59 protein-coding genes and 2 riboswitches (2 of these 61 cut by a window edge) are annotated in these 56,082 nt (G+C 77.1%); of the genes, 34 read left to right on the plus strand and 25 right to left on the minus strand.

The annotated features are described in order from the left end of the window. From WA616_RS19810 to WA616_RS19825, 4 genes are all read left to right on the plus strand, one after another. Window positions 1–1,549, plus strand: partial view of an acyl-CoA dehydrogenase family protein gene (locus WA616_RS19810; protein WP_336032575.1) — the 3' portion only. The gene continues 80 nt to the left of window position 1, outside the view; only the last 1,549 of its 1,629 coding nucleotides appear in the window; the start codon falls outside the window, past its left edge; its stop codon occupies window positions 1,547–1,549. Between the two features lie 153 nt (window positions 1,550–1,702). Next, complete coding sequence (locus WA616_RS19815) at window positions 1,703–3,775, plus strand: putative bifunctional diguanylate cyclase/phosphodiesterase (RefSeq protein ID WP_336032576.1); 2,073 nt, start codon at window positions 1,703–1,705, stop codon at window positions 3,773–3,775. A 187-nt stretch (window positions 3,776–3,962) separates the two neighbouring features. Then, a complete protein-coding gene (locus WA616_RS19820; RefSeq protein ID WP_245794778.1) occupies window positions 3,963–4,664 on the plus strand; it encodes an NYN domain-containing protein in 702 nt (233 codons plus the stop codon). A 49-nt stretch (window positions 4,665–4,713) separates the two neighbouring features. Next, complete coding sequence (locus tag WA616_RS19825) at window positions 4,714–4,950, plus strand: hypothetical protein (RefSeq protein WP_073422130.1); 237 nt, start codon at window positions 4,714–4,716, stop codon at window positions 4,948–4,950. Window positions 4,951–4,967: 17 nt separating this feature from the next. Here the strand turns inward: WA616_RS19825 and WA616_RS19830 are convergent, their stop codons facing one another. Then, window positions 4,968–5,492 carry an ATP-binding protein gene (locus tag WA616_RS19830; RefSeq protein WP_245794780.1) on the minus strand — a complete coding sequence of 175 codons (525 nt, stop codon included), beginning with the start codon at window positions 5,490–5,492 and terminating at the stop codon, window positions 4,968–4,970. A 99-nt stretch (window positions 5,493–5,591) separates the two neighbouring features. Between WA616_RS19830 and WA616_RS19835 the strand changes: the two genes are divergently transcribed. Further along, entirely contained in the window at window positions 5,592–6,323 is a 732-nt protein-coding gene (locus WA616_RS19835; protein ID WP_073422131.1) for a GAF and ANTAR domain-containing protein, read from the plus strand. On the opposite strand, the gene WA616_RS19840 is transcribed toward WA616_RS19835, so the two are convergent. Continuing rightward, window positions 6,286–7,236 carry a nucleoside hydrolase gene (locus WA616_RS19840; RefSeq protein WP_336032579.1) on the minus strand — a complete coding sequence of 317 codons (951 nt, stop codon included), beginning with the start codon at window positions 7,234–7,236 and terminating at the stop codon, window positions 6,286–6,288. The two genes, WA616_RS19835 and WA616_RS19840, sit on opposite strands and share 38 nt — an antisense overlap. Before the next feature lie 39 nt (window positions 7,237–7,275). Between WA616_RS19840 and WA616_RS19845 the strand changes: the two genes are divergently transcribed. Next, window positions 7,276–8,151 carry an ATP-grasp domain-containing protein gene (locus WA616_RS19845; protein ID WP_336032580.1) on the plus strand — a complete coding sequence of 292 codons (876 nt, stop codon included), beginning with the start codon at window positions 7,276–7,278 and terminating at the stop codon, window positions 8,149–8,151. Here WA616_RS19845 and WA616_RS19850 read toward each other — a convergent pair. Next, window positions 8,132–9,547 carry an APC family permease gene (locus tag WA616_RS19850; protein ID WP_336032582.1) on the minus strand — a complete coding sequence of 472 codons (1,416 nt, stop codon included), beginning with the start codon at window positions 9,545–9,547 and terminating at the stop codon, window positions 8,132–8,134. The genes WA616_RS19845 and WA616_RS19850 overlap by 20 nt on opposite strands. 336 nt (window positions 9,548–9,883) lie before the next feature. On the opposite strand from WA616_RS19850, the gene WA616_RS19855 reads away from it, so the two are divergent. From WA616_RS19855 to WA616_RS19865, 3 genes are all read left to right on the plus strand, one after another. Next, on the plus strand, window positions 9,884–10,738 hold the full coding sequence (locus WA616_RS19855; protein ID WP_336032584.1) for a hypothetical protein: 855 nt from the start codon (window positions 9,884–9,886) through the stop codon (window positions 10,736–10,738). 981 nt (window positions 10,739–11,719) lie between these two features. Further along, complete coding sequence (locus WA616_RS19860) at window positions 11,720–12,463, plus strand: trypsin-like serine protease (protein WP_336032585.1); 744 nt, start codon at window positions 11,720–11,722, stop codon at window positions 12,461–12,463. 144 nt (window positions 12,464–12,607) lie between these two features. Further along, a complete protein-coding gene (locus tag WA616_RS19865; RefSeq protein WP_336032587.1) occupies window positions 12,608–14,695 on the plus strand; it encodes a SpoIIE family protein phosphatase in 2,088 nt (695 codons plus the stop codon). Here the strand turns inward: WA616_RS19865 and WA616_RS19870 are convergent. Continuing rightward, the gene (locus tag WA616_RS19870) at window positions 14,692–15,114 is read right to left on the minus strand and encodes an ATP-binding protein (RefSeq protein WP_336032589.1); all 423 of its coding nucleotides are present in this window, start codon (window positions 15,112–15,114) and stop codon (window positions 14,692–14,694) included. The genes WA616_RS19865 and WA616_RS19870 overlap by 4 nt on opposite strands. 210 nt (window positions 15,115–15,324) lie before the next feature. Between WA616_RS19870 and WA616_RS19875 the strand changes: the two genes are divergently transcribed. Continuing rightward, a complete protein-coding gene (locus WA616_RS19875) occupies window positions 15,325–16,719 on the plus strand; it encodes a uracil-xanthine permease family protein (RefSeq protein WP_336032590.1) in 1,395 nt (464 codons plus the stop codon). Here the strand turns inward: WA616_RS19875 and WA616_RS19880 are convergent. From WA616_RS19880 to WA616_RS19900, 5 genes are all read right to left on the minus strand, one after another. Then, the gene (locus tag WA616_RS19880; protein WP_336032591.1) at window positions 16,692–17,282 is read right to left on the minus strand and encodes a thiamine phosphate synthase; all 591 of its coding nucleotides are present in this window, start codon (window positions 17,280–17,282) and stop codon (window positions 16,692–16,694) included. The two genes, WA616_RS19875 and WA616_RS19880, sit on opposite strands and share 28 nt — an antisense overlap. Further along, window positions 17,279–18,103: a thiazole synthase gene (locus WA616_RS19885; protein WP_336032593.1), complete on the minus strand. Its 825-nt coding sequence runs from the start codon at window positions 18,101–18,103 to the stop codon at window positions 17,279–17,281. The genes WA616_RS19880 and WA616_RS19885 overlap by 4 nt, the downstream gene beginning before the upstream one ends. A 2-nt stretch (window positions 18,104–18,105) precedes the next feature. Continuing rightward, window positions 18,106–18,318 (minus strand): sulfur carrier protein ThiS, encoded by a 213-nt coding sequence (gene thiS, locus WA616_RS19890; RefSeq protein ID WP_336032594.1) that lies wholly within the window; start codon window positions 18,316–18,318, stop codon window positions 18,106–18,108. Further along, window positions 18,319–19,431, minus strand: a complete 1,113-nt coding sequence (thiO, locus tag WA616_RS19895) for a glycine oxidase ThiO (RefSeq protein WP_336032595.1) — start codon at window positions 19,429–19,431, stop codon at window positions 18,319–18,321. Then, entirely contained in the window at window positions 19,428–20,768 is a 1,341-nt protein-coding gene (locus tag WA616_RS19900) for a purine-cytosine permease family protein (protein ID WP_336032596.1), read from the minus strand. The genes thiO and WA616_RS19900 overlap by 4 nt, the downstream gene beginning before the upstream one ends. Then, window positions 20,758–20,870: riboswitch (TPP riboswitch) on the minus strand. It overlaps the preceding gene by 11 nt. 32 nt (window positions 20,871–20,902) lie before the next feature. On the opposite strand from WA616_RS19900, the gene WA616_RS19905 reads away from it, so the two are divergent. From WA616_RS19905 to WA616_RS19940, 8 genes are all read left to right on the plus strand, one after another. Then, a complete protein-coding gene (locus WA616_RS19905; protein WP_336032598.1) occupies window positions 20,903–21,487 on the plus strand; it encodes a TenA family transcriptional regulator in 585 nt (194 codons plus the stop codon). A 7-nt stretch (window positions 21,488–21,494) separates the two neighbouring features. Beyond that, window positions 21,495–22,145 (plus strand): TenA family protein, encoded by a 651-nt coding sequence (locus WA616_RS19910; RefSeq protein ID WP_336032599.1) that lies wholly within the window; start codon window positions 21,495–21,497, stop codon window positions 22,143–22,145. Further along, a riboswitch (TPP riboswitch) is annotated at window positions 22,138–22,234 on the plus strand. Its footprint overlaps the gene before it by 8 nt. Beyond that, on the plus strand, window positions 22,225–23,010 hold the full coding sequence (thiM, locus tag WA616_RS19915; RefSeq protein WP_336032600.1) for a hydroxyethylthiazole kinase: 786 nt from the start codon (window positions 22,225–22,227) through the stop codon (window positions 23,008–23,010). (Overlaps the previous riboswitch by 10 nt.) Then, window positions 23,007–23,642 (plus strand): thiamine phosphate synthase, encoded by a 636-nt coding sequence (gene thiE / locus WA616_RS19920; protein ID WP_336032601.1) that lies wholly within the window; start codon window positions 23,007–23,009, stop codon window positions 23,640–23,642. The genes thiM and thiE overlap by 4 nt, the downstream gene beginning before the upstream one ends. Further along, complete coding sequence (thiD, locus tag WA616_RS19925; protein ID WP_336032602.1) at window positions 23,639–24,484, plus strand: bifunctional hydroxymethylpyrimidine kinase/phosphomethylpyrimidine kinase; 846 nt, start codon at window positions 23,639–23,641, stop codon at window positions 24,482–24,484. Before thiE ends, thiD begins: the two co-directional genes overlap by 4 nt. A 34-nt stretch (window positions 24,485–24,518) precedes the next feature. Continuing rightward, entirely contained in the window at window positions 24,519–25,520 is a 1,002-nt protein-coding gene (locus WA616_RS19930) for a GNAT family N-acetyltransferase (RefSeq protein ID WP_336032604.1), read from the plus strand. A 77-nt stretch (window positions 25,521–25,597) separates the two neighbouring features. Beyond that, window positions 25,598–26,233: a class I SAM-dependent methyltransferase gene (locus tag WA616_RS19935; RefSeq protein WP_336032605.1), complete on the plus strand. Its 636-nt coding sequence runs from the start codon at window positions 25,598–25,600 to the stop codon at window positions 26,231–26,233. 72 nt (window positions 26,234–26,305) lie between these two features. Continuing rightward, window positions 26,306–26,539 carry a hypothetical protein gene (locus WA616_RS19940; RefSeq protein ID WP_336032606.1) on the plus strand — a complete coding sequence of 78 codons (234 nt, stop codon included), beginning with the start codon at window positions 26,306–26,308 and terminating at the stop codon, window positions 26,537–26,539. An 81-nt stretch (window positions 26,540–26,620) separates the two neighbouring features. On the opposite strand, the gene WA616_RS19945 is transcribed toward WA616_RS19940, so the two are convergent. Both WA616_RS19945 and WA616_RS24560 read right to left on the minus strand, forming a co-directional pair. Then, complete coding sequence (locus tag WA616_RS19945; RefSeq protein ID WP_336032607.1) at window positions 26,621–27,913, minus strand: Nramp family divalent metal transporter; 1,293 nt, start codon at window positions 27,911–27,913, stop codon at window positions 26,621–26,623. Between the two features lie 7 nt (window positions 27,914–27,920). Then, window positions 27,921–28,985 carry a Fe-Mn family superoxide dismutase gene (locus WA616_RS24560; RefSeq protein WP_442902017.1) on the minus strand — a complete coding sequence of 355 codons (1,065 nt, stop codon included), beginning with the start codon at window positions 28,983–28,985 and terminating at the stop codon, window positions 27,921–27,923. An 89-nt stretch (window positions 28,986–29,074) separates the two neighbouring features. On the opposite strand from WA616_RS24560, the gene WA616_RS19955 reads away from it, so the two are divergent. Together WA616_RS19955 and WA616_RS19960 are read left to right on the plus strand one after the other, a co-directional pair. Beyond that, window positions 29,075–29,878 carry an SDR family NAD(P)-dependent oxidoreductase gene (locus WA616_RS19955; RefSeq protein ID WP_336032608.1) on the plus strand — a complete coding sequence of 268 codons (804 nt, stop codon included), beginning with the start codon at window positions 29,075–29,077 and terminating at the stop codon, window positions 29,876–29,878. Window positions 29,879–29,900: 22 nt separating this feature from the next. Continuing rightward, a complete protein-coding gene (locus WA616_RS19960; RefSeq protein WP_336032610.1) occupies window positions 29,901–30,464 on the plus strand; it encodes a GNAT family N-acetyltransferase in 564 nt (187 codons plus the stop codon). Here WA616_RS19960 and WA616_RS19965 read toward each other — a convergent pair. Next, the gene (locus WA616_RS19965; protein ID WP_073422152.1) at window positions 30,448–30,888 is read right to left on the minus strand and encodes a rhodanese-like domain-containing protein; all 441 of its coding nucleotides are present in this window, start codon (window positions 30,886–30,888) and stop codon (window positions 30,448–30,450) included. The genes WA616_RS19960 and WA616_RS19965 overlap by 17 nt on opposite strands. A 125-nt stretch (window positions 30,889–31,013) precedes the next feature. Here WA616_RS19965 and WA616_RS19970 point away from each other — a divergent pair, with 125 nt between their 5' ends. Both WA616_RS19970 and WA616_RS19975 read left to right on the plus strand, forming a co-directional pair. Beyond that, a complete protein-coding gene (locus WA616_RS19970) occupies window positions 31,014–31,673 on the plus strand; it encodes a GntR family transcriptional regulator (RefSeq protein ID WP_336032612.1) in 660 nt (219 codons plus the stop codon). Next, complete coding sequence (locus WA616_RS19975; RefSeq protein WP_336032613.1) at window positions 31,663–32,709, plus strand: 1-aminocyclopropane-1-carboxylate deaminase; 1,047 nt, start codon at window positions 31,663–31,665, stop codon at window positions 32,707–32,709. Before WA616_RS19970 ends, WA616_RS19975 begins: the two co-directional genes overlap by 11 nt. Here WA616_RS19975 and WA616_RS19980 read toward each other — a convergent pair. From WA616_RS19980 to WA616_RS19995, 4 genes are all read right to left on the minus strand, one after another. Then, a complete protein-coding gene (locus tag WA616_RS19980; RefSeq protein WP_336032614.1) occupies window positions 32,688–33,188 on the minus strand; it encodes a hemerythrin domain-containing protein in 501 nt (166 codons plus the stop codon). The two genes, WA616_RS19975 and WA616_RS19980, sit on opposite strands and share 22 nt — an antisense overlap. A gap of 154 nt (window positions 33,189–33,342) precedes the next feature. After that, window positions 33,343–34,041, minus strand: coding sequence for an alpha/beta fold hydrolase (locus WA616_RS19985; protein ID WP_336032616.1), 699 nt, complete (start codon window positions 34,039–34,041; stop codon window positions 33,343–33,345). After that, window positions 34,038–34,244, minus strand: coding sequence for a hypothetical protein (locus WA616_RS19990; protein ID WP_073422157.1), 207 nt, complete (start codon window positions 34,242–34,244; stop codon window positions 34,038–34,040). Before WA616_RS19990 ends, WA616_RS19985 begins: the two co-directional genes overlap by 4 nt. A gap of 29 nt (window positions 34,245–34,273) precedes the next feature. Then, on the minus strand, window positions 34,274–35,296 hold the full coding sequence (locus tag WA616_RS19995; protein WP_336032619.1) for an NADP-dependent oxidoreductase: 1,023 nt from the start codon (window positions 35,294–35,296) through the stop codon (window positions 34,274–34,276). Window positions 35,297–35,419: 123 nt separating this feature from the next. Between WA616_RS19995 and WA616_RS20000 the strand changes: the two genes are divergently transcribed. The 5 genes from WA616_RS20000 to WA616_RS20020 all read left to right on the plus strand — a co-directional run bounded on the left by WA616_RS20000 (window position 35,420) and on the right by WA616_RS20020 (window position 40,248). Further along, window positions 35,420–36,328 (plus strand): haloalkane dehalogenase, encoded by a 909-nt coding sequence (locus WA616_RS20000; protein WP_336032620.1) that lies wholly within the window; start codon window positions 35,420–35,422, stop codon window positions 36,326–36,328. Continuing rightward, a complete protein-coding gene (locus WA616_RS20005; RefSeq protein ID WP_336032621.1) occupies window positions 36,325–37,446 on the plus strand; it encodes a class I SAM-dependent methyltransferase in 1,122 nt (373 codons plus the stop codon). The genes WA616_RS20000 and WA616_RS20005 overlap by 4 nt, the downstream gene beginning before the upstream one ends. Before the next feature lie 53 nt (window positions 37,447–37,499). Next, entirely contained in the window at window positions 37,500–37,646 is a 147-nt protein-coding gene (locus WA616_RS20010; RefSeq protein ID WP_336032622.1) for a hypothetical protein, read from the plus strand. Window positions 37,647–37,787: 141 nt separating this feature from the next. Further along, window positions 37,788–38,582 carry a class I SAM-dependent methyltransferase gene (locus WA616_RS20015; protein ID WP_336032623.1) on the plus strand — a complete coding sequence of 265 codons (795 nt, stop codon included), beginning with the start codon at window positions 37,788–37,790 and terminating at the stop codon, window positions 38,580–38,582. Between the two features lie 85 nt (window positions 38,583–38,667). Then, window positions 38,668–40,248, plus strand: coding sequence for a methyl-accepting chemotaxis protein (locus tag WA616_RS20020; protein ID WP_336032625.1), 1,581 nt, complete (start codon window positions 38,668–38,670; stop codon window positions 40,246–40,248). A gap of 83 nt (window positions 40,249–40,331) precedes the next feature. Here WA616_RS20020 and WA616_RS20025 read toward each other — a convergent pair whose 3' ends face one another. From WA616_RS20025 to uraD, 5 genes are read right to left on the minus strand one after another with little or no spacing between them, the layout of a single operon-like run. Further along, window positions 40,332–40,766 (minus strand): GNAT family N-acetyltransferase, encoded by a 435-nt coding sequence (locus tag WA616_RS20025; protein ID WP_336032627.1) that lies wholly within the window; start codon window positions 40,764–40,766, stop codon window positions 40,332–40,334. Continuing rightward, the gene (locus tag WA616_RS20030) at window positions 40,766–41,260 is read right to left on the minus strand and encodes a phosphoribosyltransferase (protein WP_336032629.1); all 495 of its coding nucleotides are present in this window, start codon (window positions 41,258–41,260) and stop codon (window positions 40,766–40,768) included. The genes WA616_RS20025 and WA616_RS20030 overlap by 1 nt, the downstream gene beginning before the upstream one ends. Before the next feature lie 10 nt (window positions 41,261–41,270). Beyond that, window positions 41,271–42,176, minus strand: a complete 906-nt coding sequence (gene pucL, locus WA616_RS20035; RefSeq protein ID WP_336032631.1) for a factor-independent urate hydroxylase — start codon at window positions 42,174–42,176, stop codon at window positions 41,271–41,273. A 56-nt stretch (window positions 42,177–42,232) separates the two neighbouring features. Further along, window positions 42,233–42,550 (minus strand): hydroxyisourate hydrolase, encoded by a 318-nt coding sequence (gene uraH / locus WA616_RS20040; RefSeq protein WP_336032632.1) that lies wholly within the window; start codon window positions 42,548–42,550, stop codon window positions 42,233–42,235. Then, window positions 42,547–43,044, minus strand: coding sequence for a 2-oxo-4-hydroxy-4-carboxy-5-ureidoimidazoline decarboxylase (uraD, locus tag WA616_RS20045; protein WP_336032634.1), 498 nt, complete (start codon window positions 43,042–43,044; stop codon window positions 42,547–42,549). Before uraD ends, uraH begins: the two co-directional genes overlap by 4 nt. Before the next feature lie 44 nt (window positions 43,045–43,088). On the opposite strand from uraD, the gene aceB reads away from it, so the two are divergent. The 5 genes from aceB (at window position 43,089) to WA616_RS20070 (ending at window position 52,722) form a co-directional block, all read left to right on the plus strand. Next, the gene (gene aceB, locus WA616_RS20050) at window positions 43,089–44,660 is read left to right on the plus strand and encodes a malate synthase A (RefSeq protein ID WP_336032635.1); all 1,572 of its coding nucleotides are present in this window, start codon (window positions 43,089–43,091) and stop codon (window positions 44,658–44,660) included. Then, window positions 44,660–45,901: a DUF6986 family protein gene (locus WA616_RS20055; RefSeq protein WP_336032636.1), complete on the plus strand. Its 1,242-nt coding sequence runs from the start codon at window positions 44,660–44,662 to the stop codon at window positions 45,899–45,901. Before aceB ends, WA616_RS20055 begins: the two co-directional genes overlap by 1 nt. 21 nt (window positions 45,902–45,922) lie before the next feature. Next, on the plus strand, window positions 45,923–50,995 hold the full coding sequence (locus WA616_RS20060) for a SpoIIE family protein phosphatase (protein ID WP_336032637.1): 5,073 nt from the start codon (window positions 45,923–45,925) through the stop codon (window positions 50,993–50,995). Window positions 50,996–51,130: 135 nt separating this feature from the next. Then, window positions 51,131–52,186: a sensor histidine kinase gene (locus WA616_RS20065; RefSeq protein ID WP_336032639.1), complete on the plus strand. Its 1,056-nt coding sequence runs from the start codon at window positions 51,131–51,133 to the stop codon at window positions 52,184–52,186. Between the two features lie 32 nt (window positions 52,187–52,218). After that, a complete protein-coding gene (locus WA616_RS20070) occupies window positions 52,219–52,722 on the plus strand; it encodes a MarR family winged helix-turn-helix transcriptional regulator (protein ID WP_073422171.1) in 504 nt (167 codons plus the stop codon). Window positions 52,723–52,740: 18 nt separating this feature from the next. Here the strand turns inward: WA616_RS20070 and WA616_RS20075 are convergent, their stop codons facing one another. Beyond that, on the minus strand, window positions 52,741–53,754 hold the full coding sequence (locus WA616_RS20075) for an ATP-dependent DNA ligase (RefSeq protein ID WP_336032641.1): 1,014 nt from the start codon (window positions 53,752–53,754) through the stop codon (window positions 52,741–52,743). A 231-nt stretch (window positions 53,755–53,985) separates the two neighbouring features. Between WA616_RS20075 and WA616_RS20080 the strand changes: the two genes are divergently transcribed. Then, entirely contained in the window at window positions 53,986–54,558 is a 573-nt protein-coding gene (locus WA616_RS20080) for an NADPH-dependent FMN reductase (RefSeq protein WP_336032643.1), read from the plus strand. 26 nt (window positions 54,559–54,584) lie between these two features. Here the strand turns inward: WA616_RS20080 and WA616_RS20085 are convergent, their stop codons facing one another. Continuing rightward, on the minus strand, window positions 54,585–55,127 hold the full coding sequence (locus tag WA616_RS20085) for an NUDIX hydrolase (RefSeq protein WP_336032644.1): 543 nt from the start codon (window positions 55,125–55,127) through the stop codon (window positions 54,585–54,587). A 34-nt stretch (window positions 55,128–55,161) separates the two neighbouring features. Between WA616_RS20085 and WA616_RS20090 the strand changes: the two genes are divergently transcribed. Further along, window positions 55,162–55,644: a J-domain-containing protein gene (locus WA616_RS20090; RefSeq protein WP_336032645.1), complete on the plus strand. Its 483-nt coding sequence runs from the start codon at window positions 55,162–55,164 to the stop codon at window positions 55,642–55,644. Window positions 55,645–55,673: 29 nt separating this feature from the next. Here WA616_RS20090 and WA616_RS20095 read toward each other — a convergent pair whose 3' ends face one another. Further along, window positions 55,674–55,958 carry a nuclear transport factor 2 family protein gene (locus tag WA616_RS20095; RefSeq protein WP_336032646.1) on the minus strand — a complete coding sequence of 95 codons (285 nt, stop codon included), beginning with the start codon at window positions 55,956–55,958 and terminating at the stop codon, window positions 55,674–55,676. 96 nt (window positions 55,959–56,054) lie between these two features. Beyond that, window positions 56,055–56,082, minus strand: partial view of a hypothetical protein gene (locus WA616_RS20100; protein WP_073422177.1) — the 3' portion only. Its footprint extends 386 nt past the window's final position; only the last 28 of its 414 coding nucleotides appear in the window; its start codon lies off the right edge, out of view; its stop codon occupies window positions 56,055–56,057.

The raw sequence follows: 56,082 nt of genomic DNA on the forward strand, positions 1-56,082 counted from the left end.
CGAGGCCTGCGTCCGGCACGCCGACGAGGCGACCCTGGCCTCCCTCGCGGACCTCGGGCGGCTGGCCGGCAGCGAGCAGGCGCGCGAGTGGGGGCGGCTGGCCGACGAGAACCGCCCCGTCCTGCGCACCCACGACCGCTACGGGCACCGGGTCGACGAGGTCGAGTTCCACCCCGCCTGGCACGAGCTGATGCGGACGGCGTTCGCGCACGGGCTGGCCGGCGCGCCGTGGGCGGCGGCCGACGCCGGGAACCGGCACGCCCACGTCCGCCGCGCCGTCGGCTACCTCGCCTGGACGCAGGTCGAGGCCGGCCACGGCTGCCCGGTGACGATGACCTACGCCGCCGTCCCCGCGCTGCGGGCCGCCCCGGAGCTCGCCGCCCGCTACGGGCCCGGCCTCACCGGCACCGGCTACGCCTTCGGCCTCACCGACCCCGCCGCCAAGCCCGGCCTGGTCGCCGGCATGGGCATGACGGAGAAGCAGGGCGGCTCCGACGTCCGCAGCAACACCACCCGCGCGGTCGCGACGGGCGACGGCACCTACGCGCTCACCGGGCACAAGTGGTTCACCAGCGCCCCGATGAGCGACCTGTTCCTCGTCCTGGCCCAGCTCGACGAGGGCGTGTCCTGCTTCCTCGTGCCGCGGGTGCTGCCCGACGGCAGCCGCAACGTGTTCCGCCTGCAGCGCCTCAAGGACAAGCTCGGCGACCGCGCCAACGCCTCCAGCGAGGTCGAGTTCGACGGCACCACCGGCTGGCTGGTCGGCGACCCCGGTCGCGGCGTCCCGACGATCCTCGAGATGGTCAACGCGACCCGGCTCGACTGCGTCATCGGCTCGGCGGCCACCGTCCGCGCCGCGCTCACCCAGGCCCTGCACCACGCCCGCCACCGCCGCGCCTTCGGCGCCCTGCTCGCCGACCAGCCGCTCATGCAGAACGTGCTCGCCGACCTCGCCGTCGAGAGCGAGGCCGCCACCGCGCTGGCCGTCCGGCTGGCCGCGGCCGTCGACGGCGGGGAGACGGCGTTCCTCCGGCTGGCGGGCGCGGCGGCGAAGTTCCTCGTCTGCAAGCGCACCCCCGCCGTCGTCGGCGAGGCGATGGAGGTCCTCGGCGGCAACGGCTACGTCGAGGAGTCCGGTCTCCCGCGGCTCTACCGCCAGGCGCCGCTCAACAGCATCTGGGAGGGCTCGGGCAACGTCATCGCCCTCGACGTCCTCCGTGCGCTGGGCCGCTCGGGCGAGGCCCTGGCCGCCGTCACCGCCGAGCTCGAGCTCGCCCGCGGCGCGGACCCCCGCTACGACGACGCGGTCGAGCGGCTGGGCGCCGAGCTGGGCGACCCCGGCGCGCTGCCCCTGCGGGCGCGCCGCATCGCGGGCCTGCTGGCCCTGTCCCTGCAGGGGTCGCTGCTGCTGCGCCACGGCCCGGCGGAGGTCGCGGACGCGTTCTGCGCCAGCCGGCTGGGCGGCGACTGGGGCAGCGTGCTCGGGACGCTGCCCCGCGACACGCCCGTGGGCGCGCTCGTCGAACGTTCAACGATCGCCCCTGTCTGAGGAGGCATCGCTCCACTACCCTCGGGTACGCGTCGCGCACGGACCGACTTCCCATCCCGTCCCGGTCCGTACCCGGGACACGCCCCAGGGGCAGGACCGGAGTGCGGCGGGGGGAGAAAGATCAGCGTGCACCAATCCGACCACGCAGGCGCGGTGGCACCGCCGGACCTGCTGGCCAGCGTCCCCGACGCGGTCTGCCACCTCGACCGCGAGTGGCGCTTCACCTGGGTGAACACCGCGCTGGAGGAGCTCCTCGCCCGCCCCGCGCACGCCCTGCTCGGCCGGACGGCGCTCGCCTGCGTGCCCGACCTGCGCGGCTCGGAGTTCGAGGACCAGCTGCGCGGGCTGATGACCGATGGCCGCCCCCGCGTCTTCGAGTACCTCCACCGCCCCCGGGACCGCTGGTTCGAGGTGCGCGCCTCCGCCGACGCCACCGGCCTCGTCGCCTTCATCCGCGACGTCGACTCCCGGCACCGCGAGCAGGCCGCCCAGGCGCACGCCCTCCGGCAGACCGCCGCCGTCCTGGACGCGCTGCCCTCCCCCACCGTGCTGCTCGACGGCGGCGGCCGGATCCGCAGCGTCAACCGCGGCTGGTCGGCCAACGACGACCTGGTCCGCGCCGCCGGCTGGCAGGTGGCCGGCACCGGCGACGACTACCTGGCGCAGATCGCCCAGGGGCTGCCCCCGTCCGACCTCGCCCGCATCGCCGAGGGGCTCACCGAGCTGCGGGCCGCGCCGCCCGGCTCCTACGACCGCGTCTTCGCCTGCGACTACGCCCAGCAGCTGGCCGACGGCGACTCCTGGTGGCGCCTGCAGGCCGCGCGGGTCGACGACTCCGGCCAGCTCGTGGTCACGCACACCGACATCAGCGAGCGCGTCCGCGACCAGCACCGGCTGGCCTGGCAGGCCTCGCACGACGACCTCACCGGCCTGCCCAACCGCGCCCGGCTGCTCGAGCTCATCGAGCAGGCCCTCGCCGACGACGACGACCGCACCGCGCTGCTGTTCCTCGACCTCGACGGCTTCAAGACCGTCAACGACTCCCTCGGCCACGAGGTCGGTGACGAGCTGCTGCGCCGGGTGGGCGCCCGCCTCGCCGGTCAGGTACGCCCCGGCGACGCCGTCGGCCGGCTCGGCGGCGACCAGTTCGTCGTCCTCGCCCGCTCCTGCGACACCCCCGAGGCCGCCTCGCTGGCCTTCCGGCTGCAGCGCTCCTTCGCCCGCCCGTTCACCGCCGCCGGGCTGACCGTGCCGGTGTCGGCGAGCATCGGCGTCGCCGTCGCCCCGCCGGGCCTGCGGCACGCCCACCAGCTGCTCAGCGACGCCGACGCCGCGGGCTACGCCGCGAAGGCCGCCGGCCGCGACCGCGTGCACCTGTTCTCCCCGGGCCTGCGCGACGCCGCCCGGTGGCGGATGGACGTCGCCAACCGGCTGCGCGACGGCGCCCAGGACCAGTTCGTCGTCCACTACCAGCCGGTCGTGCGCCTCGACACCGGCGAGGTGGAGGGCGTGGAGGCGCTGCTGCGCTGGCAGCACCCCGAGCGCGGCCTGCTCGGCCCTGACGCGTTCCTCTCCGTCGCCGAGGAGACCGGCCAGCTCATCCCCATCACCCGCTGGCTGCTGCACGAGACCACCCGGCAGGCCGCGGAGTGGGCCGAGCAGGGCCTGGCGCTGCGCATGGCGGTCAACATCAGCGCCCGCCACTTCTCCGCGGAGACCCTGGTGCGCGACGTCCGCGCGGCCCTGCGCGACTCCGGCCTCGCCCCCGAGCAGCTGATGCTCGAGCTGACCGAGACCTGCGTCGCCGAGGACCCCACCCGAGCCGAGGACCAGCTCGCCGTCCTGCAGGGCTTCGGCGTCCGGGTCGCCATCGACGACTTCGGCACCGGCTGGTCCTCCCTCGCCCAGCTCATGGCGCTGCCCATCGGCACGCTCAAGATCGACCGTTCGCTTATCACCGCGGCCGAGCGGCTGGCCGCCGGCGGCACCGGCGCGGTGCTCGGCGCGATCGTCGAGCTGGCGCACACCCTCGGCATCCGCTCGGTGGCCGAGGGCGTGGAGACCGCCGACCACCTGCGGATGGTGCGCGAGGCCGGCTGCGACTCCGCCCAGGGCTACCTGCTCGCCCGCCCGATGGCCGCCCGCGACGTCGAGCGGTGGGCGAACCGGGTGTCCGACGGCGGCGGCGACTCCTGCGCGCTGGCCCTCGCCGGCCGCCTGGGCTGAGGCCGCGGGGGAGCGGGCACGCGTGACGGGACCGGTGCGCCGCCGGGCGGTCCGCCGGGCGACCTCCCCGGCCGGCCCGCCCGCGCCCCCCGCCGAGCCGACGCCCGCCGAGCCCGCCCTCGCCGGGCCCGCTCCCGCTCCGGGGGCGTCCGCGCCGGTCACCGGGCCGACCGGGCAGACTGCCCCCGTGACGGTGACGAGCGGGCCCGACGGCGCGACCACGGGGACGGCGACGCTCCCCGACGAGACGCAGGGCCGCGGCCGGCCGGCGCTGGACCTGCTCATCTGGGACGCGCCGAACATCGACATGACCCTGTCCACGGTCATCGGCGCCCGCCCGACCGCCGCGTCCCGCCCGCGCTTCGACGCGATCGCCGCGTGGTTCGTCGACGGCGCGGGGGACCCGGCCGCCGCGGACGCGCCCGAGGTCGAGGCCTGCGTGTTCGCCAACATCCCGCCCGTCGTCGGCTCGCTGCAGCGCTGGGTGGAGGCGCTGCGCGGCTTCGGCTACGCGGTGTTCGCCCGCCCCAAGCAGCAGCCCGACGACGACATCGACCAGGCGATGCTCGACCACATCGAGGTGCGCACGCACAGCCACCGGCTGCGCCGCCTCGTCGTCTTCTCCGGCGACGGCCGCAACTTCGCCGAGCCGCTCGAGGAGCTCGCGCGGGCCGGCACGCAGGTCGTCGTCGTCGCCTTCAGCGAGGTCGCGGGCTACGCGATCGGCTCCGACCTGCTCGAGTTCATCGACATCGAGGACGTGCCCGGGGCGTTCACCGCGCCGCTGGACCGCGTCCGGCTCGACGCGCTCCCGGCGGACGGCGCCTGGCTGCGCCCGACCCGCAGCCTGCGCGACTTCGTCTCCGGGTGGACCGCCCGCAACGGCTGACACGCCGGTCGGCGGTGTCCGCGGGCGCCTCCCGGGGAAGGGAGGCGCCATGGCGGTCTGCGAGGTCTGCGGCAACGACTACGCGATGAGCTTCGAGGTGGTGGCGCAGGGCGTCACGCACACCTTCGACAGCTTCGAGTGCGCGATCCACCGCATGGCCCCGATCTGCGAGCACTGCGGGGTCAAGGTGGTCGGCCACGGCGTCGTCGTCGAGGGGCAGTTCTACTGCTGCGCGCACTGCGCGCGCGCCGAGCACGAGGGCGCCGCGGTGGCCGACTCCGCCTGAGCCCGCCGGCGGCCGGGTCAGTCGCGCGGGAACTCGGGCGTGCGCGGCTCGGGCACGCGGTCGCCGATGCCCTCGAGCGGGGCGAGCCCCGAGGGCAGCCGGGACCAGACGTGCTTGCGGCCGGGCCGGCGCTCCCAGCCGTAGGCCACCGACAGCTGGGCCACCAGGTGCAGCCCCATGCCGCCCAGGGACGGGTCGCGGTCGACGGCGGGCACCGGCGGCCGGTCGGGCGCCTCGTCGCTGAGGTCGAGCAGCCACCCGGCGGGGCTGGCCACCACGAGCGCGCGGACGTCGCCGCCGCCGTGCCGCAGCGCGTTGGACGCCAGCTCCTCGAAGACCAGCAGCAGCCCGTCGCGGGCGTCCTCGGTGGAGGACGTGCTCACCGACGGGTGGGCGATGCGCGCCCGCAGGTCGGCCCGGACGCGGGAGACGACGTGCATGGCCTCCAGCTGCCAGTGCCAGACGTCGCCGGCCACGGAGGGCACGGGTGTGAGCGGCCACGCCTCCTGGCCCATCGTCCACCCTCCGTCGCTCCGCAGCACCGGCGCCCATCCTCGCCGAAACCCCGTCGTCCCGCAGCGGAGGGTCCGCCGTGGGTCGCCGGACGCCCCGAACGGGGGGTCCCAGGGCAGGATGGGCGCGTGGAGGACCTGTGGAGGGCGCTGAGCCGGCTGCGGCTGGCCGACCGCGAGCTGTCCGACGTCCTGGGGGAGGTGACGCGCCTGGCGACCGAGCACGTGCCCGGCGCCGAGTCGACGTCGATCACGCTGGTCCGCGGCGACGTGCCCACCACCGCCGCCCACGACGGCGACATGGCGCTGGCGGCCGACGAGCTCCAGTACGCCCGCGGGTACGGGCCCTGCCTGGACGCCGGCCGCGGCGGGGTGCAGCTGCGGGTCGACGACATGCGGACCGAGACCCGCTGGCCCGACTACACCGCACGCGTCCTCGCCGTCGGCGTGCGCAGCTCGCTGTCGACGCCGCTGCCCTACCAGGGCACCACGATCGGCGCGCTGAACATCTACTCGACGAGGCCCGGCGCCCTCGCCTCCGACACCTCGGCGGAGGCGGCCCGCGAGGTGGCCGAGGCGGTGGCGGTCGCCGTCGCCAACGCCGACGCGCACGCCCTGCTGGGCGAGCACGCCCGCAACATGGAGCTGGCGATGCAGTCGCGGGCGGTGATCGAGCAGGCCAAGGGCGTGCTCATGGCGCAGCGCCGGGTCGACGCCGACGCCGCCTTCGACCTGCTGCGCGACGCCTCGCAGCGCTACAACCGCAAGCTGCGCGACATCGCCGCCGGGATCGTCGCCTCCGTGGCGCAGCCGGCCGGGGGCGTCAGCCCCGACGGGCGGCCAGGTCGCTCAGGCGGCTGACCAGGAACTCGACGGCGGCCGGGCTGTCGACGGTCTCGGCGACGTCGACCGCGGTGGGGGAGTCCGACACGGTGCGGCGGTCGACCAGCGTCTGGCCGCGTCCGGCGCCGCGGGTGGTGTCGACGACGACGTCGCGCCGCACGGTGCCCAGGGTGCCCGGCGCGATCGCCTCGGTGAGCGCCAGCGCGTCGTGCACCACCACGCCGGTGGTGCCGTAGGAGCTGCGCGCGTGGTCGAGGTACTGCTGCAGGATCGCCGCCGCCGTCGCGCCGACGGGGCCCGCGGCGGCGAAGCGGGCGATGCCGTCCTCGTCGAGCACGGTGGGCAGCGTGACGTCGAGCCCGACCAGCACCGTGGGCACCGTGGAGCCGAGCACCCGGGCCGCGGCCTCCGGGTCGGCCCACACGTTGAACTCCGCCGCCGCGGTCACGTTGCCGCCGCGGCCTGCCGAGCCGCCCATGAGCACCAGCCGGCCGATGCGGGCGGCGGCCTCCGGGTAGGTGGCCAGCAGCAGCGCGACGTTCGTCCACGGGCCGATGGCGGCCACGGTCACCGGGGTCTCGGACGCCAGCAGCAGCTCGGCCAGGGCGACCACCGCGGGCCGCGGGTCGACGGCGGCCGGCGAGGGCGGCAGGTCGACCCCGCCGAGCCCGGTCCGCCCGTGCACGTGCCCGGCCCGCTCGGGCTGCGCGTAGACCAGCGACTCGGCGGCACCGGCGGCCACCGGGACGTCGGAGCGGCCGGCCAGGTGCAGCACGCGCAGCGCGTTCTCGGTGGTCTGCGCGAGGTCCACGTTGCCGTGCGTGGTGGTGACCAGCCGCAGGTCGACCTCGGGGCTGGCGAGGGCCAGCAGGATGGCGAGGGCGTCGTCGATGCCCGGGTCGGTGTCGATCACGAGGGGGGTGGCAGCCACCGGCCCATCCCAGCAGACCCGGTACGGCAGGATCGCGCCGTGCCCGACGTCCTGCTCGCCAGCTGTGCCGAGGCCGCCGGGAGGGACGAGGACGAGCCGCTGCTCGTCGCCGCCCTGGCCGCCGAGGGCCTCACCGCCTCCGCCGCCGACTGGGCCGACCCGACGGTCGACTGGTCCGCCGCGACCGCCGTCGTCGTCCGGTCCACCTGGGACTACGCGCCCCGGCGCGACGAGTTCCTGACCTGGGCGCGGCGCGTGGAGGAGGGCACCCGGCTGGCCAACCCGGCCGCGGTGCTGGCCTGGAACACCGACAAGCGGTACCTGCGCGAGCTGGCCGGCGCCGGGGTGCCCGTCGTCCCCACGGCCTGGGCGGAGGGGCCCGGCGACGTCGACGGCGCGCTGTCCCGCTGGCCCGGCGACGTCGTGGTCAAGCCGGTGGTCTCCGCCGGCGCCCGCGACACCGTGCGCTTCCCCCCGGAGCGGCGGGCCGGCGCCCGCGAGCTGGCCGAGGGGATCCTCGCGAGCGGCCGGGCGGTGATGGTGCAGCCCTACCTCGCGCGGCTCGACGCCGAGGGCGAGACGGGGCTGGTGTACGTCGGCGGCACGTACAGCCACGCGTTCGGCAAGGGCGCGCTGCTGGCCGGTGAGGCGCTGGGCCCGGGCCTGTTCGCCGAGGAGACCATCACCGCCCGCACCGCCGGGCCGGAGCAGCGCGCGCTCGGCGACCGGGTGCTGGCGTGGGTGCGCGAGCGGACGGGGGAGACCCCGCTCTACGCGCGCGTCGACCTGGTCCCCGGCGACGACGGCGCGCCGCAGGTGATCGAGGTCGAGCTGACCGAGCCGAGCCTGTTCCTCACGACAGACGACGGCGCGGCCGCCCGGTTCGCCGCGGCGATCAGGAGCCGGATCGGCTGACCCCCGCGCCCGGCGATCCCGCGTCCTCCCGGGCGGCCGCCCGGCGCCGCGGCAGCGCCGTTCCCAGGTACAGCAGCAGCCCGACGGCGACCAGCACCCCGGCGAACGCCCAGGTGCGCGCCTCCTGCTGCCAGAGCAGCACCAGGCAGGACGCGACGCCGAGCACCGGCACCACCGCCGGCACCCGGAAGTGCGGCACGTCCACCCGGTCGCGGCGGAGCACCAGCACCGCGGTGTTCGTGCTGATGAAGACGAACAGCAGCAGGAGCACCACGGTGTTGGCCAGCGTGGCGAGGTCGCCGAGCAGGCTCAGCCCCATCGCCACCGCGGTGGTGACGGCGATGGCCACCCACGGCGTGCGCCGGCGGGGCAGCACCCGGCCGAGGGCGGCGGGCAGCAGCCGCTGCTCGGCCATCCCGAACGCCATCCGGCTGGCCATGATCATGGTGAGCAGCGCGCCGTTGGCGACGGCGACCAGCGCGACCACGCTGAACAGCTGGTCGGGGATCCCGGCGTCGGCGGCGCGCACCACCTCCAACAGCGGCCCGGTGGAGTCGGCGAGCCGCTCGGGCGGCAGCACGACCGCCGCGGCCAGGCCGACCAGCACGTAGACGGCGCCGGCGGTGAGCAGCGCGCCGAACAGCGCCCGCGGGTAGACCCGGCGGACGTCGCGGACCTCCTCGGCCACGTTCGCCGACGTCTCGAACCCGACGAACGAGTAGTAGGCCAGCAGCGCCGCGGCCAGCACCGCCGTCCCCGCCGACACCCCGGGCGGGAACTCCAGCGCCCGCGCCGGCTCGCCGTCGCCGCGGAACAGCACCACCGCGCCGAGGACGACGACGAGCACCAGGCCCGACGTCTCGACCAGCGTCATCACGAGGTTGGCGCGCAGCGACTCCTGGATGCCGCGGGCGTTGAGCAGCGCCACGGCCAGCAGGAACACGATCGCGGCCGGCGCGGCGGGCACGTCGAGGAAGACGCCGAGGTAGTCGCCGGCGAAGGCCAGCGCCAGCCCGGCGGCGCTGGTGACCCCGGCGGCGAGCATGCAGAAGCCGACGAGGAACGCCACGACGGGGGAGCGGAACGCCCGCTCGGCGAACACCGCGGAGCCGCCGGCCCGCGGGTACTTGGTGACCAGCTCGGCGTAGGAGGCCGCCGTCAGCAGGGCGAGCAGCAGCGCCACCAGCAGCGGCACCCAGATCGCGCCGCCCACCTCCCCGGCCACCTCGCCGACCAGCGCGTAGACGCCGGCGCCGAGGACGTCGCCGAGGATGAACAGGTAGAGCAGCTTCCCGGTGACGGCGCGGCGCAGCTTGGTGTCCGGCGCGCCGTCGCCCGGGGAGTCCTGCGCGCCGACCGCCGTCCGGGAGGCGCCCGTGGCGCCGGAGTCCGTCACCGCACGATCGTCGGCACCCCTCCGGGCACCGGCAACCCGGCGGCACGGACGGGCGACGCCGGGTGCCGGGCCCGACACGCCGGGCGCGGCGGGACGTGTCGCGGGGTGACCGGAGGCCCCCCGGGGCCCTCCCACGCTCAGGGGCGGTCGACGGGTCGACAAGTGCTCGCCGTCAGCACACGGTCACCAACCCGCAGGTCAGAGCGTCACAACGGTTGCGTCACGGGGGCTGCGGGACGTGTCCGGAACGGCCGTCCGCGGGGGTGCCGGTCCCTACCTTTCTCCTCGTCCGCGGCACCTTCCCCGGCCGCGGACACAGACCCCCAGGAGGACGGCATGGCGATCGACCGGGCACCCGCCCCGGCGTCGGCGACCCTGCCCGACGACCTGGTCCCCGCCGGCTGGGTCGAGCTGCTCGAGCGGGCCGAGGCCCTGCCGCACCGCCGCCGCCCGGCGCGCGCCGCCACCGTGCGCACCAGCGGCACCCGTGTCTCCGGCAGCCGTGTCTCCGGCACCCGTGTCGCCGGCGCCGCCCCGGGCCGCGCGCTGCGGCCGCTGCCGGTGGCCCGCCCGGTGCCGGTGCCGCGCCCGCGGCCGGTCCCGCCGGCCACCGCCGCCGCGCCGGCCGCCCCGGTCCGCGCCCAGCAGCCCCCGGCCCCCGGCTCCCGGCTGCGCGCCCGGCTCCGCGCCGGCGTCCGCCGCCTCGCGATGTGGGGCGCCGGCCCCGGCGGGGCGCACGCCGCCTGGCCGACCCCGCCGGTCGCCGTCCCCCCGCCCGGCCCCGGCCTCGTCCGGCGCCTGGCGATGTGGGGTGCCGGCCCTGGCGGGGAGCACCTCGCCTGGGGTGCACCCCGTCCCGCCGCCCCCGTCCTGCGCCGGCCCGGCGCGGACGGCCCCGTGGTGCTCACCGAGATGCCGAGCACCCCCACGATCACGCCCGCGGTGTCTTCCCCCACCGCGGCGTCTCCTCCGGCCGGCACCGCCCGGCCGGTGCACCCGGTGCCGCGGCCCCGCCCGCCCGGCCCGGCGCTGGCCCCCGCAGGCTGGCCCGCCCGCCCGTCGGCCGCCCGGCCGACCGCGCGGGCACCCGACCCCCCACCGCCGGCCGACGGCGCGGTGCGCACCCGGGGCGACCCGGTGCCACCGCCGGCCCGGGGCTCGCCCCGGCCACCGCCACCCGCCCCCGGCTGACCCCCTGCGCGCCTCCTCCCGGAGACCGCGCGTCCGCTCTCCTCGTCGACGTGCTCGACGGGCCCGGCTCCCGCCCCGGAGCCGGACCGCCGGCCCGCTCCCGCGAGCAGTTCCTCCCTGGCCCCCGTGGCCGCCCCCTGACCCCTCCGCGGCACCCGCGCCGCCGGCAGACCCCACCGCACGACGATCCGGCCTCGACCCTCCCGCCGACTGCCCCGCCCGGGGACAGCGCGCGGACCCTCCCGGGAGGCGCGGACGCGACGCGGCGGGTGGTGCCCGGCGGCAGCGGGACCCCTGCCGCCGGCGAACCCCACCGCACGACGATCCGGCCTCGACCCTCCCGCCGACTGCCCCGCCCGGGGACAGCGCGCGGGCCCATCCGGGAGGCACGGACGCGACGCGGGACGGCGCGCCGGCAGCAGCCGCCGGCGGAGGCGGACCAGGACCTGCCGGTGCCCGGCACGGACGACCCGCCCCGTCGTCCCCCGGGTCTCTGACCGGCACGGCCTGGCAGGACGGCGCCCCGGAGACCGGCGCGGCCCCGCCGCCCGAGGAGCGCTCCCGGACCCGGCCCGCGGTCCCCGGCCCGGCGCCGCGACAGGAGACCGCAGGACGCCGGCCCGCGAGCCCGCGGCGCAGGGACACCAGCAGGGACACCAGCGGGGACACGACCTCGACGGGCGCTCCCGGAGCGCCGGACCGGCAGCCCGCCGGCCGGCCTCCCGGGGCGCCCGTCCGGCGTTCCGGACGGCCCCGGCCCGTTCGAGTTGCGTATCCCCTCCGTGCGCGGTTCGTTGCCCTCCGTGGGGTCGCTCACTCGGCGGCACCTGGCCCACCGAGGGGACGAGGGATGCACGCACGTACGAGGGCAGTGCTCGCCGGAGCCGCTGCCCTGCTCACCGCCGGCTGGTCGCGCCGGCACCCGCCGGCGCCGTCACCGGCGGCATCGAGGACCGGACGAACATCTACGACAACGTCGGCATGCTTGTCTTCTACGACGGCACGGGCGGGCGCTTCCGCTGCTCCGGGACGCTGGTGTCCGAGGACGTCGTCCTCACCGCCGCGCACTGCACCGCCGGCACGGTGGGCCGGACCCTGGTCACCTTCGACCCCGTCGTGGACGAGGCCGCGCCCGCCGACCTGCCGGTCGCCGACCCGGCGGTGGGGTACACCGGCTCCGAGGAGACCGACGCGGTCGACTGGGTCTCCGGCACCGCGTACACGCACCCGGACTACTCGGACTTCACCGACACGGACAACTGGAACGACGTCGGCGTGGTCGTGCTCGACGAGCCGGCGCCCGCGGGCGTGGAGCCCGCGCGGCTGGCCGCGCCGAACGAGCTGGAGCAGTACCGCCAGCCCGCGCTCAACCGGACGCTGTTCCGCGCCGTCGGCTACGGCACCGAGGTGCGCCGGCCCGACTCCGGCCCGCAGATGCCGACGCCGCAGAGCTACCCGATCCTGCGCCGCTACACCGACGTCGTCGGCCAGAAGCTGACCGCCCAGATCCTGCAGGTCAACGGCAACGAGCACGACAACCGCGGCGGCGGCGGCACCTGCTTCGGCGACTCCGGCGGCCCGAGCTTCGGGCCCTCGGGCAACGTCGTCACCGTCACCAGCTACGGCTACACCGCGAACTGCCGGTACATCGACGGCCTGCAGCGCGTGGACATCCCGGTCGTCCAGGACTGGCTGGCGACCTTCGGGGTCCAGCCGGCCGCCTGACCGCACCCCCCGGGGCCCCGGTCCGCGCTCGCGGGCCGGGGCCCCGCCGTGTCGTCCCCGGCACCCCGGTTGTCGCCCCCGCGCCGCGCATGGGAGAAAGGACGGCGTACCGCAGCTCCCCCCACTGATTGGACCCGCACCCCCGTGACCGTCCCCGAGCAGCGCCCGGGGCCGCCGGGGAAGGCGTCCCGGCCGCTGTCCCTGCTGCCCGACGACCCCGACGTCAGCCGGATCCGCTTCGAGCTGGCCATCGACGCCGCGGGCATCGGCAGCTTCGACTGGGACCTCGTCACCGGCCGGCTGTCCTGGGACGACCAGCTGCTGGCGATCTTCGGGTACCGGCCCGGGGGCTTCGACGAGTCGATCGACGCCTTCGCCGCGCGGCTGCACCCCGACGACCGCGAGCGCACGCTGCAGGCGCTGCAGGACGCCATCGACGACGTCGGCGTCTACGACGCGGAGTTCCGGGTGGTGCTGCCCAACGGGGAGACCCGCTGGGTGCAGGGCCGCGGCCGGGCGCTGGCCGACGACCGCGGCACGGCGGTGCGGCTGCTCGGCGCCGGCATCGACACCACCCGCCTCCGCGAGGGCGACGCCCGCGTCTCCCGGGTGCTCGAGACCATGCGGTCGGCGTTCTTCGCCCTCGACCGCGGGTGGCGGTTCACCTACGTCAACGCCGAGGCCGAGCGGGTGCTGCACCGCTCCCGTGAGGAGCTCCTCGGCGGCGTCATCTGGCAGCTGTTCCCGGCGGCCGTCGGCAGCGACTTCGAGGTCCACTACCGCGCGGCCATGGAGCGCGGCGAGGAGCGGGTCTTCGAGGCGTACTACCCGCCGCCGCTGGACTCCTGGTACGAGGTGCGCGCCTGGCCCGGGCCCGACGGCCTGTCGGTGTACTTCCTCGACGTCACCGAGCGCCGCGCCGCCGAGCAGCGCGCCCGGGACAGCGCGGCCCGGCTGGCCCTGGTCGCCGAGGTCAGCGCGCTCATGTCCGCGACGCTCGGCTCACCGGCGGGGGAGCGCACCGCGCTGCAGCGGGTGGCCGAGGCCGTCGTCCCGGTGCTCGGCGACTGGGCGATCCTCACCCTCGCCGACGGCGCCGACGGGCGGATGCACGACGTCGCGAGCTGGCACGCCGACCCCGCGCTGCGCCCGGTGACGGCCACCTACGCCGCGCTGCGGCTGGCGTCGATCGCCCCGGACGCCCCCGTGCTGCGCGCGCTGGGGTCGGGCCGGCTGCTCACCGTGGCCGACGTGCCGGCCGCGATCCGGCCGACGCTGCCCGAGGGCGAGGTGCTCGACGCCTTCGACGCGCTGGCCCCGCGGACCGCGGTCACCCTCCCGCTGGTGGCCCGCGGCCGCACCCTCGGCGCGCTGAGCGTCTACCGCGGCGCCGGCCGGCCCGCGGCCACCGCCGAGGACGTCGCCGCGGCCCGCGAGGTGGCCGACCGCGTCGCGCTGGCGCTGGACAACGCCCGGCTGTTCGACCAGCAGCGGCGCCTGGCCGAGGCGCTGCAGCGCAGCATGCTCACCGCGCCGCCGCAGCCCGACGACGCCGAGATCGTCGTCCGCTACCAGCCCGCGGTGCAGGTCGCCCAGGTCGGCGGCGACTGGTACGACGCGTTCCAGCAGCCCGACGGCGCCACCGTGCTCGTCATCGGCGACGTCGTCGGCCACGACACCGAGGCGGCCGCCGCGATGGGCCAGCTGCGCGGGATGCTGCGCGGCGTCGCCCACCGCGGCGACACCCCGCCCGACGCCGTCCTCGCCGAGCTCGACGCCGCCGTCGACGCGCTCGGCCTCGACACCATGGCCACCGCCGTCGTCGCCCGGGTCGAGCAGACCCCGGAGCAGCGGGCGGCCGGGACGACGACGCTGCGCTGGTCCAACGCCGGGCACCCCCCGCCGCTGCTGCTCACACCCGAGGGGGAGGTGCGCCGGCTCGGGGGCGACCGCGGCGAGCTCATGCTCGGCGTCGACCCCGCCGCCCGCCGCACCTCGCACGAGGTCGAGGTCCGCCGCGGCTCGACGCTGCTGCTCTACACCGACGGGCTGGTCGAGGGCCGCGACCTGCTGCTCGACGAGGGCATCGAGCGGCTGCGGGACGCGCTGACGGAGCTGGCCGGGCTGCCGCTGGAGCGGCTGTGCGACGCGCTGGTCCGCCGGCTGCGGCCCGAGGGACTGCAGGACGACGTCGCCCTCGTGGCCATCCGGCTGCACCCGCAACGGCCCTAGCGGGGCAGGACCGCCCAGACGGTCTTCGCGTCGCCGTCGACGTACCAGCCGTGCGCCGTGGACAACTCGGCGATCAGGTAGAGGCCCAGGCCGCCCTGCGCGGGGTCGCGGTCGACCGCGGGGGTCGGCGCGGTGCGCGTGTCGCCGTCGGTGACCGCCACGAGGAACGCGTCGCCGGTGCGGCGCACGGCGGCCTCCACCGACCCGCCGCCGTGCCGCAGGGCGTTGGACGCCATCTCGTCGAGGACGAGCAGCAGCCGGTCGCGCAGGTCCGCCGGGACGCCGACGGTGCGCGACCGCCGCAGCTCCGCGCGCACCCGGGGCAGCTCGGCGACGTCGGACAGCTGCCAGGAGACGCCGTCCCAGGCGGGGGGAGGGGGAGCCGACGGCCAGCCGGGGCCGGCCGGTCCGCGTCTCACCCGTGTGCTCCCCGTGGCTGTCGGGCGCCCGTGCCGGCGCCGTGGTCGAACACCTGCGTATGGCTCGCGCGGGGCCGGCTCAAACACGGTTGCGAGGAGCGTCACACCGCCGGGACCGGAACGGACCCGCCACGCGCGCGGAACGTGCCCGGAACACCGCGCCGGGACGCTGCTGCGGGTACCCGCCCCCTGCGGCCGAGGAGTCCCCCGATGGTCCTGTCCTCCGTGCGGTCGCGCGCCGCCGGCACCGCGTCCCGCGGCACCTCATCCCGGAGCACCGCGCCCCGCAGCACCGACCCGGCCGACCCCGACGGCCGCCCGCCGTGGCGGGTCGCGGTGCCGCTCGGGCTGCAGCACGTGCTCGCGATGTTCACCTCGAACCTGACGCCGGCGATCCTGCTGGCCGGCGTCATCGGCGCCACCACCGGTGAGGCCATCCTGCTGGTGCAGGCCGCGCTGCTGTGCGCCGGCCTGGCGACCCTGCTGCAGACCGTCGGCATCGGCCCGGTCGGCAGCCGGCTACCGCTGATGATGGGCTCCGGGTTCGCGTTCATCGCCGTCGCGGTGCCGCTGGCCGAGGACCACGGGCTGTCGGCGGTGCTCGGCGGCGTGCTGGTCACCGCCGCCGTCCAGGTGGCCATCGCCCTCGGCATCCACCGGGTCGCCGCGCTGTTCCCGCCGGTGGTGACCGGCACGATCATCCTGGTCATCGGCCTGGGCCTGCTGCCCAGCGGGATCACCCTCGCCGCGGGCGGCGCCAACTCGCCCGACTTCGGCTCGCCGGTGAACCTGGGCATCGCCGCGCTGGTCTGCCTGCTCGCCGTCGTGCTCAACCAGTTCTGCCGCGGCCTGCTGTGCAGCGCGTCGGTGCTGGTGGCCGTCGTCGTCGGCTACCTGGTGTCCATCCCGTTCGGCCTGCTCGACCTCTCCGGCGTCGGCGACCGGCCGCTGGTCGCCGTGCCGCTGCCCTTCGAGTTCGGCCTGTCGTTCCCGCTGGTGGCGGTGCTGTCGATGGCCGTGGTCGGTGTGGTCAACATGGTCGACTCCGTGGGCACCGTGCACGCGGTCACCGAGGGCGGCGCCGGGCGGCCGGCCACGCGGCGGGAGCTGCGCGGCGGCATCCTCGCCGAGGGCGGCAGCGCGGTGCTCGGCGGCGTCTTCGGCGCCCTGCCGACGACGATGTTCAGCCAGAACATCGGCCTGGTGGCGCTGACGAAGCTGATGAGCCGGCACGTGGTGACCATCGGCGCGCTGGTGCTGGTCGGCCTCTCGCTGCTGCCGCAGGTCGCCGCGGTGCTCGCCGCCATCCCGCCCGCGGTGCTCGGCGGCGGCGTGCTGGTCCTGTTCGGCATGGTGTGCGCGATCGGCGTGCAGATGCTCGCCAAGGACGGGCTGGACACGCGCTCGCTGCTGATCGTGGCGCTGTCGCTGGCCCTCGGCCGGGGCATCGCGTCGGTGCCCGGGGCGCTGGACCGGGTCACCGGCGAGTGGGGCGCGCTGTTCGACTCGGGGATCGTCGTCGCGGCCGTCGTCGCCGTCGTGCTCAACCTGGTGCTCCCGGGCCGCCCGGGGGCGCGTCAGGCGGCGGCGAGCGCCGCGCAGTAGTCGGCGACGACGGCGGGGTCGCGCATCGCCGGCCCCATCACCGCCACGCCGGACGCCCCGGCGGCGAGGCAGCCCGCCACGTCGCCGGGGCGCACGCCGCCCAGCGCCAGCACCGGCGGGGCGCCCGGGCCCCGTGCGGCGAGGTGGCCCGCCAGGCCCGCCGGGCCCAGCGCGGGCCCGTACCCCGGCTTGGAGTCGGTGGCCGCGAACGGCGACAGCGTCACCCAGTCGCAGCCCTCGGCCGCCGCGCGCGCCAGCTCGGCCGCCGAGTGGCAGGAGCGGCCGACCAGCGGCGGGCGGGCGTCCGGGAACGGGTCGGCGGCCGACAGGTGCACCGGCAGGCCGGCGGGCGCGCCGGCCGCCCCGCCCCACACCAGCAGCCCGCCGACCGGGTCGAGCAGGTCGCGCAGGTCGGCGGCCAGCGCGGCCCGCTCGGCGGCGGGCAGGTCCTTGTCGCGCAGCAGCACCGCCCGCGCCCCGACGGCCACCGCCGCGGCCACCGTCTCGAACAGCGGGCGGGCCGCCTGCGTGCGGTCGGTGACGACGAGCAGCCGGGGGGTCACAGGGCGGGCAGGCCCTCGACGGAGGTGGAGGCCTCGGCATGCCAGCGGCGCGGGATCCGCCCGGCGAGCCGCGCCAGCCGCCCGCCCTCGACCGCCTGCCGCATGGCCAGCGCCATCCGCTCGGGGTCGCGGGCGCGGGTCACCGCGGAGGCCAGCAGCACCGCGTCGCAGCCGAGCTCCATGGCCAGCGCGGCGTCCGACGCGGTGCCGATGCCGGCGTCGAGGACCACCGGCACGTCGACGGCGTCGCGGAGCAGCGCGATCGAGTGCGGGTTGCGGATGCCCAGGCCGCTGCCGATCGGCGAGCCCAGCGGCATCACCGCGGCGCAGCCGGCGTCGGCCAGCCGGCGGCCGAGCACCGGGTCGTCGGTGGTGTAGGCGAGCACGGTGAACCCCTCGGCGACCAGCTGCTCCGCGGCGTCGAGCAGCTCGACGGCGTCGGGGAGCAGCGTGACGTCGTCGCCGATGACCTCGAGCTTGACCCAGTCGGTGCCGAACGCCTCGCGGGCCAGCCGGGCGGTGCGCACCGCCTCCCGCGCGGTGCGGCAGCCGGCGGTGTTGGGCAGCAGCCGGACGCCGGCCCGGTCCAGCACCTGCATCATCGAGCCGGCCGCCGACGCCTCGACGCGGCGCAGCGCGACGGTGACCAGCTGGGTGCCCGAGGCGCGGACGGCGGCCTCCAGCGCCTCCAGGCTCGGCACGCCGCCGGTGCCCAGCAGCAGCCGCGAGGTGAGGGTCTGCCCGCCGAGGACGAACGGGTCGCCGGCCTCCTCGGCGGCGAGGGCGGGCGCCAGCCGCCCGGTGAGGTCCTGGGTGGTCATCGTCAGCCTCCTGCGGTCGGGGCGAGCACCTCGACGGCGTCGCCGGGGGCCAGCGGGGTCTGCGCCCAGCTGCTGCGCGGGACGACGTCGCCGTTGCGGGCGACGGCGACGCGGTCGTGGCCGGACTCGCGCTCGGCCAGCAGATCGGCCACGAGGTCGGCCACGGTGGCGCCGTCGGCCAGCTCGGCCGCGTCGCCGTTGACGGTCACCTGCACTCAGGTCCTCCCGAAGCGGTCGGTGGTGAACGGCGCCGCCACCGCGGGCAGGGCGCCGGTGACGAGCAGCTCCGCGGTGGCCTCGGCGGTCACCGGGGTGAGCAGCACGCCGTTGCGGTGGTGGCCGGTGGCCAGCACCAGGCCGGGCAGCGGGCCGGGGCCCAGCAGCGGCGCGTTGTCGGGCGTGCCGGGGCGCCAGCGGGCGAGGGTCTCGACCAGCTCGAGCTCCTCCACCTCGGGCACGACCTCGATGGCGTCGTGCAGCAGGTCGTGCACGCCGCCGGCGGTCACCCGGGCGTCGAAGCCGCGGTCCTCCACGGTGGCGCCGACCACGAGCCGGTCGCCCCCGTACGGGACGAGGTAGACGTGCCGGCCGCGGACCAGCGCCCGCACGGTGCCCCCGAGCAGCCCGTCGGCGCCGGCCAGGCGCAGCACCTGCCCCTTCACCGGGCGCACCGGCAGCGCCGGGACGCCGGGGAGCGCGCAGGTGTGCGCGCCGAGGGCCAGCACGGTGGCGCCGGCCGCGACCGGCTCCCCGGACGCGAGCACCAGCCCCGCGGCCCGCCCGCCGTCGACGGCGACGTCGGCCACCCGCTCCCGCCGCAGCTCCACCCCGGCGGCCTCCGCGGCGGCGAGCAGCGCGGCGTGCACCGCCCGGCCGTCGACGGAGTGGTCGCCCTCGACCAGCAGCCCGCCGCGCACCCGGGTGGCCAGCGCGGGCTCCCGGCGGCGGGTCTCGCGCGGGGTCAGCCGCTGCGCGGCCAGGCCGAGCTCGCGCTGGAAGGCGTGCAGCGCGTCGAGCTCGCGGACGTCGTCCTCGTCGAAGCCGACCACCAGCGTGCCCGCGGTGCGCAGGCCCACCGGCAGGCCCGAGTCCGCCTCCAGTTCGGCGGCGAAGGCGGGCCACCGCCCGAGCGAGGCGGCGCCGAGCCGCAGCAGCGCCTCCTCGCGGTACCCGGCCTCGGTGACCGGCGCGAGCATCCCGGCCGCGGCGAGCGAGGCGCCGGTGCCGGGGGCGTCGTCGACCACGGTCACCGACAGCCCGCGCCGCGCCGCCCGCCAGGCCACCGCGAGCCCGACCAGGCCGCCGCCGGCGACGGCGACGTCGGTCATGCGGCGGCGCGCTGCCGGCGGCCGCGCAGCACCAGCGGCAGGGCGAGGACGACGGCGACGGCGAGACCCACCAGCGAGGCCGACCAGCCGTTGCCCGGGTCGATGCCGAGGTCGGCCTGCCGGGCGCTCCACCACGCCGTCCAGCCGGCGCCCGGGCCGGGGAAGTACGTGGGCAGGGTGAGCTGGTAGGCGACGAACCCGGCGGCCCACGGCAGCAGGTACAGCGGCCGGGCGGGCGCGGTGTCGGAGGTGTCCCAGGCCCCGCGCGGGGTGAGCCAGTAGGCCACGATCAGCACGCCGGCCAGCGGCACGAACACCGCGCCGATGAGGAAGAGGAACGGCTCGTAGGCGACGACGTCGAGGGTGAGCGCGAGCAGCGTGGCCGCGGCGCCCACGCCCACCACGAGCACCCGCCGGTCGAGCCGGCCGACGACGTTCTGCGCCGACACCGCCGTCGAGTACAGGTTGGCGAAGGCCTCGTCGAGCTCGACCGCGACCAGCACGAGCACCGCCACGGCGCCGAGCGGCACCGCCAGCAGCGCGCCGATGACGTCGAGGCCGGAGCTGCCGTAGGCGGCCAGCGCGAGGACCCCGAGGGCGAACATCACCACGGTGGCCAGGCCGTAGCCGACCGCGGAGCCGACGCCGGCGGCGCGGGCGCTGCGGGCGTGGCGGGTGTAGTCGGCGGCCAGCGGCAGCCAGGACACCGGCAGCGCGATGACGATGTCGGCGGCGGTCCAGAACGACGTCGCCCCGCCGCCCTCCAGCGGCGGCAGCGGCTCGGCCAGGACCTGCGCGAACAGGTAGGCGACGGCGGCCAGCGCGGCCCACACGGCGTAGCGGGCGAGCACCCGGACGACGCCGAGCGGGCGCAGCGCCATCGCGGTGGCCAGCACGCCCGCGGCGAGGACGAACGGCCAGCGGGGCGCGTCGAGCACCCGGGCGGCGGCCTCGGCGATCACGACGATCTCGAAGGTCGCCCAGCCGATGCACTGCACGAGGTTGAACGCCGTGGGCAGCCAGGACGTGCGCCGGCCGAGCAGCCCGCGCAGGAGCACCATGCCGGGCACGCTCTCCCGGGCGCCGGCGGCGGCGACCGCGCCGAGCAGCAGCGAGCCCACGACCGCCCCGACGACGACGGCGGCGAGGGTCACCCACAGCGGCCGGCCGGGCAGGACGACGAACACCGCCGCGACCGGCAGCAGGAGGCTGACGCCGAGGTTGGCCCACAGGCCGAGGGACTCGCCGAGGCCGAGGGTGCGCGGCGGCGCCTCGTCGAGGGTGAGGGGCGCGTCGGAGGTGCGGGCGCCGGTACGGACACGGTCGGACGTGCTCATGGCTGCTCCCTACGCCGGCATTACCCGGTCAGGTTCCAGCGGTCGGCGGCGCGCTCAGCCGCCCTCTCAGCCCGGTTGCCCCGAGCTCCCGCACATGGCGCCGCCACGATAACCACCCCGTAGGGTCGGCCGCCGTGCCGGTCGCCGACCTGCTCGCCCGCCACGCCGACGCGTGGGGCCGAGCCACCCGCTCCCCGTTCCTCGACGCCGTCCGCGACGGCACGCTGCCCGACGCCTCCTTCGACACCTGGCTCGTGCAGGACGCCCACTTCCTCGGTGACCTGCTGCGCTTCCAGGCGCGGCTGCTCGCCCGCGCGCCGCGCTCCGCGCAGGCCGTCCTCGCCGACGGCTGCGTCGCGCTGGTGCAGGAGCTCGACTGGTTCGGCCGGGTCGCCGCCGAGCGCGACCTCGACCTCGCCGCGCCGCAGCTGCCGGCCACCATCGCCTACGGCGACCTGCTGTACCGGCTCGACGTCGCCGACGTCGGCACCGCCCTCACCGCGCTGTGGGCCGTGGAGCGCGCCTACCTCGACGCCTGGTCCGGCGCCCGCCCCGGCGCCGGGCGGTACGGGCCGTTCGTGGAGCACTGGACGACGCCGGGCTTCGCCGGGTACGTCGCGGCGCTGGAGACGGCGGCCGACGCGGCGGGCCCGGGCGACGAGCCCGCCTTCCTGGAGGTCGCCGCCGCGGAGGCGGACTTCTGGGCGATGACCGCATGAGGACCGCATGAGCCTCTCGGCCGACCTGTGGCGGGGCAGTGCCGACCTCGCCGCGGCGTCGCTGGACTCGCCGTTCGTCCGCGGGGTCGCCGACGGCACCCTGCCGCGGGAGCGGTTCGCCGGGTACGTCGCCCAGGACGCGTTCTTCCTCGAGGCGTTCGCCCGCGCCTACGCGCTCGGGGTGGCGCACAGCCGCGACCGGGCGGCGCTCGACGCCTTCGCCGGCCTGCTGGCCGGGGTCCGCGACGAGCTGCGGCTGCACGACGGGTACGCCGCGCGCTGGGGCATCGACCTGGCCGCCGTCGAGCCCGCCCCCGCGACGACGGCCTACACCGACTTCCTGCTGGCCACGGCCGCGCTCGGTGAGCTCGGCGAGGTCTGCGCGGCCATGACGCCGTGCATGCGGCTGTACGCCTCCCTCGGCCAGGCACTGGTCCCCGTGGCGGTGGGTGCCTATCGGGAATGGGTCGACACCTACGCCGACCCGGGCTTCGAGGAGCTGGCGCGCACCCTCGAGGCGCTGCTCGACCGGCTGGCCGCCGACACCCCGGCCGTGCGCCGGGCCTACCGGCGCGCGATGGAGCTGGAGCTGGCGTTCTTCGACTCGGCCTTCGCGGGCGGGCCCGCACCGGCCGGGGGTACCGTCGCCGGTCAGTGACCCGGGGTGTCCGCCGTCCGGCGGGCTGAGAACACACCCGTCGAACCTGTCCAGGTCATGCTGGCGAAGGGACGTCACGGTGGATGCCGCCGCTCTGACCGCTGCCCGGTCCGCCCTCGCGGGCCGCGCGCCGCTCGTGCACTGCCTCACCAACACCGTCGTACAGACGCTGACGGCCAACGCGCTGCTCGCCGTCGGCGCTGCGCCGGCGATGGTCGACGAGCCCGCCGAGGCCGAGGGCTTCGCCGCCGTCGCCTCGGCGGTCCTGGTCAACGTGGGCACCGTCAACCGGGCCACCGCGGAGGCGATGCGCCTGGCCGCCCGCTCGGCCGCGGCGGCCGGGACGCCGTGGGTGCTCGACCCGGTCGCCGTCGGGGCGCTGCCGTTCCGCACGGAGCTCGCCGCCGAGCTGCTGGGGTCGCGGCCCGCCGTCGTCCGCGGGAACGCCTCCGAGGTGCTGGCCCTGGCCGGCGCGGGCTCCGGCGGGCGCGGCGTCGACTCCACGGACAAGACCGACGACGCGCTCGACGCGGCCGTCGCGCTGGCCGGGCGCACCGGCGGCGTGGTGGCCGTCAGCGGCGAGGTCGACGTCGTCACCGACGGCACCCGCACCGTCCGGGTGGGCGGCGGATCGGTGCTGCTCACCCGCACCACCGGCGCCGGGTGCGCCCTCGGCGCGCTGGTCGCGGCCTACCTGGGCGCGGGCGCCGACCCGCTCACCGGCGCGGTCGCCGCCCACGCGCACGTGGCGCTGGCCGCCGAGGCCGCGGCCGCCGTCGCCGCCGGGCCGGGCACCTTCGCGCCGCTGTGGCTCGACGCGCTCGACGCGGTGACCGACCTGTCCGCCGCGCGGGTCGACGCGTGAGGCCCGCCTTCGACCCCACGCTCTACCTCGTCACCGACACGGCGCTGTCCGGCGAGCGCGGCGTGGCCGAGGTGGTGCGGGCCGCGGTCGCCGGCGGGGTGACGGCGGTGCAGGTGCGCGACAAGACGACGTCGTGCCGGCAGCTGTACGCGCTCGCGCTGACGGTGCGGGAGGTCCTCGCCGGCACGGGCGTGGCGCTGTTCGTCAACGACGACGTCGAGGTCGCGCTCATGGCCGGCGCCGACGGCGTGCACGTCGGGCAGGACGACACCCCGGCCGCCGAGGTCCGCGAGCGGATCGGCCCCGACCGGCTGCTCGGGCTCTCGACCGGGTCGCCCGACGAACTCGCCGTCGCGCTGGCGCTGCCGCCGGGCACGGTCGACGTCGTGGGAATCGGGCCGGTGTGGACCACGCCCACCAAGCCCGACGCCGGCACCGGCCTCGGGCCCGAGGGGGTCGCGGCGCTGGCGGCGGAGGCCGCGGCGGGCGGACTGCGGTCGGTCGCCATCGGCGGCATCGACGTCGAGCGGGCGCCGCTGGTGACCGGGGTGGACGGCATCTGCGTCGTCTCGGCGATCTGCGCCGCCCCCGACCCGGCGGCCGCCGCGCGCGCCCTGCGGGCTGCCCGGTGACCGGGCGGTCGGGGGTGCCGGTCGCGCTCACCGTCGCGGGCAGCGACCCCAGCGGCGGCGCCGGCGTCCAGGCCGACCTCAAGACCTTCAGCGCGCTCGGCGCCTACGGCACCGCGGTGCTCACCGCGCTGACCGCGCAGAACACCCGCGGCGTCACCGGCGTGCACCCGGTGCCCGCGGAGTTCGTGGGCGAGCAGATCGCCACCCTGCTCGACGACGTCACGGTGCACGCGGCCAAGACCGGCATGCTCGGCACCGCCGCGGTGGTGCGCGAGGTCGCCGCCCGGCTGGCCGGCCGCGCCGCCGGGCCGGTCGTCGTCGACCCGGTCATGGTGGCCACCAGCGGCGACCGGCTCGTCGACGACGACGCGGTCGCCGCCGTCCGCGACGTGCTGCTGCCGGTGGCCGACCTGGTGACGCCGAACGTGCCGGAGGCGGCCGCGCTGCTCGGCACGGCGCCGGCCACCACGGTGGACGAGCTGCCCGGCCAGGCGCGGGCGCTGCTGGAGCTGGGCCCGCGCGCGGTGCTGCTCAAGGGCGGCCACCTGGGCGGGGACGTGTCGGTCGACGTGCTCGCCACCGCCACCGGCGTGGTCGAGACCGTGCGCCCGCGGATCGACACCCGGGCCACGCACGGCACCGGCTGCACGCTGTCGTCGGCGATCGCGGCGCTGCTGGCCCGCCGGCGCGCGGCCGCCACCGAGGACGCGGAGCCGGACTGGGCGCCGGTGGTCGAGGGCGCCCGCGACTACCTGCAGGCCGCGCTGGCCGGCGGGGCGGCGCTGGGGATCGGCTCCGGGCACGGCCCGGTGCACCACTTCGCGGGCATCTGGGCGGTCTGAGGAACCGCGTTGCGCCCCGGGCTACAACGGACGGGTGCGCATCGTCGAGACCGGCCCGGACGACGCGCTGTTCGCCGCCTGGTGCGAGGTGTGGGCCGCCGCGCAGCGCGCCGACCGCCCCGGCGAGCGGCCGCGGCCGGCGCGGGAGCACGTCGCCCTGGGGCGGCGGCTGACCACCCCCGGCGGCGCGCAGCGGGGCACGCACCGGGCCGCGGTCGACGGCGGCCGGGTGGTCGGCGCCCTGCGCGTGCTGCTGCCGGTCCGGGACAACACGTCCACGGCGTTCCTCGACGTCGCCGTGCACCCGGGGGCCCGCCGCCGCGGGACCGGCACCGCCCTGCTGGCCGAGGGCCTGCGGCTGGCCGCGGCGGCGGGGCGCACGTCGGCGGTCGCCGAGGTCGACGAACCCGGCCCGGGCACGGCCGGCCGCGCCTTCGCCCGGGCCGCCGGGTGGACGTGCGACCTGCAGGAGACCCGCCGCGACCTGCTGCTGCCCGCCGACGAGGAGCGGCTCGCCGCGCTGGAGGCCGGGGCGGCCGCCGCGAGCGCGGGCTACGAGGTGGTCACCTGGCGGGACCGGGCGCCGGACGCGCTGCTGGAGGACCGCGCCCTGCTCAGCCGGCGGATGTCCACCGACGCCCCGACCGGGGACGTGCCGGTGGACGAGGAGGTCTGGGACGGCGCGCGGGTGCGGGAGATGGAGGCCCTGGTCCTCGACCGCGGGCGCACCGTGCTGTCGGCCGGCGCGCTGCACGGGGGGCGGCTCGTCGCGTTCACCGACCTGCACGTGCCGCTGGAGCAGCCGGAACGGGCGAACCAGAGCGGGACGCTGGTGCTGCGCGAGCACCGCGGGCACCGCCTCGGCGCGCGGATCAAGGCCGCCGTCCTCCGCGAACTGGCCGCCACGATGCCGCAGGTGCGGCGGATCAGCACCTACAACGCCGACAGCAACCGGCCGATGGTCGCGGTCAACGAGGCCCTCGGCTTCCGGCCCGCGGGCGGGCTGTCGACCTGGTCGACCCGGATCTCCCCGTGAGGGGTTCTCCCCGGCTGATCGCCGGCCGCTGGTCGGGTCGGCTTGACGGGGTCGTCCCGCGGCCGGGACCGTGACCCATGGCGACCGACCGCCCGCGCCCCGTCTTCAGCCGCTGCTACGACCGGGTCAGCCGGCGCCTGGAGGACGCCGGCATGGCCGACCTCCGCCGGGAGCTGCTGGGCGGGCTGGCCGGCGTCGTGGCCGAGGTCGGCTGCGGGAACGGGCTGAACTTCCGGCACTACCCGCCGGCGGTCACCCGCGTGGTCGCCGTCGAGCCCGAGCCGCGGCTGCGGGCCGCCGCCGAGCGGGAGGCGGGCACCGCCGGGGTCGCCGTCGAGGTGCACGCCGGCACGGCCGAGGAGCTGCCGCTGCCCGACGGCGCGGCCGACGCCGCCGTGCTGTGCCTGGTCCTGTGCAGCATCCGGGAGCGCGCGCGGGCGCTGGCCGAGGTGCGCCGGGTGGTCGGGACCGGCGGGGAGCTGCGCTTCCTCGAGCACACGGTGGCCGAGGACCGGCGGCTGCGGCGGGTGCAGCGGTTCGTCGACGTCGCCGGCTGGCCACTGCTCGCCGGGGGCTGCCACACCGCCACCGACCAGGTCGCCGACATCGAGCGGGCCGGCTTCACCGTGCGCCGGGCGCGGCGGTTCGACTTCCCGCCCGCGCGGGTCCGCGTGCCGGCCAGCCCGCACGTGCTGGGCGTCGCGGTCGCCTGAGGCGCTGCGACACCGTGCGCCGCGGTGCAGGTCACGGCGTCCGGACTGCACCTCGGCGCACGGTGTCGGCCGGTGGAGCCTGACGTGTGGGAGGCCGACGCGGTGCGCACGGCCGGGCGCTGGTTGACTCGGCGGATGGTCTCGCCGATCCCAGAACCGGAACCGGTCATCGACCCGACGGAGCCGGTGCCCGACGACCCGGGCGAGCTGCTGCCCGACGCGCCGGAGCCGCTGCCGCCCCCGCCCGTGGAGCCCACCCCCGGCGACCCGGGCGGCGACCCGGGCGGGGTGCCCGAGCCGGCCTAGACACGGAGCCGCGACACCGTGCGCGGAGGTGCAGTCCGACCGGCGCGGACTGCACCTCGGCGCACGCCGTCGAGCGCTCCCCTAGGAGACGAAGCCGATCAGCAGGTGGGCGTTGAGGCCGATGATCAGCGCCGCCACCACCGAGCCCACCACCGTCGTGGTGCGGCGGTTCACCCAGCCGCCCATGAGGTCGCGGCGGCTGGTCAGCCACAGCAGCGGCACCAGCGCGAACGGGATGCCGAAGCTCAGCACCACCTGCGACCAGACCAGCGCGGTGGTGGGGTCGCCGCCGAGCACGAGCACCGCGAGGGCCGGGGCGAGGGTGACCAGCCGCCGGGCCAGCACCGGGACGTGCCGCTTGAGGAAGCCGGCCATCACGACCTGGCCGGCGTGCGTGCCCACCGACGACGACGCGAACCCGCTGGCCAGCAGCGCGATCGCGAAGGCGAGGGCGGCGCCGGTGCCGAGCTGGTCGCCGAGGCCGGCGTGCACGCTCTCCAGCGACGCGATCCCGTCGTCGGCGGTGAACAGCTGCGCGGCGATGATCAGCATGGCCGCGTTGACCAGCCCGGCGACGCCCATGGCGACCAGCACGTCGAGGCGCTGCGCCCGCAGCAGCCGGCGCCGTCCCTGCTCGGTCTTGCCGGCGGTGACGACGTCGCCGTAGCGGCCGGGCGTGAGCGCCGAGTGCACGTAGATGACGTGCGGCATGACCGTCGCGCCGAGGATGCCGGCGGCCAGCACCAGGCTGTCCGGGCCCTCGAAGGTCGGCACCATCCCGCCGGCCACCCCGCCGAGGTCGACGCCGGAGCCGACCAGCGTGTAGCCGAAGCCCAGGCCGATGACCAGCAGCAGTCCGGCGATGACCCGCTCGAAGGGCCGGTGCCCGCGCGACTGGGCGCCGAGCAGGACGAAGGCGACGACGGCGGTGATGATCCCGCCGACCGGCAGCGGCACCCCGAAGAGCAGGTTCAGCGCGACGGCGCCGCCGACGATCTCGGCGAGGTCGGTGGCGATGGCGACGGCCTCGGCCTGCAGCCACAGCCCGCGGGTGACCGGCTTCGGCAGGCGCTCGCGGCAGTTGGTGGCCAGGTCGCGGCCGGTGGCGAGGCCCAGCTTGGCGGTGAGGCTCTGGATGAGCATCGCCATGAGGTTGGCCGCGACGATCACCCACAGCAGCGTGTAGCCGAACGAGGCGCCGCCGGAGAAGTTGGTGGCGAAGTTGCCCGGGTCGACGTAGGCGACGGCGGCGACGAACGCGGGGCCGAGCAGCGGCCAGATGCGGCGGCGGCCGGTCGCGGGCGGCGGCGGGGTCCTGGGGGTGCCGACCAGCGTCGTCGGCAGGACGGCGGCCTCGGTCTTGGACAGGTACACGGCGGCCTCACAGGGGCGGGGGCTGGTCGGGCGGGCTCTGTGCCGGTTTCTGCCCGCCGGAGGTGTCACGGTCGGGCCAGGAGGTGGCCCGCGCGGGCCGAGGTGAGGCTTGCCTGCGTCCCGGGGCCGTGGAGCGCGTCCGCGGCCCCGGGAGGCGCTCAGGCCGCCGGGACGATGAGCCCGGCGGTGGCGGTGCCCGGGTGAAGCGGTCGGTGACGTCGGCCCAGTTGACGACGTTCCACCAGGCCTTCACGTAGTCGGCCTTCACGTTCTGGTACTGCAGGTAGAAGGCGTGCTCCCACATGTCGAGTAGCAGCAGCGGCACCAGGCCGACGGCGAGGTTGCCCTGGTGGTCGTAGAGCTGGCAGATGACCAGCTTCTGGCCCACCGAGTCCCACGCGAGGATCGACCAGCCCGAGCCCTGCACGCCGTTGGCGACGGCGGTGAAGTGGGCCTGGAAGCCGTCGAAGGAGCCGAAGTGCTCGTCGATCGCGGCGGCCAGCTCGCCGTCGGGGCGGTCGCCGCCGTCGGGGCTCATGTTCGGCCAGAACACCGAGTGGTTGACGTGCCCGGCCAGGTTGAACGCCAGGTTCTTCTCGTGCAGGTTCGCCGTGCCCAGCCCGTCGTTCTCCCGCGCCTCGGCGAGCTTCTCCAGCGCGGTGTTCGCGCCGGTCACGTAGGTCTGGTGGTGCTTGTCGTGGTGCAGCTCCATGATCCGGCCGGAGATGTGCGGCTCGAGGGCGGCGTAGTCGTAGGGCAGGTCGGGGAGCGAGTACTCGGGCACGGGGTTCCCTCCGTCGGGCTGGGCGGACGCCCGTGCTCCTGCCCGGCGGCGCTGACACGCGCGGGCCGACCCGTGGCCCCCGCGGGCCAGTCCGCCGTCCGCGCGCGGGAGGCGGACGAGGAAGGGGCCTTCGTAGCGCTGTCGGCCCTCCCCGTGGCGGGCGCGGTGCCCGGCTGGGCCGGGGACGGGACCGGACGACGACCGCGCCCGGCCGGCCGCGCGGTCGCGGGCCGGCAGCAGCGGGCGCAGGGCGTCGTCGACGACGGCGGCGACGGGGCGCGGGTCCACGGGCGCCTCCTACCCGCCGATGCGGGTCGCGGCCGTCCCGGATGGGCATGACCGGTGCGACCGCGCCACCTCGATCCCCGGGAGTCCCCGTGACCGTCCCCACCGACCGCCCCCTCGCCCTCGTCACCGGCGCCTCCAGCGGCATCGGACTCGCCCTGGCCGAGCAGTTCGCCGAGCACGGCTTCGACCTGGTGGTGGCCGCCGAGGACGACGAGCTCGACGCCGCGGCCGAGACGCTGCGCGGGATGGGCGCGCACGTCTCCCCGGTGCGCGGCGACCTGACCAGCTACGACGACCGGGAGCTGCTCGTGGCCGCCGTCCGCGGCTCCGGCCGGCCGCTGGCCGCCGCGGCGCTGAACGCCGGCGTCGGGCTGGGCGGCGCCTTCGCCGAGACCGACCTCGACGCGGAGCTCGGCATGGTGGCGCTCAACTGCGGCTCGACGGTGCACCTGGCCAAGCGCGTCGTCGAGGACATGAGGGCGCGCGACGAGGGCCGGATCCTGTTCACCTCGTCGGTGGCCTCCCAGGCGCCGCAGCCGTTCCAGGCCGTCTACGGGGCGACCAAGGCGTTCGTGCAGTCCCTGGCCCTGGCGCTGCGCGAGGAGCTGTCCGGCACCGGGGTCAGCGTCACCGCGCTGCTGCCCGGCCCCACCGACACCGAGTTCTTCGACCGCGGCGACCTCACCGACACCAAGCTCGGCGCCAGCGACGCCAAGGACGACCCGGCGCTGGTGGCCCGCCAGGGCTACGAGGGTCTGATGGAGGGCGAGGCGTCGGTGTTCGCCGGCTCCCTCACCAGCAAGGCGATGGGCCGCGTGTCGGCGCTGACGCCGGACACGGTGGCCGCCAAGACCATGAAGCCGATGTCGGCCCCGGGGTCCGCCGAGAGCTGAGCACCCCGGCACGATCGGAGGCGTGCGCGCCCCCGACGAGCTGCCCGCCGGCCCGCTGCTGCTGCGCCCGTGGCGGGCCGGCGACCTCGACGCCGTCTGGTCGGCGATGCAGGACCCGGCGCTGCGCGCGTGGAGCGCCACGCCGCTCGACGGCAGCCGGGCGACGGCGGAGGAGTGGCTCGCCCGCCGCCTCGACGTCGGCGACCGCCGGTTCGTCCCCTGGGCGGTCGCCGACGCGGCGGACGGCGGCCTGCTCGGCTCGGTCGCGCTGCACTCGGTCGACCTCGAGCAGGGCGACGCCGAGGTCGGCTACTGGACGGTGCCCGCCGCGCGGGGCCGCGGGCTGGCGGCCCGCGCCGTCGACGCCGCCGTCCGGTGGGGCTTCGCGGCGCTGCCGGTCGACCGGGTCGAGCTGGTGCACGCCGTGGACAACCCGGCGTCGGGCCGGGTGGCGGCGAAGGCCGGCTTCACGCTGGAGGGCCGGCTGCGCCGCTCGTTCCGCTACGCCGACGGCGTCAAGCACGACGAGCTGCTGTGGGCCCGCCTCGCCGACGACGCCGCGCCCGACCTCAGCACCCGCAGCTGACCGCCCGCGGTGCGGTGAGCGGGTCGACGTCGGGCCGGGTGAGGCCGTCCGCCGTCGCCACCGGCAGCCCCTCGCGGGCCCAGTACTCGAACCCGCCGATCATCTCCCGCACCCGGTAGCCGAGTCCCGCCAGCACGAGCGCGGCGCGGGTGGCGCCGTTGCAGCCCGGGCCCCAGCAGTAGGTGACGACCGGGACGGACCGGTCCAGCTCGGCCTCCGCGCGGTCGGCGAGCTCCCGGCCGGGCAGGTGCACCGCGCCGGGCACGCGGCCCTGGTCCCACGACTCCCGGCTGCGGCTGTCCAGCAGCACGAACCCGGGGTCGCCGGTCTCGAGGGCGGCGTGCACGTCGGAGACATCGGTCTCCACGGCCAGCCGGCGGGCGAAGTGGGCGGCGGTCTCGGCGGGGTCGGTGCTCCAGTCCATGCGGCGATCCTGCGGGCGGGCGCCCGCCCCGACGAGGCCCCGGACGGCCAGCAACCGCAAGAGAAGGGCCGTTGTCGCGCTCCTCGCCCTTGACGGGCGGACGTCTGACATCTGAGATGTCAGTTATGACCGCTCCGCTCGCCCCCGTCGGCCGGGTGCTGCTGCGCGACCAGGCGCTGACCCGCATCCGCGCCGCGATCGTCACCGGCGAGCTCGCGCCCGGCGCAGTCGTCAAGGACGCCGAGCTGGCCGGCCGCCTCGGCCTCTCGGTGGCCCCGGTGCGCGCCGCGCTGGCCAAGCTGGTCGACGAGGGGCTGGTCGAGGCCAAGCCGCAGAGCCACACCCGGGTCACGCCGCTGCGCCCGCGGCAGGTGCGCGACGCCGCCGCCGTCGTCCGGGTCATGCACGAGCTCGCCGCCCGGGAGGCGGCCGGCCGGGTGACCGGGGACGACGTCGCCGCGATGCGCGCGGCCAACGCGCGGTTCGCCGCGGCCGTGGACGCCGGCGACCTCGACGCGGCGCTCGCCGCCGACGACGAGCTGCACGGCGTGCTGCTCGCGCGGGCGGGCAACGGCGCGCTGACCGCGACCGTCGAGCGGCTCACCCCCGCGATCCGCCGGCTGGAGCGGGCCCGGTTCGCCGCGGCGCACGGGCGGGGGTCCGTCGGGCTGCACGAGCGCCTGATCGCCGCCTGCGCGGGCGGGGACGTCGACGCCGCCGTCGCCACGACCACCGAGATCTGGACGGCGCTGCTGTCCGAACTGGAGGAGACCCATGACCACTGAGCACGCCCCTCCCGCCGCCCCGAGGGCGACGACCCTCGGCGACTTCCCCCGGCACCCGCTGCTCTTCGGCCCCTCGCCGGTGCACCGCCTCGACCGGCTCACCGCGCACCTCGGCGGCGCCGCCGTCTGGGCCAAGCGCGAGGACTGCAACTCCGGCATCGCCTACGGCGGCAACAAGACCCGCAAGCTCGAGTACCTGGTCGCCGACGCGCTCGCGCAGGGCTGCGACACGCTGGTCTCCATCGGCGGCGTGCAGAGCAACCACACCCGCCAGGTGGCCGCCGTCGCCGCGCACGTCGGGCTGTCGTGCGTGCTGGTGCAGGAGAGCTGGGTCGACTGGCCCGACGCCGTCTACGACAAGGTCGGCAACATCCTGATCAGCCGGCTCGCCGGCGCCGACGTGCGGCTGGTGAAGGCCGGCTTCGGCATCGGGTTCAAGGAGAGCTGGGAGTCCGCGCTCGCCGAGATCGAGGCCCGCGGCGGCACGCCCTACGCCATCCCGGCCGGCGCCAGCGACCACCCGCTCGGCGGGCACGGGTTCGCCAACTGGGCGCTGGAGGTGGCGCAGCAGGAGGCCGAGCTCGGCGTCTTCTTCGACACCGTCGTCGTCTGCTCGGTCACCGGGTCCACCCAGGCCGGGATGGTCGCCGGGTTCGCGCTGCTGGAGGAGCAGGGCGGCCGGCCGCGGCGGGTGCTCGGGATCGACGCCTCCGCCAAGCCCACCGAGACCCGCGACCAGGTGCTGCGGACCGCCCGCGCGATCGGCGTGCAGCGCGAGCTGACCCTCGAGGACGTCGAGCTCGACGAGCGCTACCACGGCGGCGTCTACGGCATCCCCGACGAGGCGACGATCCGCGCCATGGAGACCGCCGCCCGCACCGAGGGCATGGTCACCGACCCGGTCTACGAGGGGAAGTCGATGGCCGCGACGATCGACCTCGTGCAGCGGCGCGAGATCGACCCGTCCTCGACCGTGCTCTACGCCCACCTCGGCGGCCAGCCCGCCCTGAACGGCTACAGCGCGCTGTTCTCCTGAGCCGGCGGTCCGCCTCCCGCGCGCGGGAGGCGGACCGGGCCGTCGAGCGCGGGTGCCGCGTCCGGGAGCCGGTCGAGCGCGGCGGTGATCCGCCGCTCCTCGAAGGAGAAGTGCGACTCGGCGATCGCGGCCAGGCCGTCGAGCTCGCCGGCCAGCCGCGGGGAGCTGCCCGAGGCGGCGAGCTCGCCGGCCAGCTCCTCCACGCGGGCGAGGATGCCGGAGATCATCTCGTGGTCCTCGGCCATCTTCTGCAGCACCGGCGCGAGCTCCGGGAAGCGCTCGGCGAGCAGCGGGAAGACGGCGGCGTCCTCGCCGGTGTGGTGGGCGGTGAGCGCGGCGCAGAACGCCAGGCAGTGGGCGGGCAGCGTGCGGCGCGCGTCGGCGGGCGCGCCGCCGGCCGCGGCCGCCTGCAGGGCGCGCAGGTCGGCGCGGAGGGTGTCGTGCACACGGCGCAGCTGGGCGCCGAGGGGATGGGTCATGCGGGGTCCTGTCCAGGAGGGCGAGCGGGGGAGGGGGAGGACAGGACGACGGGGCGGGCCGCGGGCCCGCCGCGGGCTCACCCGGCGGCCGGGGACCCGTTCCGTGCGCGGCGCGAGGCCGACCCGGCAGTCACGCGGGGCAGGCTAGCGGGATCTACAGCGGAACGGCGAGCCCCTCCGGCGGCGTCGCGGCGAGGGCGCCGCGGACGTCGTCGCGCCACGGCGCGAGGCCCGACCCGGCGAGGACGACGTCGCGCACCAGCCCGTGCCACCGGCCGACGGCGCGGATCATGCCGTGCCCCCCGGGGAGGGTGAACCGCGCGACCCGGACGCCGGCCCGCTGAGCGCGCACCGCGAACTCCGCGGACAGCCGGGCGGGCACCCACCGGTCGCCGCGGCCGTGCGCGAGCACGACGGTGCGCCCGCGCAGGTGGGCCACCGGCTCGCCCGGCGGCGTCCAGGGCGCCAGCCCGCAGACGGCGGTCACCGACGGGTCGTCGCCGGCGCGCAGCACGGCCCGGCCGCCCATCGAGTGCCCGACGAGCACCACCGGCACCTCGCCGTGCCGCTCGCGCACCTGGTCGAGGGCCCAGCGGACGTCGGCGTGCGCGTCGGCGGCAGCCCCGTTCCAGCCAGCCACCCGGTAGCGGACGAGGTAGGTCTCCACCCCCCGCGCGGCCGCCGCCCGCGAGACGGCCTCCTGGATCGCCCGCATCCGCACGAGCGACAGCGCCCGCTCCCGCGGCGGCTCCACGCTGGCCACCGTGCCGCCGTGGGCGAAGACGGCGACCGCGCGGGTGGGCGCGGTCGCCGCCAGGTGGTCGAGGGCGGGGACGCGGGCGGCGGTCGTCACCGGCGGCGTCGGCCGCCGCCGCGCAGCCGGGCCCGCGCCCGGTCGCCGAGGTCACCGGCCTGCAGCAGCGCCCGGCTCAGCGGGGTCGAGCCGCCGCGCCGCTCGAGGGTCTGCCCCAGGCGACGGAGCAGCCCGGTGGCCAGGGGGACGACGACGGTCACGATCAGCCAGACGCGCAGGCGCCGGGTCAGGAACAGCCACATGCCCGGCCCCTTCCCGGTGCCGGCCCGCCTCAATCCGGGTCGGGTGCCAGCCGGACGACCATCTTTCCGGTGTTGGCCCCCTTGAGGAGGTCGAGGAAGGCGGGGACGGCGTTCTCCAGGCCCTCGTAGACGGTCTCCCGCACGGCCAGCTCGCCGGAGCGGATCCACCCCGACACCGTCTCGGCGAACTCGCGGTACAGGTCAGTGTGGTCGCTGACGAGCAGCCCGGAGACGGCGAGCCGCTTGCTGATCATCAGCGAGCTGAAGTTCGCCGGTCCCGGCACGGTCTCCGTGGCGTTGTAGTTGGAGATCGAGCCGCAGATCACCGCGCGGCCGTGCACGTGCAGGGCGCCGAGCGCGGCGTCGAGGTGCTCGCCGCCGACGTTGTCGAAGAAGACGTCGATGCCGTCGGGCGCGGCCTGCGCCAGCAGGTCCTTCACACGCCCGTCGTGGTAGTCGAAGGCGGCGGTGAAGCCGATCTCGCGCAGCCAGGCGACCTTCTCCGGCGTGCCGGCGCTGCCGACCACCGCCGACGCGCCGCGCAGCCGCGCGAACTGGCCGACCGCGCTGCCCACCGCCCCGGCCGCGCCGGAGACGAACACGACGTCGCCCTCGCGGAAGGCGCCCACCCGGAACAGGCCGGCGTAGGCCGTGTGCCCGGGCATGCCGAGGATCCCCAGCGAGTAGGTCAGCGGAAGGTCGCCCGTCGGCGGCAGCTGCCGCACCGAGCGGGCGTCGAGGACGGCGACGTCGCGCCAGGCGGCGTCGGCGAGCACCAGCGCGCCCTCGGGGACGTCGGGGGAGCGGGACTCCACGACCCGCCCGACGGCGCCGCCCTTCATCACCTCGCCGACCTCCCACGGCGCGGCGTAGGACGGGCCCAGGCGCATCCGCCCGCGCATGTAGGGGTCGACCGACATGGCGACCATCCGCACGACCACCTGGCCCTCGGCCGGGTCGGGGTGTTCGACCTCGACCAGCGCGAAGTCGTCGGGCGTCGGCTCGCCGTGGGGCCGGGCGGCGAGGTGCCACTCGCGGGCGGTGATCGGCACGGGCGCTCCCTGCGTCGTCGGATGGGGTGCGGGACCGATCCTGCCCTCATGGCATAGGAAGCTCTACGCACGTCCTGGGCGCCAGGACGTGAGAAGAGCTTCCAATGCCCCGGGAGGTCGGGAATGGACGTCGTCCGCACGCCGGAGGAGCGGTTCGCCGCGCTGCCGGACTTCCCGTACCCGCCGACCTACGTCACCTTCGACGCCGGCGACGGCACGATGCTGCGCGTCGCGGTCGTCGACGTCGGGCCGGCCGACGGCGAGGTCGTCGTCCTGCTGCACGGCGAGCCGTCCTGGTCGTTCCTCTGGCGGCACGTGATCCCCGAGCTCACCGCCGCCGGCCTGCGCGTCGTCGCGCCCGACCTGGTCGGTTTCGGCCGCTCCGACAAGCCGACCGACCCGGCCGCCTACAGCTACGCGGCGCACGTCGAGTGGATGCGCCAGACGCTGTTCGAGGGTCTCGGCCTGGTCGGCGTCACGCTGGTCGGCCAGGACTGGGGCGGGCTCGTCGGGCTGCGGCTGGTCGCCGAGCACCCCGACCGGTTCGCCCGCGTCGTCGTCGCCAACACCGGCCTGCCCACCGGCGACACCCCGATGAGCGAGGCGTTCCTCGCCTGGCAGCGCTTCGCGGCCACCGCGGACGCCTTCGACGTCGGCCGGGTCGTCGCCAACGGCACCGTCGCCCCGCTGCCGCCCGAGGTGGTCGCCGCCTACGACGCGCCGTTCCCCGACGAGGCGTCGAAGGCCGGCGCGCGGGTGTTCCCGAGCCTGGTGCCCACCGCGCCCGACGACCCCGCCGCGGCCGCCAACCGGGCCGCGTGGGAGGTCCTGTCGCGCTGGGAGAGGCCGTTCCTCACCGCGTTCTCCGACGCCGACCCGATCACCGGGGGCGGCGACCGCGTCTTCCAGCGGCTGGTGCCCGGCGCGCAGGGCATGCCGCACACGACCCTGCGCGGTGGCGGGCACTTCCTGCAGGAGGACGTCGGCCCGGAGCTCGGCCGCGCCGTCGCCTCCTTCGTCGCCGCCACGTGACCCCTGACGAGGTGCTCGCGCGGTTGCGGCGCGAGCCCGACGTCGAGGCGCCCGACCTGGTCGCCGTCGACGCCACCGACCGGCTGCTGCTCGACACCGCGCGCGAGACCGCGCCGGACCTGGCACGCCAGCGGGTGGTCGTCGTCGACGACGCGTACGGCGCGCTCACCCTCGGCGCGGTCGCGGCCGGTGCCCGCGACGTCCGCGTGCACCAGGACCTGCTGGTCGGTGAGCAGGCGCTGGCCCGCAACGCCGCGCGCACCGGGCTGGCCGGCGCGTACGGGTCCGGGCCGCTGACCGCCGAGCTGTTCGACGGCGCCACGCTGGTGCTGGCCAAGGCGCCCAAGGCCCTCGACGCGCTGCGCGAGCTCACCGAGCTGGCCGCCGCCGCGGCCGACCCCGCCGTCACCGTGCTCGTCGGCGGGCGGGTCAAGCACATGACGCACGGCATGAACGACGTGCTCGGCGCCGGGTTCACCGAGGTGTCGGCGTCGCTGGCGCGGCAGAAGTCGCGGCTGCTGGTGGCCCGCGGGCCGCGGCCCGGCGTCCGCTCCTCCTTCCCGCGCTGCCGGCACGACGACGCCCTCGGCCTCGACGTCTGCGCGCACGGCGCGGCCTTCGCCGGCACCCGGGTCGACGACGGCACGCGCCTGCTGGCCGCCGCGCTGGAGGACGCCGCGCCGGAGGCCCGCACCGCGCTCGACCTCGGCTGCGGCACCGGCGTGCTCGCCGCCGTCCTCGCCCGCTCCCGGCCGGACCTGACGGTCACCGCCACCGACCAGTCCGCGGCCGCCGTCGCCTCGGCGCGGGCCACCCTGGCGCGCGGCGGGCTCGACCGGGTGCGGGTGCTCCGCGACGACGTGGCCGCCACGCTGCCGGACGCGGGCACCGACCTGGTCGTCTGCAACCCGCCGTTCCACCTGGGCGCCGCGGTGGTCACCGCCGCCGCCGACCGGTTGTTCACCGCCGCCGCGCGGGTGCTGCGCCCCGGCGGGGAGCTGTGGGCGGTCTGGAACAACCGGCTGCCGCACCGGGCGGCGCTGCGGCGCGTGGTCGGCCCCACACGGACGGCCGCGCACGACCGCCGGTTCACCGTCACGGTGTCCACCCGCCGCTGACCGGGGACGCGCACGCTGGACCCGCGGCCGCGGGCGGGCCACGGTGCGGGGGCATGACGACGTCCCTCCCCGGTCCCGAGGCGCTGTCCGAGCGGCTCGTCGCCTCCGTCACCGCGGCCCTCGAGGTCGCCGCGGTCGAGCTCGGCCGCCGGCTCGGCTGGTACCGCGCGCTCGACGGGGCCCCGGCGACCGCCGCGTAGCTGGCCGAGCGCACCGGCACCGACCCGCGCTACGCCCGTGAGTGGCTCGAGCAGCAGGCCGTCGCGGGCGTCCTCGCCGTCGACGACCCGGCCGCCGCTCCCGAGCAGCGCTGCTACACCCTGCCGCCCGGCTACGGCGCCGTGCTGGTCGACGAGCTCGACCCGCTGTACACGGTCCCGCTGGCCTGGGCGGCCATGGCCTTCGTCCGGAACGTCCCGCGGCTGGAGCGGGTCTACCGCGAGGGCACCGGCCTGGGCTGGGCGGAGATGGGCCGCGACGCCCGGGAGGCGCAGGCCGCTGCCAACCGCCCCTTCTTCGCCGGGCCGCTCGGCTCGGAGGTGCTGCCCGCGCTGCCCGACGTCGACGCCGCCCTGCGGGCCGGTGGCCGCGTGGCCGACGTCGGCTGCGGGCTCGGCTGGTCCTCGATCGGCGTCGCGACCGCGTACCCGGCCGCCCGGGTGGACGGGTTCGACGTCGACGCCCCCTCGATCGAGCAGGCGCGCGCGGCGGCCGAGACCGCCGGGGTGGCCGACCGGGTCACCTTCACGGTGGCCGACGTCGCCGCCCTCGGCGAGCGGGACGGCGGCTACGACCTGGTCACGGCGTTCGAGTGCGTCCACGACCTCGCCGACCCGGTCGGCGTGCTGTCGGCGGTCCGCGGGCTGGTCGCGCCGGAGGGGACGGTCCTGGTGGCCGACGAGAAGGTCGACGAGACGTTCACCGCGCCGGGCGGGGACGTGGACCGGCTGATGTACGGCTACAGCCTCACCTGCTGCCTGCCCGACGGGCTGTCCACCCGGCCCTCGGCGGGCACCGGCACCGTCATGCGGCCCGCGACGCTCGCCGCGTACGCCCGGGGGGCGGGGTTCGCGGGCGTCGACGTGCTGCCCGTCGAGCACGACTTCTTCCGCTTCTACGTGCTGCGGCCGGGCTGACCTGCGGCGTTTCCGCTGTAGTCGCTCCAGCGGATGCCGATGGACCTCGCGACGGCACCGGCCGTCCCCTCGCGAGGAGGCCCCCGTGGTCCGCTCCTGGTCCGACCGCCCGCTGGGCGTCAAGCTCGCCGCGCTCGTCGCCGTCGGGGCGCTGGCCCTGGCCGCCTTCGCGGTCCTCACCGTCTCCGCGCTGCGCGGCACCGGGGAGCGCACCGACGTCCTGCTGCTCACCACGCGCGCCACCGGGCAGGCGCTGGAGGCGGACATGATGCACGACGCCGTCCGCGGCGACGTGCTGCAGGCGCTGCTCACCGGCACCGGCGAGCAGTACGCCGGCGCGGTCGCCGACCTCGCCGCGCACGACGCCACGTTCCGCGAGGTGCTCGCCGCCGTCGGCTCCTCCGGCCTGGGCGACGACGTCGCGGCCGCCGTCGAGCTGGTCACGCCGGAGGTCGAGGCCTACCTCGCGAGCGCCGGCCGCATCGTCACCCTGGCCGGCCGCGACCCGGCCGCCGCCCGCGCCGCCTACCCGGAGTTCGCCGCCGCGTTCGCCGTGCTCGAGGACGACCTGCCCGCCGTCGGGGAGGCCGTGACCGCGCGGGCCGACGCCGCCGCGCGGGCCAGCGCCGACCAGCGGGACACCGCCGTCACCCTCGCCGTCGTGGTCGCCCTCGCCGGCGTGCTGGTGCTCGCGGCGCTGGGCTGGGCGGTCACCCGCTCGGTGGTGCGGCCGCTGCGCCGGGTCGCCGCCGTCGTGGCCGGGATGGCCGACGGCGACCTGCGCGGCGGCAGCGGCGTGACCAGCGGCGACGAGGTCGGTCGGATGGCGGTCGCGCTGGAGACCGCGCTGGCCGACGTGCGCGGCGTCGTCGCCGCGATCGGCGACGGGTCGGCCACCCTCGCCGCGGCCACCGAGCAGCTCTCGGCCAGCGCCGCGGACATGGCCCGCCTGGCCGACAGCTCCTCCACCCGCAGCGGCGTCGTCGCCACCGCCGCCGGGGAGGTGTCCACGACCGTCTCCACCGTCGCCGCGGGCTCGCAGCAGATGGGCGCGAGCATCCGGGAGATCGCGCAGAACGCCGCCGAGGTGGCCCGGGTGGCCGGGCAGGCCGTCGTGGTCGCCGGCGAGACGACGGCCTCGGTGGAGCGGCTCGGCACGTCCTCGGCCGAGATCGCCGACGTCGTCCGGGTCATCACCGGCATCGCCGAGCAGACCAACCTGCTCGCGCTCAACGCGACGATCGAGGCGGCGCGGGCCGGCGAGGCGGGCAAGGGGTTCGCCGTCGTGGCCACCGAGGTGAAGGAGCTGGCGCAGGAGACCGCGCGGGCCACCGAGGACATCGCGCGGCGCGTGCAGGCCATCCAGGCCGACACCGACGGTGCGGTCCGGGCGATCGGGGAGATCACCTCGGTCATCTCCGTCATCGACCGCTCGCAGGGGACCATCGCCGCGGCGGTCGAGGAGCAGACCGCGACGACGGCGGAGATGGACCGCAACGTGGCCGCCGCGGCCGGGTCCGCCGAGCTGATCGCCGCGAACATCGCCGAGGTCGCGGGCGCGGCCGGCGCGACGACGCAGGCGATGGGCGACGCCCGCGCCGCCATCGAGGAGGTGGCCCGCATGGCCGCCGGGCTGGCGTCGTCGGTCGCGCGCTTCCGTTACTAGGAGGACCCTCCCGCCCCCCCGCCACTCGCACGCCCGCGGCGGGACCCTGCAGGAGGGCCGACCCGGCACGTCGCAGCCGCGGCTCAGAGTCCGAGGGCCAGCACCGGCTCGTCGTCGGCCATCTCGCCGGTACGCGCGAAGCCGAGCGAGCGGTAGAACGGCTCCGGGCCGCCCTCGCCGTCGACGACGCTGACCCGCAGCTCCCGCACGCCCTGCGCGCGCACGTACGCGACCACCTGCTCGACCACCTGCCGGCCGATGCCCCGGCCCTGCGCCGAGGCGTCGACCATCAGCCGCCACAGCATGTGCCCGAGCTCCTCGGGGGAGTCCCAGAGCATCACGAAGCCGACCAGCCGCCCGTCGGAGCGCACCGCGCGGCACCAGGCCTGCGGGTACACGTACGCCTCGGCGATCGAGACGGCGTTGGGCGCCACCAGGTGCTCCTGGCCGGGGGCCACGCGCAGGTCGCACACCGCCCGCACGTTCTCCGGGGTGAGCGGCTCGAGCTCGACCGCCATCAGTGCGGCGGGCGGGCGCTGCGGCTGCGCACCGGGGGCTGCGAGGACCACGGGAAGTCGATCCACGCGTCGGTGCGGCGCCACACGTAGTCGCACTTCACCAGCGACCGGGACTTCTCGTAGACGACCGCGGTCCGCACGTCGGAGACGTAGCCGGCGCAGAAGTCGCGCACCAGCTCCAGCGTCTTGCCGGTGTCGGCGACGTCGTCGGCCACGAGCACCCGCGCGCCGGTCAGGTCGACGGCGTCCAGCGTCGGCGGCAGCACCACCGGCAGCTCCAGCCGCTCGTCCACGCCGGTGTAGAACTCGACGTTCATCACGAACAGGTTCTTGACGTCGAGCGCGTAGCCGAGTGCCCCGCCGAGGAACAGCCCGCCGCGGGCGATCGACAGGATCAGGTCGGGCTCGAACCCGTCGTCGGCCACCTGCTGCGCCAGCTCGCGGGCCGCGCCGCCGAACAGCTCGTAGGTCAGGACCTCGCGCTCGTCGCTCACGGGTGCCACCTCAGCAGAAGCCGGGCGTGCCGAGCCACGCGACCTCCGCCGGCGGCACGTCGTCGCGCAGCACCGTGCCCTCGATGAGGCCGTAGGGGCGGTCGTCGGCGTGGTAGACGAGCACGTCGTCCTCGCCGGGGGTGTTGGTCAGGCCGTAGGCGGAGAGGTCCTGCAGGAAGTGGTGCCGGTTGGGCATCGACATCCGCACCTCGGCGACGTCGGGGAAGCGCTCGAGCACCGCCTCGCCCATCGCGTACAGCGTCTGCTGCAGGGCGAGGGAGTGGGTGGCGGCGAAGGTCTCGAGCAGCGTCGTCCGGACACCGTCGAAGTGCGCGTCCCAGTCCAGCTCGGCGGAGGTGTGGCGCCACCGGGCGGTGACCGCGGTGGCGAGGACGCGGTCGCGGGTCTCGGGCAGCGTCGTGTACCGGTCCCGCGGGTAGCCCCAGAACTCCGAGCCGGTGGTCTTGAGGACGACGAGGTCGGTCAGGCCGGCGAGCACGTGCGCCTCGTCCCCGTCCACGGTGACCACCGCCGTGCGCACCTCCCCGCCGGGCCGGCGGAGGGCGTGGTCGTGCGGCCGGCCGCCGACGGCGATCCGCTCCCAGCCGTAGGACTCGACGGCGACCCGCGCGCCGGTGATCCAGTCGTAGGAGCCGGCGAGGTGGCGGGCCAGCCGCAGGCCGAACGCCTCCGGCGAGCCGACGCCGTCGCGGGCGAAGGCGAACACGGTGTTCTTCTGCGCGTCGGTGGTCAGGACGTGCGCGTTGTCGCCCTCGGTGTGCGCGGCGGTGAAGTCGCCGCGCAGGCTCGTGCTGACGTTCAGGTCCGCCACCTCGTGGCGGGGGCCGCTGCGGTCGACCGCGACGACGCGGACCTCCGCCTTCCCGTACTGGTTGGGTCCGAGCACGATCGCCATGCCGCGCAGCCTGCCGCACTCCGGTTGCGCGGGTGTTGCACGTGGAACCGCGCGCGTCAGCTCCCGCGGTAGGTCGAGTAGGCGAACGGCGACAGCAGCAGCGGCACGTGGTGGTGGGCGGCGGGCTCGGCGACGGCGAAGGTCAGCGCCACCTCCGGCCAGAACGCCGCCGTCCCGCGCGCCTCGAACCAGGCACCGGTGCCGAACACCAGCCGGTGCGGGCCGGCCGCGGTGGCCTCCTCGGTGAGCCGGCAGCGGCCGTCGTCGTCGGTGACGCCCTCGGCGAGCAGGTCGTCGCCCGCGAACAGCCGGACGGCGACCCCGGCCGCCGGCCGTCCCGCCACCGCGTCGAGCACGTGCGTGCTGACACTCACGACACCAGCCCCCGCACCCGCAGCTCGGTGATCTGCGCGAGCTGCTCGACCACCTCGGCGCGCTCGGCGTCCTCGTCGTTGGTCAGCCGGCGGCGCAGCTCGGCGAGCATCTCGTCGGGGGAACGGCCGGCCGCGCGGATCAGGTAGACGTGGCCGAACCGCTCCTCGTACTCGCGGTTGCCCGCGACGAGGGCGGCGCGGGTGTCGTCGTCGGCGCCGCCCATCGAGCCCTGCTCCCGGCGGGAGGCCTGCGCCTCGGCCGAGGAGCCCTCCACCCGGTCGCCGATCCGCGGGTGCGCGGCGAGCGCCATCTCCACCTCGTCCCACGGCAGCGCCCGGGCCACCTCGCCAGCGCGGCGGACCAGCGTGTCGGCGTCGGGGAAGGGGCGGCCGGCGACCAGCCCGGCGGCGAAGCGGGGGGCGGCGTTGCAGCCACGGAGCGCCTCGACGGCGGCGTCGGCGGGCTCGCTGTTGAACTCGTCGAGGCGGGACACGGTGACAGGATGGCAGCCCGGCCGGCCGAGGAGAGGACGCAGCGGTGACGGACGTGCGCGTGGAGGGTCCCGACGTCGAGCGGGCCGACGAGGTGCTCACCCCGGAGGCGCTGGAGTTCGTCGCCGACCTGCAGCGCCGCTTCGGCCCCCAGCGCGACGCGCTGCTGGCCGCCCGGGCCACCCGCCGGGCCGAGATCGCCGCCGCCCGGTGGCTCGACTTCCGCCCCGAGACCGCCGGGATCCGCGACGGCGACTGGCGGGTGCCCCCGCCGCCGCCCGGCCTGGTCGACCGCCGCGTGGAGATCACCGGCCCGACCGAGCCGAAGATGGCCGTCAACGCCCTCAACTGCGGCGCCGACGTCTGGCTCGCCGACCTCGAGGACGCCAACACCCCGCACTGGCGCAACGTCGTCACCGGGCAGCTCGTGCTGCGCGACGCCGTCCGCCGCCGGCTCTCCTTCACCAGCCCCGAGGGCCGGGAGTACCGGCTGCGCGAGGACGGCGACCTGCCGACGATCGTGCCCCGCCCCCGGGGCTGGCACCTGCCCGAGCGGCACCTGCTGGTCGACGGCCAGCCGGCCGTGGGCGCGCTGGTCGACGCCGGGCTGTACCTGTTCCACAACGCCGCCGAACAGCTCGCCCGCGGCAGCGGCCCGTACCTGTACCTGCCGAAGATGGAGGGGCACCTCGAGGCCGGGCTGTGGAAGCTGGCCTTCGACGCCGCCGAGCAGGCCCTCGGGATCCCCGAGGGGTCGATCCGGGCCACGATGCTCGTCGAGACCATCCCGGCGGCGTTCGAGATGGAGGAGATGCTGCACGCGCTGGGCAGCCACGCCACCGGCCTCAACGCCGGGCGCTGGGACTACCTGTTCAGCGTCATCAAGGTCTTCCGCGAGGCCGGGCCGGACTTCGTGCTGCCCGACCGGGCCGCGGTCACCATGACCGCGCCGATGATGCGCGCCTACACCGACCAGCTCGTCGCCGTCTGCCACCGCCGCGGCGCCATGGCGATCGGCGGCATGGCGGCGGCCATCCCCTCGCGCCGCGACCCCGAGGCCAACGAGCGAGCGCTGGCCAAGGTCCGCGAGGACAAGACTCGCGAGGCCGGCGACGGCTTCGACGGCTCCTGGGTCGCCCACCCGGACCTGGTGCCGGTCTGCCGGGAGGCCTTCGACGCCGTCCTGGGCGACCGGCCCAACCAGCTCGACCGGCAGCGCCCCGAGGTGTCGGTCACCGCGGCCCAGCTGCTCGACGTCGCCGGCGTCCCGGGCGGGCGCACGATGGCGGGCCTGCGCGCCAACGTCGAGGTGGCGATCCGCTACCTGGCCGCGTGGCTCGGCGGCAACGGCGCCGTCGGCATCCACGGCCTCATGGAGGACGCCGCCACCGCCGAGATCAGCCGCTCGCAGGTGTGGCAGTGGGTGCACGCGGGGGTGGAGCTCGACACCGGCGAGACGGTGACGGAGGAGCTGGTGCGCCGCGTCGTCGCCGAGGAGGTGGCCGGGATCGGCGAGCTGCCGCACCTGGACGACGCCCGCCGGCTGTTCGAGCAGGTCGCGCTGGCCGGGGACTTCCCCGACTTCCTCACCCTGCCCGCCTACGAACTGGTGGACTGATGCTGGGGGACGACGTCTACGCCGAGCTCGACCGCCGCCTCGCCCCGGTCGACGCCGCCCGGGCGGCTGCGTACCGGGGGGAGCGGCCCGGCCGGCAGCCGGTGCACACCTGCTACGTGCCCGCCGACGCCGTCGTCCCCGGGCTGGCCGCCGCGTGGGGCGCCGCGGCGCTCACGGCGCTCGACGAGCACGGCCTGCCCGACCTCGGGTACGACGGCGGGCTGCTGGACGAGGTGCTGCCCCGGGTGCGCGCCAAGCTCGCCGCCGAGCCCGTGGAGGACCTGCGGGTCGACGCCGAGGACGGCTACCGCGGGGCTCCGGACGCCGAGGACGGCGACGTCGTCCGTGCCGCGGAGGCGGTGGCCGCCGACCTCGCCGCCGGCGCCGCGCCGCCGTCGGTCGGGATCCGGGCGAAGTCGCTGGAGGGTCCGACCCGCCGCCGCGGCGTCCGCTCCCTCGACCTGTTCCTGGGTCGCCTGGGGACCGGGAGCGCCACGAGGGCCACGAGGGCCACCGTCACCCTGCCCAAGGTGACCGACGTCGAGCAGGTGCGCGCCTTCCTGCCCGTGCTCGACGCGCTGGAGGCCGCGCACGGCGTCGCCCTCGACCTCGAGCTGCAGGTGGAGACGCCGCAGGCGGTGCTCGGCGGCGACGGCGCGGTGACGCTGGCGCGGATGGTGCACGCCGCCGGCCCGCGGCTGACCGGCCTGCACCACGGCACCTACGACTACAGCGCGGCGCTGGGCATCGCGGCGGCGCACCAGTCCTCCGACCACCCGGCGCTCGACCTCGCCAAGCAGCTCATGCAGGTCGCCGTCGCGGGCACCGGCGCCCGGGCGGTCGACGGGTCCACCAACGTCCTGCCCGTCGGCCCGCGGGAGCAGGTGCACGCCGGCTGGCAGGTGCACGCCGGGCTGGTGCGCCGGGCGCTGGAGCGCGGCCTGTACCAGGGCTGGGACCTACACCCCGCCCAGCTCGTCACCCGGTACCTCGCCACCTACGCGTTCTTCCGCGGCGCGCTGCCGGCGGCGGCCGCGCGGCTGTCGGCCTACGTGGAACGGGCCGACGCCGGGGTGCTCGACGAGCCGGCCACGGCCCGCGCGCTCGCCGGCGTGGTGCTGCGCGGGCTCGACTGCGGCGCCGTCGACGACGCCGAGGTGGCCGCGGCCACCGGACTGGACCGTCCCGTTCTCGACGGCCTGGCCGGACGGGACGCGGCGCGGCCCGAGACCAGCGCCTAGGCTGCCGGGCGTGGTGGCGCGGTGACCGGGGACGCGCGCACCTCGCTCTTCACCGGCGGCGGCGAGGTGGGCCGGGAGATGGCCGCCCGCGACTGGTCGGCGACCCCCTTCGGCCCGCCCGAGCGGTGGCCGTCGGCGCTGCGCAACCTCGTGCGGATCGTCCTCACGTCGCGGTTCTCGATGTGGGCCGCGTGGGGTCCCGAGCTCTCGTTCCTCTACAACGACGCCTACCAGCGGGACACCCTGCAGGGGAAGCACCCGTGGGCGCTGGGCCGCCCGGCGTCCGAGGTCTGGGCGGAGATCTGGGACGACATCGCCCCCCGGATCGAGTCGGTCCTCGAGACCGGGACCGCCACCTGGGACGAGGACCTGCTGCTGTTCCTCCGGCGCAGCGGCTACCCGGAGGAGACCTACCACACCTTCTCCTACAGCCCGGTCTCCGACGACGACGGCGGCACCGCCGGGATGCTCTGCGTCGTCACGGAGAACACCGACCGGGTGCTCGCCGAGCGGCGGATGGCGAGCCTGCGCGACCTCGCGACGGCGGTGGCCGCCACGCGCACCGAGGCCGACGTGCTGGCCGCCGTCGGCCGGCAGCTCGCCCGCAACGACGCCGACCTGCCCTTCTCCGCCACCTACCTCGTCGACGAGGACGGCACCGCCCGGCTCGGCGCCACCACCGGGCTGGTCCCGGGGTCGGCCGCGGCACCGGAGTCCCTGGCCGACGACGCGGTGTGGCCGCTGTCCCGGCTGCGCGCGGGCGAGCAGGTCGTCGTCGACGTGCTCGACCACCTCCCCGACCTGCCCACCGGCGCCTGGGACCGCCCGCCGGCGCAGGCGCTGGCCGTGCCCGTCACCTCCCCGCTGCCCGACGCCGCCGGTGTCGCCGGGTTCCTCGTCGTCGGGCTCAACCCGCACCGCGCCCTCGACGAGGCCTACACCGGCTTCCTCGAGCTGGTCGCCGGCCAGATCGCCTCCGGCCTGGCCAACGCGGGCAGCCACGCGGCCGAGCGGCGTCGCGCGGAGGCCCTCGCCGAGCTCGACCGGGCCAAGACCGACTTCTTCAGCAACGTCAGCCACGAGTTCCGGACGCCGCTGACGCTGATCATGGGCCCGGTCGCGGAGCTGCGGTCCTCGCCCGCGCTCGCCGCCGACGCGCGGGCCGTCCAGGAGCTCGAGGTCGTCGAGCGCAACGCGCTGCGGCTGCAGAAGCTGGTCAACACCCTGCTCGACTTCTCCCGGCTGCAGGCGGGCCGCATCGACGCCCGCTTCGAGCCCGTCGACCTCGCCGCGGTCACCGCCGAGCTGGCCAGCGTGTTCCGCTCCGCCGTCGAGCGGGCCGGGCTCGCGCTCACGGTCGACTGCCCACCGCTGTCCGGGCCGGTGCACGTCGACCGGGACATGTGGGAGAAGGTCGTCCTCAACCTGCTGTCCAACGCGCTGAAGTTCACCTTCACCGGCGGCATCACCGTCCGGCTGCGCGAGCGCGACGGCGCCGCGGTGCTCACCGTCGCCGACACCGGCACCGGCATCCCCGCCGCCGAGCTGCCCCGCCTGTTCGAGCGCTTCGCCCGTGTCTCCGGCGCCCGCGCCCGCTCCGGCGAGGGCAGCGGCATCGGCCTGGCGATGGTGCGCGAGCTGGCCGGGCTGCACGGCGGGACGGTCGAGGTCGAGAGCGCGCCCGACGTCGGCACCACGTTCACCGTCACGGTGCCCACCGGCACCGCGCACCTGCCCGCCGACCGCGTCGTCCCGGGAACGGCCGAGCCGCCGGCGGTGTCGCCGGCGGCCACCCCGTTCGTCACCGAGGCGCTGCGCTGGCTGCCCGGCGACGACCCCGACGGCGGGCCGGTCCCCCCGGCGGTGCCCGGTGTGCGCGCCGGCCGCGTGCTGGTCGCCGACGACAACGCCGACATGCGCGACTACGTCGTTCGGCTGCTCGCGCCCGTGCACGAGGTCCGGGCGGTCACCGACGGCCGGGCGGCGCTGGAGTCGGCCCTCGCCGACCCGCCGGACCTCGTCGTCAGCGACGTGATGATGCCGCGGATGGACGGCATGGAGCTGCTCACCGCACTGCGCGCCGACCCCCGCACCGCGCGCGTGCCGGTGGTGCTGCTCTCCGCGCGGGCCGGCCAGGAGGCCGCGGTCGAGGGGCTGGCCGCCGGCGCCGACGACTACCTGGTCAAGCCGTTCTCCGCCCAGGAGCTGCTGGCCCGGGTCGACGCCCACCTCCAGCTGGGCCGCGCCCGGCGGGAGGCCGAGGAGCGGTTCACCGCCATGGCCGACCTCGCGCCGGCGCTCATCTGGGTGGCCGGGCCCGAGGGCCGGCGGGTGTTCCTCAACGCCGGCTGGACCGCCTACACCGGCCGCCCCGACGCGGCCGAGCTCGGCGACGGCTGGCGCGAGGGCCTGCACCCGCAGGACCGGGAGCGCTACGACGCAGCCGTCGCCGCGGCCACCGCCCGCGGCGAGGGGTGGGAGGTCGAGTTCCGGCTGCGCCGGGCCGACGGCGCCTGGCACTGGCTGTTGGAGCGGGCGGTCCCGATCGGCGGCAGCGGCCGGCCCGGCGGCTGGGTGGGCAGCTGCACCGACATCAACGCCCGCTACCAGGAGACCGAGCGGCAGACGCTGCTGGCCGAGGTCGGCGCGGCGCTCGACCGCGAGACCGAGGTGGCGGGCCAGCTCGCCGAGCTCGCCCGTCTGCTGGTCGGGCGGCGGCTGGCCGACGTGTGCTCGGTCCGGGTGGTGGGGGAGGACGGCCGCCTGCGCTACGCCGGCCGGGCCGGCGTCGACGACGGCGCACGCGCCGCGCTCGACCACCTGGAGCCGCACGCCGGGATCGGCCTGGAGGTGCTGGGCACCGGGACCCCGGTGCTGCGCACCCGGCAGTCGGGGAGCGACGACGGCATCCGGCTGGACATGCACTCGGCGCTCGTCGTCCCGCTCAGCGTCCGCGGGCGGGTGCGTGCGGTCATGTCCCTGGGCCGGCGGGGGGACGCCGCCGCCTTCCACGAGGACGACCGGGCGCTGGTCGAGGAGATCGCCGCCCGTGCCGCGCTGGCTCTCGACAACGCCCTGCTGCTGGCCGACGAACGGGCGACCGCGCGACGGCTGCGGCTGCTGCAGCGGGTCACCGCCGAGCTGTCGGCGGCCACCACGCCCGAGGACGTCGCCCGCGCCGCGGCCGGCCACCTGGTCACGCTGGCCGGACACGACGCGCGGGCCGGCGTCTTCGAGCTCGACGACACCGGCCGCGGCCTACTCCTGCTCTCCCTCACCGGCGACGACCCGGTCGACCGGGCCCGGTGGTCGGCGCTGCCGCTGTCGGCGCCGCTCGCCGTCACCACGGCGGTCACCGAGCGCCGGCCGGTGTGGATCGACGACATGGCCGACTGGCCGGGTGTGCGCGGCGACCTCGCGCCCGACCGGGCCGAGACGCTGCGCTCGTTCGGCCTGGCCGCCACCGTGGCGCTGCCGCTGCTGGTGGCCGGCCGGGTGGTCGGCGTCGTCGGCGTCGGCTTCCCGCAGGCGCGCACGTTCTCCCCCGCCGAGCGGGGCATGTTGCTCGCCGTCGCCGAGCAGTGCGCGCAGGCCCTCGACCGCGCCCGCCTGTACCGCGCCGAGCAGGGCATCGCGCAGACCCTGCAGCTGAGCCTGCTGCCCTCGCAGCTGCCCCGCCTGGAGCGGCTGGCGCTGGCCGCGCAGTACCTGCCCGGCGCGGCCGGCACGTCCGCCGGCGGCGACTGGTACGACGTCGTCGAGCTCGGCGAGGACCGGGTGGGGATCGCGGTCGGCGACGTCGTCGGCCAGGGCCCGTCGGCCGCGGCGGTCATGGGCCAGCTGCGCAGCGCGCTGTCCGCGGCCCTGCTGCAGGGCTGCGCGCCGGCCGAGGCGCTGGAGCTGCTCGACCGTTTCGCGGCACGGCTGCCCGGCTCGCTCGCCTCGACGGCGGCCTGCCTGGTGCTGGACTGGCGGGCCGGCACGGTGCGCTACGCCCGGGCCGGGCACCCGCCGCCGCTGCTGGTCGCCGACGGCCGCGCCTCCTTCCTCGAGGACGGCGCCGGCGCGGTGCTGGGCGCCCCGGGCCGCCGGCCCTACGCCGAGGGGTCGGTCGACGTCGCGCCCGGCACCACGCTGCTGCTCTACACCGACGGCCTCGTCGAGCGCCGCGGCGAGCCGCTGGACACCGGCCTCCAGCGGGTCGCCGACGCCGCCGCCGCGCTCTCCGACGTCGCCCCCGCCGGGCTGACCCGCGCGCTGCTCGCCGGCGTGTTGGACGAGACGGCGCTGCCCGACGACGTCGCGGTCATCGCCGTGCGCGTGACGCCGCCACCGCTGCACGAGACCTTGCCCGCCGACCCCGCCCGGCTGCGCGGCGTCCGGCGCGCGGTGACCGCCTGGGCCCGGGCGGCCGGCCTCTCCGAGGACGGCGTCGACGACCTGCAGCTGGCCCTGGGCGAGGCGCTGGCCAACGCCGTCGAGCACGCCTATGCCGGCAACGGCGGCGGGGGGCGCTGCGAGTACCGCCTGGAGCGGACCGCCGACGGCAGCGTCGACGTCTGCGTGCGCGACGAGGGCGTGTGGCGGCCCGCGCCCGCCGACCGGGGCCACCGCGGCCGCGGCCTGGAGCTGATCTCGGCACTGGCCACCGACGTCGAGGTCGCCCGTACGCCCGACGACGAGGGCACGGACGGCACCGGCACCACCGTGCGCTTCCGCTTCGTCCCGGCCGGCCCCGGCCCGGGCGCGCCGCCGGTGCGGCTGCGGCCGGTCGCGGAGGTGGGGGAGCCCGCCCGGCTGACCGTCTCCCGCGGACCCGACGGCCTGCGGCTGGCGGCGTCCGGCGAGGTCGACCTGGCCGCCGCCGCCGCGCTCCGGGCCGAGGCGCTGCGGGCGCTGGAGGAGCTGCCGGCCGGCGGGCGGGCGGTGCTCGACCTGCGGGAGGTCACCTACCTGGCCAGCGCCGGCGTCGGGCTCGCGCTCGAACTGCGCGCCGCGGCCGCCGCCCGGCGGGGCCGGCTTGACATCGCCACCGCCGAGGGCAGCGCACCCCGCCGGGTGCTGGCCCTGGGCGGGGTGCTCGAGAGGACCTGAGCCGGGTCCGACGGCGCGCCGCCCGCCCCGTTCGGAGGACCCGGGGCCGACCCCGGGAGCGCGCTCCCAGGAACGTGGCCCACAATCGGGGAGTTGGGCCGGAGCAGTCCCGGCCCCGGGGTGGTCGAGGGGCCAGTGGACCGAGGTACGGCGACGTCGCCGGCGAGGGCCGGAGCGGGATCGGACGCGCCTGCGTCGGACCCCGCCGCGTCCGCGTCCGCCGGTCCGGGCCTCCGGCACAGCGCCGCGCTCGTGCGCGGCCCGGCCGAGGTGGTCGACGTCGCCGCCGCGTTCCTGGACGAGGGCATGCGGGCCGGTGACCTGCCGGTGCTCGCCGCCCCGCCCGAGGCGGCCGACGCCGTCCGCCGGGCACTCGGGGTCCGGGCCGGCGCCGTCGAGGTGGACGGGCGGGTCTGCCTGCTGGGAGCCCGCGCTCCGGATGCCGTCGGCGTGCTGCGGACCGCGCTCGACCGTGCGTTGTCGAGCGGCTCGGGCCGGCTGCGCGTCCTGGCCGTGACGACGTTCGGCCCCGACCCCCGGCGCTGGCGTGAGATCCGGCGCTACGAGGCGGCCTCCAACGCCCTGGTCGGGGCGCTCCCGGTCACGGCCCTGTGCGTCTACGACCGGTCCCACGTCCCGGACGACGCGCTGGACACCGCCCGGGCCACCCACCCCGAGCTGCTGATGGGCGGCCTGCGGGTGAGCAACTCGGAGTACGTGCTGCCCGACCCGTGCCTGCGCGAGCTGGCCGCCGTCCGGGAGCCGCTCGAGACCGGGACGCCCGTCGTCGCCGTCGACGACGTCCCCACGCTGCCCCGCCTGCGCCGTGCCCTCCGCGACGTGCTGGCGGCGGTCGTCCCCGACCCCGACCAGCGCGCCGACCTGCACCTCGCCGCGAGCGAGGTGGCCGCCAACGCCTTCCGGCACGGCCGGCAGCCCGTCTCGGCGCGGGTGTGGGCCGACGAGCGGAGCGTGGTCTGCACCGTCACCGACTCCGGGCGCGGTCACGACGACCCCTTCGCCGGCTTCGTGCCCGCGCACGGCGACGACCTCGCGGCCGGCGGGATGGGGCTGTGGCTGGCCCGCAAGCTGTGGGACTCCGTGGACCTGCTCCCGGGCCCGGTCGGCGGGCTGACGGTACGGCTGGCCACCACGCTGCACGCCCCGTCGTCGTGCCGCGGGGCGGCTTGACGCTGCCGTTGTCTCACTGCTGAGGTACCGGGGTGGAGGATGCCGTCGACCTCATCCTCGAGCAGTGGGCTCGGGAGCGGCCCGACCTCGACTGCTCGCCGATGGGCGTCATCGGCCGGATCACCCAGCTGCAGCGCGAGGTGCACCTCGCCCAGCGCGCGACCTTCGCCCGGCACGGCCTCGACGCGCCGTCCTTCGACGTCCTCGCCGCCCTGCGCCGGGCGGGGGAGCCCTACCAGCTCACCCCGACCGCGCTCATGCGCACGGCCCTGGTCACCTCCGGGGCGATCACCCAGCGGCTGGACCGGCTGGAGGAGAAGGGGCTGATCACCCGCACCCGCAGCGAGGCCGACGGGCGGGCCGTCGTCGTCACCCTGACCCGGGCCGGCCGGGAGGCGCTGGACGCCGCGCTGCCCGACCACCTGGAGACCGAGCGCGGCATGCTGGCCGGGCTGTCGGAGGCCGAGCTCGCGCAGCTGTCCGGGCTGCTGCGCCGGTTCCTGGTGTCGCTCGGGCGGCTGCCCCAGCGTCCGTGACCGGCAGCGCCCCGGCCGCTAGTCCGCGGGCGGCACGTCCTCGGGGCGCAGGTCGCGGCGGACCCGGACGAAGCGGAGCGGGTGGCGGAACACCCCGGCGGTCAGGGCCGCGTCGGCGCTGACCTCGACGACGGCGGTCGGCTCGACCCGCGTCAGCGCCACCGACAGCCGCCCGCCGCCGAAGCGGCCGGTGCCGATGCGCTCCGGCCAGGGGTGGTCCTCCCCGGCGGGGGTGAGCACGGCGGCCAGCTCGGCCGACTGGGCCGGCGTGAGCGGGCCCGTGCGGCCGACGACGACGAGCTCGCCGTCGCGGTACCGGCCCGCGACCAGCTGGCCCGGCTCGTCGAGGGTGCCGATGACGCCGCCGGCGACCACCTCGGTGGTGTCCCACGTCTTGACCTTGAGCCACTCGCGCCGGCCGCCGGAGTAGCGGGTGGCCGCGCCCTTGGCGACCACGCCCTCGACGCCGAGCGGGCGCAGGTCGGCGGCCCACTGCCGCGCCTCGGCCGGATCGGCGGTGACGGGAGAGAGCTGCAGCGGCGGCGCCCACCGGCCGGCGAGCTCCTCCAGCGCGGCGCGGCGGCTGCGCAGCGGGCGGCGGCGCTGGTCGGCCCCGCCCGCGGCGAGCAGGTCGAAGGCGACGTAGGAGGCCGGGTGCGCGGCGGCCAGGGCGGCCATCCGCGACGGCGGGGTGACCAGGCGCCGCTGGAGCAGGCCGAAGTCCAGCCGCTCGCCGTTCCAGACGACCACCTCGCCGTCGAGGACCGTGCCGGCCGGCACCTGCGCGAGGGCGGCCGCGGCGACGTCGGGGAAGCGGTCGGTGAGGTCGCGGCCCTGCTTGGACCACAGCCGGGTGCCGGTGGCGCCGCGGACGACGACCAGCCGGTAGCCGTCCCACTTGGGCTCGTACCGGCAGCCGCCGGGCAGCGCGTCGCCGGTCGGCAGGTCGCGCACCGGCTTGGCCAGCTGCACCGCGACCGGCCCGGCGAGGTCGGGCGGCAGGCCGGGGAGGCCCGGGGCGGAGAGCGGCACCCGGCCAGCGTCGGGGGTGCCGGCGCGGTCCGCAGGCCCCTGAGCTGCCGGGTCACCCCATCAGGGCATGTCCGCGACGCTGCGCGACGGCGGCGGAGGCGGGCACGAGCGGCCCGCCGGTGTCCAGGCACGATCGGGTCACGAGCTGCGGGCGGGATCACGCTGCGTCCGGGATGCGGTCGGCCCGGGCAACGGTTGAGCGCTCACGAAGCCGTTCTCCCGGAGGTCCCCGTGTCCCGTCCCGTCCTGCAGGTGGTCGCCGCCAGCACCCGTCCCGGCCGCCGCGGCATCGCCGTCGCCCGCTGGGTGCAGCGCCTCGCGGAGGCCCACGGTGCCTTCGACGTCGAGCTCGTCGACCTCGCCGAGGTGGGCCTGCCCGTGTTCGACGAGCCGAACCACCCGCGGCTGCGCCAGTACGTGCACGACCACACCAAGCGGTGGAGCGCGACCGTCGACCGCGCCGACGCGTTCGTCTTCGTCACCCCGGAGTACAACCACTCCTTCCCGGCGTCGCTCAAGAACGCGCTGGACTACCTGTCGGCCGAGTGGGCGGACAAGGCCGCGGGCCTGGTCACCTACGGCGGCGTCTCGGCCGGGCTGCGCGCCTCCTCGGCGCTCAAGCCGGTGCTCGGCGCGCTGCGGGTGCACACCGTGCCCGAGGCGGTGTCGGTGCCGTTCTTTGCGCAGTTCCTCGACGAGGACGACGAGTTCGTGCCCAACGCCGAGCTCGAGGCCGGCGGGAAGGCGATGCTCGACGAGCTCGCCCGCGTGACCACGCCCCTGCGCACCCTCCGCGCCGCCTGATCCGGCCTCCAGGGGCCCTTGTCGGGCTAATGGCCCCTCAGGAGGAGGAGGGCCCAGGCGGCCAGGGACGGGCCGTCGGTGAACCGGCCGTCGGCGACCATGGCGCGCAGCTCGGTCTCCGTCACGAACGCGCTCACCATGTCGGCCTCGGTCGCCTCGCGCGCCGTCGGGCCGGGGGTGAGGTCGCCGGCCAGCCAGACGTCGAACTCCTGCGTCGACAGGCCCGGCGCGAGGTCGAGCCGGCCGAGGTGCTCGAGCCGGCCGGCGCGCAGCCCGGTCTCCTCCGCCAGCTCGGCGCGGGCCAGCTCCTCCGGCGTCCCGCCCTGCCCGGCCGTCAGCGCCTCGACGGACCAGGTGCCCTGCGGGAACTCCCAGGCGCGGCGGGCGATCGGGTGCCGGAACTGCTCGACCAGCCAGAACCCGCCGCGCTCGGCCGCCATGACGATCGCGAAGTGCGGCTTCTCGACGACGGAGTAGACGCCGGTCGAGCCGTCGGCCCGCTCGACGGTGTCCTCCCGCAGCCGGATCCAGGGGTTGCGGTAGACCTCCCGGCTGCCCGTGGTGCGCATGCAGGGGAGCCTGGCAGAGGCGGACGATGGGGGCGTGACCGACCGCAAGCCGCCCGGGGTGTCCTTCGAGACCTGGGTCGAGCGGCAGATCGGCCAGGCGCAGGAGCGCGGTGACTTCACCGGTCTGCGCGGGACCGGCCGGCCGCTGCCGGCCTTCGACCCCGACGAGACGGTGTTCGACTGGGCGGTCGCCAAGGCCCGCCGGGAGGGCATCGCGCCGGCGGAGATGCTGCCGCCCGGGCTCGCGCTGCGACGCGAGCGCGACGACCTGCCGGCCCGGGTGGCCGGGCTGCCGTCGGAGGACGCCGTCCGGGCCGTCGCCGAGGACTACAACGCCCGCGTCGAGGCCTTCTGGCGCCGGCCGCAGGAGAGCCGCTGGTCGCCGGTGCCGGGCCTGGCCGACGTCGAGGCGCTGGTCGAGGGCTGGCGCCGGGACCGCCCGCCGCCCCCGCCGCCGGCCGCCGCGCTCCCGGACACGCCACCGCGCCGCCGCTGGTGGAAGCGGCGGCGCGGCTGAGGTCGCGGGGCGGGTCCCGCGGGGCGCGGTCAGGACGGCACGCGGTCGAGGAAGCCCAGCACGGTGGCGATGCGGCCGTCCCCGTCGGTGACGGCGACGTCGAACCCGGTCACCGGGGCCTCCGCGCCGTCGGGCCCGAGGTGCCACGTGAAACGCACCTGGTCGTGGTGGGCGTCGGCGTCCCCGGCGGGCCGGAAGACGAAGCCGGGGAACTGCGCCTGGACGGCGCCGATGAGGCCGGAGAGCTGCTCGCGGCCGGAGACGTCGGCCAGCGGGTCGGTGTAGCGGACGTCCTCGGTGAACAGGGCGTCCACGAGGGCCCGGCGGGCGGCGGGGTCGGTCTCGTTCTAGGCGGCGAGGTAGCGGTCGGCGAGGGCGGGGGTGGCGGTCACGGGGGTTCTCCTTCGGTTTCAGCGGGTGCGGAGGGTGGCGAGCTGC

Source organism: Geodermatophilus sp. FMUSA9-8, assembly GCF_037034165.1.
Classification (GTDB): domain Bacteria; phylum Actinomycetota; class Actinomycetes; order Mycobacteriales; family Geodermatophilaceae; genus Geodermatophilus; species Geodermatophilus nigrescens.

Excerpts from the sequence above, each read along its gene's own strand:
- WA616_RS19990 (WP_073422157.1), bottom strand. The coding sequence starts at position 34,244 with ATGTGGCTGTTCCTGACCCGGCGCCTGCGCGTCTGGCTGATCGTGACC.
- WA616_RS20085 (WP_336032644.1), bottom strand. The coding sequence starts at position 55,127 with ATGCGCACCACGGGCAGCCGGGAGGTCTACCGCAACCCCTGGATCCGG.
- WA616_RS20025 (WP_336032627.1), bottom strand. The coding sequence starts at position 40,766 with ATGGCGGTCGAGCTCGAGCCGCTCACCCCGGAGAACGTGCGGGCGGTG.
- WA616_RS19965 (WP_073422152.1), bottom strand. The coding sequence starts at position 30,888 with ATGGACTGGAGCACCGACCCCGCCGAGACCGCCGCCCACTTCGCCCGC.
- WA616_RS19975 (WP_336032613.1), top strand. The coding sequence starts at position 31,663 with ATGACCACTGAGCACGCCCCTCCCGCCGCCCCGAGGGCGACGACCCTC.
- WA616_RS19910 (WP_336032599.1), top strand. The coding sequence starts at position 21,495 with ATGAGCCTCTCGGCCGACCTGTGGCGGGGCAGTGCCGACCTCGCCGCG.
- WA616_RS19860 (WP_336032585.1), top strand. The coding sequence starts at position 11,720 with ATGCTTGTCTTCTACGACGGCACGGGCGGGCGCTTCCGCTGCTCCGGG.
- WA616_RS20010 (WP_336032622.1), top strand. The coding sequence starts at position 37,500 with ATGACGACGTCCCTCCCCGGTCCCGAGGCGCTGTCCGAGCGGCTCGTC.
- pucL (WP_336032631.1), bottom strand. The coding sequence starts at position 42,176 with ATGGCGATCGTGCTCGGACCCAACCAGTACGGGAAGGCGGAGGTCCGC.
- WA616_RS19855 (WP_336032584.1), top strand. The coding sequence starts at position 9,884 with ATGGCGATCGACCGGGCACCCGCCCCGGCGTCGGCGACCCTGCCCGAC.
- WA616_RS19825 (WP_073422130.1), top strand. The coding sequence starts at position 4,714 with ATGGCGGTCTGCGAGGTCTGCGGCAACGACTACGCGATGAGCTTCGAG.
- WA616_RS19980 (WP_336032614.1), bottom strand. The coding sequence starts at position 33,188 with ATGACCCATCCCCTCGGCGCCCAGCTGCGCCGTGTGCACGACACCCTC.
- WA616_RS19885 (WP_336032593.1), bottom strand. The coding sequence starts at position 18,103 with ATGACCACCCAGGACCTCACCGGGCGGCTGGCGCCCGCCCTCGCCGCC.
- WA616_RS19900 (WP_336032596.1), bottom strand. The coding sequence starts at position 20,768 with ATGAGCACGTCCGACCGTGTCCGTACCGGCGCCCGCACCTCCGACGCG.
- WA616_RS20000 (WP_336032620.1), top strand. The coding sequence starts at position 35,420 with ATGGACGTCGTCCGCACGCCGGAGGAGCGGTTCGCCGCGCTGCCGGAC.
- WA616_RS19935 (WP_336032605.1), top strand. The coding sequence starts at position 25,598 with ATGGCGACCGACCGCCCGCGCCCCGTCTTCAGCCGCTGCTACGACCGG.
- WA616_RS19970 (WP_336032612.1), top strand. The coding sequence starts at position 31,014 with ATGACCGCTCCGCTCGCCCCCGTCGGCCGGGTGCTGCTGCGCGACCAG.
- WA616_RS20055 (WP_336032636.1), top strand. The coding sequence starts at position 44,660 with ATGCTGGGGGACGACGTCTACGCCGAGCTCGACCGCCGCCTCGCCCCG.
- thiO (WP_336032595.1), bottom strand. The coding sequence starts at position 19,431 with ATGACCGACGTCGCCGTCGCCGGCGGCGGCCTGGTCGGGCTCGCGGTG.
- WA616_RS19875 (WP_336032590.1), top strand. The coding sequence starts at position 15,325 with ATGGTCCTGTCCTCCGTGCGGTCGCGCGCCGCCGGCACCGCGTCCCGC.